Source organism: Streptomyces sp. NPDC007971, assembly GCF_042958635.1.
Taxonomy (GTDB): Bacteria; Actinomycetota; Actinomycetes; order Streptomycetales; family Streptomycetaceae; genus Streptomyces.
Window position 1 is genome coordinate 55,589 of the sequence record NZ_JBIBJK010000023.1, and the last position, 55,379, is coordinate 110,967.

Annotated in this window: 52 protein-coding genes and 3 pseudogenes (2 of these 55 running past the window's edge); 24 read left to right on the forward strand and 31 right to left on the reverse strand. The window is 70.4% G+C overall.

Annotated features, from left to right (window positions below; all coding sequences use genetic code 11):
- Window positions 1–710: the 3' portion of a cache domain-containing protein gene (locus ACFZCP_RS36880; RefSeq protein ID WP_391437459.1), read on the forward strand. 61 nt of this gene lie to the left of the window's left edge; only the last 710 of its 771 coding nucleotides appear in the window; its start codon lies beyond the left edge, outside the window; its stop codon occupies window positions 708–710.
- A gap of 168 nt (window positions 711–878) precedes the next feature.
- On the opposite strand, the pseudogene ACFZCP_RS36885 reads toward ACFZCP_RS36880, so the two are convergent.
- Both ACFZCP_RS36885 and ACFZCP_RS36890 read right to left on the reverse strand, forming a co-directional pair.
- Window positions 879–1,109 (reverse strand): annotated as a pseudogene (locus tag ACFZCP_RS36885) (flavin reductase family protein); the annotation flags it as partial.
- Between the two features lie 392 nt (window positions 1,110–1,501).
- Window positions 1,502–2,315 (reverse strand): IS5 family transposase gene (locus ACFZCP_RS36890; protein ID WP_391437462.1). Its coding sequence is split into 2 segments (ribosomal slippage): window positions 1,502–2,152 and window positions 2,154–2,315, totalling 813 coding nucleotides; the frame shifts between segments, so codons are not numbered across the junction.
- A gap of 62 nt (window positions 2,316–2,377) precedes the next feature.
- On the opposite strand from ACFZCP_RS36890, the gene ACFZCP_RS36895 reads away from it, so the two are divergent.
- Window positions 2,378–2,566, forward strand: coding sequence for a transposase (locus tag ACFZCP_RS36895; protein ID WP_391437466.1), 189 nt, complete (start codon window positions 2,378–2,380; stop codon window positions 2,564–2,566).
- 59 nt (window positions 2,567–2,625) lie between these two features.
- Here ACFZCP_RS36895 and ACFZCP_RS36900 read toward each other — a convergent pair whose 3' ends face one another.
- Window positions 2,626–3,969, reverse strand: coding sequence for an endonuclease domain-containing protein (locus ACFZCP_RS36900; protein WP_391437470.1), 1,344 nt, complete (start codon window positions 3,967–3,969; stop codon window positions 2,626–2,628).
- A 172-nt stretch (window positions 3,970–4,141) separates the two neighbouring features.
- Here ACFZCP_RS36900 and ACFZCP_RS36905 point away from each other — a divergent pair, with 172 nt between their 5' ends.
- From ACFZCP_RS36905 to ACFZCP_RS36915, 3 genes are all read left to right on the forward strand, one after another.
- Complete coding sequence (locus tag ACFZCP_RS36905) at window positions 4,142–4,588, forward strand: transposase (protein WP_391437476.1); 447 nt, start codon at window positions 4,142–4,144, stop codon at window positions 4,586–4,588.
- The gene (locus tag ACFZCP_RS36910) at window positions 4,585–5,178 is read left to right on the forward strand and encodes a hypothetical protein (RefSeq protein WP_391437480.1); all 594 of its coding nucleotides are present in this window, start codon (window positions 4,585–4,587) and stop codon (window positions 5,176–5,178) included. Before ACFZCP_RS36905 ends, ACFZCP_RS36910 begins: the two co-directional genes overlap by 4 nt.
- 234 nt (window positions 5,179–5,412) lie before the next feature.
- On the forward strand, window positions 5,413–5,781 hold the full coding sequence (locus ACFZCP_RS36915) for a hypothetical protein (protein ID WP_391437484.1): 369 nt from the start codon (window positions 5,413–5,415) through the stop codon (window positions 5,779–5,781).
- A 149-nt stretch (window positions 5,782–5,930) separates the two neighbouring features.
- Here ACFZCP_RS36915 and ACFZCP_RS36920 read toward each other — a convergent pair whose 3' ends face one another.
- The gene (locus ACFZCP_RS36920) at window positions 5,931–6,389 is read right to left on the reverse strand and encodes a tetratricopeptide repeat protein (protein ID WP_391437489.1); all 459 of its coding nucleotides are present in this window, start codon (window positions 6,387–6,389) and stop codon (window positions 5,931–5,933) included.
- A 175-nt stretch (window positions 6,390–6,564) separates the two neighbouring features.
- Here ACFZCP_RS36920 and ACFZCP_RS36925 point away from each other — a divergent pair, with 175 nt between their 5' ends.
- Window positions 6,565–6,792 carry a recombinase family protein gene (locus ACFZCP_RS36925; protein WP_391437496.1) on the forward strand — a complete coding sequence of 76 codons (228 nt, stop codon included), beginning with the start codon at window positions 6,565–6,567 and terminating at the stop codon, window positions 6,790–6,792.
- A pseudogene (locus tag ACFZCP_RS36930) lies at window positions 6,765–7,061 on the forward strand (recombinase family protein); the annotation flags it as partial. The gene ACFZCP_RS36925 and the pseudogene ACFZCP_RS36930, both read left to right, overlap by 28 nt.
- Before the next feature lie 350 nt (window positions 7,062–7,411).
- On the opposite strand, the gene ACFZCP_RS36935 reads toward ACFZCP_RS36930, so the two are convergent.
- The 4 genes from ACFZCP_RS36935 to ACFZCP_RS36950 form a co-directional block, all read right to left on the reverse strand.
- Window positions 7,412–8,584 (reverse strand): AI-2E family transporter, encoded by a 1,173-nt coding sequence (locus ACFZCP_RS36935; protein ID WP_391437502.1) that lies wholly within the window; start codon window positions 8,582–8,584, stop codon window positions 7,412–7,414.
- A 200-nt stretch (window positions 8,585–8,784) separates the two neighbouring features.
- Complete coding sequence (locus ACFZCP_RS36940) at window positions 8,785–9,801, reverse strand: iron-containing redox enzyme family protein (RefSeq protein ID WP_391437506.1); 1,017 nt, start codon at window positions 9,799–9,801, stop codon at window positions 8,785–8,787.
- A complete protein-coding gene (locus tag ACFZCP_RS36945) occupies window positions 9,798–10,007 on the reverse strand; it encodes a CDGSH iron-sulfur domain-containing protein (RefSeq protein ID WP_391437510.1) in 210 nt (69 codons plus the stop codon). The genes ACFZCP_RS36940 and ACFZCP_RS36945 overlap by 4 nt, the downstream gene beginning before the upstream one ends.
- The gene (locus ACFZCP_RS36950; RefSeq protein ID WP_391437517.1) at window positions 9,988–10,677 is read right to left on the reverse strand and encodes a HemK2/MTQ2 family protein methyltransferase; all 690 of its coding nucleotides are present in this window, start codon (window positions 10,675–10,677) and stop codon (window positions 9,988–9,990) included. Before ACFZCP_RS36950 ends, ACFZCP_RS36945 begins: the two co-directional genes overlap by 20 nt.
- Before the next feature lie 219 nt (window positions 10,678–10,896).
- On the opposite strand from ACFZCP_RS36950, the gene ACFZCP_RS36955 reads away from it, so the two are divergent.
- On the forward strand, window positions 10,897–11,418 hold the full coding sequence (locus tag ACFZCP_RS36955; protein WP_391437522.1) for a flavin reductase: 522 nt from the start codon (window positions 10,897–10,899) through the stop codon (window positions 11,416–11,418).
- Window positions 11,419–11,821: 403 nt separating this feature from the next.
- Here ACFZCP_RS36955 and ACFZCP_RS36960 read toward each other — a convergent pair whose 3' ends face one another.
- The 8 genes from ACFZCP_RS36960 to ACFZCP_RS36995 all read right to left on the reverse strand — a co-directional run bounded on the left by ACFZCP_RS36960 (window position 11,822) and on the right by ACFZCP_RS36995 (window position 18,151).
- A complete protein-coding gene (locus ACFZCP_RS36960; protein ID WP_391437525.1) occupies window positions 11,822–12,193 on the reverse strand; it encodes a PRC-barrel domain containing protein in 372 nt (123 codons plus the stop codon).
- A gap of 190 nt (window positions 12,194–12,383) precedes the next feature.
- On the reverse strand, window positions 12,384–12,545 hold the full coding sequence (locus ACFZCP_RS36965; RefSeq protein ID WP_362696446.1) for a hydrophobic protein: 162 nt from the start codon (window positions 12,543–12,545) through the stop codon (window positions 12,384–12,386).
- A gap of 275 nt (window positions 12,546–12,820) precedes the next feature.
- On the reverse strand, window positions 12,821–13,741 hold the full coding sequence (locus ACFZCP_RS36970; protein ID WP_391437534.1) for a Rieske 2Fe-2S domain-containing protein: 921 nt from the start codon (window positions 13,739–13,741) through the stop codon (window positions 12,821–12,823).
- A 302-nt stretch (window positions 13,742–14,043) separates the two neighbouring features.
- Window positions 14,044–15,312 carry a peptide ligase PGM1-related protein gene (locus tag ACFZCP_RS36975; protein ID WP_391437538.1) on the reverse strand — a complete coding sequence of 423 codons (1,269 nt, stop codon included), beginning with the start codon at window positions 15,310–15,312 and terminating at the stop codon, window positions 14,044–14,046.
- Between the two features lie 189 nt (window positions 15,313–15,501).
- The gene (locus ACFZCP_RS36980) at window positions 15,502–16,125 is read right to left on the reverse strand and encodes a hypothetical protein (RefSeq protein ID WP_391437545.1); all 624 of its coding nucleotides are present in this window, start codon (window positions 16,123–16,125) and stop codon (window positions 15,502–15,504) included.
- 37 nt (window positions 16,126–16,162) lie between these two features.
- On the reverse strand, window positions 16,163–16,720 hold the full coding sequence (locus ACFZCP_RS36985) for a hypothetical protein (protein ID WP_391437550.1): 558 nt from the start codon (window positions 16,718–16,720) through the stop codon (window positions 16,163–16,165).
- A gap of 532 nt (window positions 16,721–17,252) precedes the next feature.
- A complete protein-coding gene (locus ACFZCP_RS36990) occupies window positions 17,253–17,621 on the reverse strand; it encodes a low affinity iron permease family protein (protein ID WP_391437555.1) in 369 nt (122 codons plus the stop codon).
- A gap of 353 nt (window positions 17,622–17,974) precedes the next feature.
- Complete coding sequence (locus tag ACFZCP_RS36995) at window positions 17,975–18,151, reverse strand: CsbD family protein (protein WP_391437559.1); 177 nt, start codon at window positions 18,149–18,151, stop codon at window positions 17,975–17,977.
- 763 nt (window positions 18,152–18,914) lie between these two features.
- On the opposite strand from ACFZCP_RS36995, the gene ACFZCP_RS37000 reads away from it, so the two are divergent.
- The gene (locus tag ACFZCP_RS37000) at window positions 18,915–19,385 is read left to right on the forward strand and encodes an SRPBCC family protein (RefSeq protein WP_391437570.1); all 471 of its coding nucleotides are present in this window, start codon (window positions 18,915–18,917) and stop codon (window positions 19,383–19,385) included.
- Window positions 19,378–20,967, forward strand: a complete 1,590-nt coding sequence (locus tag ACFZCP_RS37005; protein ID WP_391437574.1) for an FAD-dependent oxidoreductase — start codon at window positions 19,378–19,380, stop codon at window positions 20,965–20,967. Before ACFZCP_RS37000 ends, ACFZCP_RS37005 begins: the two co-directional genes overlap by 8 nt.
- Window positions 20,968–21,151: 184 nt before the next feature.
- On the opposite strand, the gene ACFZCP_RS37010 is transcribed toward ACFZCP_RS37005, so the two are convergent.
- The 4 genes from ACFZCP_RS37010 to ACFZCP_RS37025 form a co-directional block, all read right to left on the reverse strand.
- Complete coding sequence (locus tag ACFZCP_RS37010; protein ID WP_391437578.1) at window positions 21,152–21,307, reverse strand: DUF6131 family protein; 156 nt, start codon at window positions 21,305–21,307, stop codon at window positions 21,152–21,154.
- 585 nt (window positions 21,308–21,892) lie between these two features.
- Window positions 21,893–22,885, reverse strand: a complete 993-nt coding sequence (locus ACFZCP_RS37015; protein ID WP_391437583.1) for an SRPBCC family protein — start codon at window positions 22,883–22,885, stop codon at window positions 21,893–21,895.
- Window positions 22,886–22,889: 4 nt separating this feature from the next.
- Complete coding sequence (locus tag ACFZCP_RS37020; protein ID WP_391437587.1) at window positions 22,890–23,747, reverse strand: histone protein; 858 nt, start codon at window positions 23,745–23,747, stop codon at window positions 22,890–22,892.
- A gap of 465 nt (window positions 23,748–24,212) precedes the next feature.
- On the reverse strand, window positions 24,213–24,896 hold the full coding sequence (locus ACFZCP_RS37025; RefSeq protein ID WP_391437592.1) for an ANTAR domain-containing protein: 684 nt from the start codon (window positions 24,894–24,896) through the stop codon (window positions 24,213–24,215).
- A gap of 246 nt (window positions 24,897–25,142) precedes the next feature.
- Here ACFZCP_RS37025 and ACFZCP_RS37030 point away from each other — a divergent pair, with 246 nt between their 5' ends.
- Window positions 25,143–25,475, forward strand: coding sequence for a helix-turn-helix domain-containing protein (locus tag ACFZCP_RS37030; RefSeq protein WP_362699594.1), 333 nt, complete (start codon window positions 25,143–25,145; stop codon window positions 25,473–25,475).
- Window positions 25,476–26,172: 697 nt separating this feature from the next.
- Here the strand turns inward: ACFZCP_RS37030 and ACFZCP_RS37035 are convergent.
- Window positions 26,173–26,565, reverse strand: a complete 393-nt coding sequence (locus tag ACFZCP_RS37035) for a cytochrome P450 (protein WP_391437605.1) — start codon at window positions 26,563–26,565, stop codon at window positions 26,173–26,175.
- Window positions 26,566–26,884: 319 nt separating this feature from the next.
- Between ACFZCP_RS37035 and ACFZCP_RS37040 the strand changes: the two genes are divergently transcribed.
- Window positions 26,885–27,442 (forward strand): WHG domain-containing protein, encoded by a 558-nt coding sequence (locus ACFZCP_RS37040; protein ID WP_391437612.1) that lies wholly within the window; start codon window positions 26,885–26,887, stop codon window positions 27,440–27,442.
- A 256-nt stretch (window positions 27,443–27,698) separates the two neighbouring features.
- Here ACFZCP_RS37040 and ACFZCP_RS37045 read toward each other — a convergent pair.
- From ACFZCP_RS37045 to ACFZCP_RS37060, 4 genes and pseudogenes are all read right to left on the reverse strand, one after another.
- Window positions 27,699–27,842 (reverse strand): annotated as a pseudogene (locus ACFZCP_RS37045) (flavin reductase family protein); the annotation flags it as partial.
- Window positions 27,843–27,851: 9 nt separating this feature from the next.
- Window positions 27,852–28,619: a DUF6215 domain-containing protein gene (locus ACFZCP_RS37050; protein WP_391437616.1), complete on the reverse strand. Its 768-nt coding sequence runs from the start codon at window positions 28,617–28,619 to the stop codon at window positions 27,852–27,854.
- An 82-nt stretch (window positions 28,620–28,701) separates the two neighbouring features.
- Complete coding sequence (locus ACFZCP_RS37055; protein ID WP_391437619.1) at window positions 28,702–30,180, reverse strand: glutamate--cysteine ligase; 1,479 nt, start codon at window positions 30,178–30,180, stop codon at window positions 28,702–28,704.
- Between the two features lie 93 nt (window positions 30,181–30,273).
- Window positions 30,274–32,340, reverse strand: coding sequence for a SpoIIE family protein phosphatase (locus ACFZCP_RS37060; protein ID WP_391437624.1), 2,067 nt, complete (start codon window positions 32,338–32,340; stop codon window positions 30,274–30,276).
- 193 nt (window positions 32,341–32,533) lie between these two features.
- Here ACFZCP_RS37060 and ACFZCP_RS37065 point away from each other — a divergent pair, with 193 nt between their 5' ends.
- Window positions 32,534–34,996, forward strand: a complete 2,463-nt coding sequence (locus ACFZCP_RS37065) for a SpoIIE family protein phosphatase (RefSeq protein WP_391437629.1) — start codon at window positions 32,534–32,536, stop codon at window positions 34,994–34,996.
- A gap of 253 nt (window positions 34,997–35,249) precedes the next feature.
- On the opposite strand, the gene ACFZCP_RS37070 is transcribed toward ACFZCP_RS37065, so the two are convergent.
- On the reverse strand, window positions 35,250–36,071 hold the full coding sequence (locus ACFZCP_RS37070; RefSeq protein WP_391437632.1) for an NAD(P)H-binding protein: 822 nt from the start codon (window positions 36,069–36,071) through the stop codon (window positions 35,250–35,252).
- An 82-nt stretch (window positions 36,072–36,153) separates the two neighbouring features.
- Here ACFZCP_RS37070 and ACFZCP_RS37075 point away from each other — a divergent pair, with 82 nt between their 5' ends.
- Window positions 36,154–36,762, forward strand: a complete 609-nt coding sequence (locus tag ACFZCP_RS37075; protein WP_391437635.1) for a TetR family transcriptional regulator — start codon at window positions 36,154–36,156, stop codon at window positions 36,760–36,762.
- Window positions 36,763–36,774: 12 nt separating this feature from the next.
- Here ACFZCP_RS37075 and ACFZCP_RS37080 read toward each other — a convergent pair whose 3' ends face one another.
- The gene (locus ACFZCP_RS37080) at window positions 36,775–37,260 is read right to left on the reverse strand and encodes a hypothetical protein (RefSeq protein ID WP_391437639.1); all 486 of its coding nucleotides are present in this window, start codon (window positions 37,258–37,260) and stop codon (window positions 36,775–36,777) included.
- A 179-nt stretch (window positions 37,261–37,439) separates the two neighbouring features.
- Window positions 37,440–39,278, reverse strand: coding sequence for an acyl-CoA dehydrogenase (locus tag ACFZCP_RS37085; RefSeq protein ID WP_391437643.1), 1,839 nt, complete (start codon window positions 39,276–39,278; stop codon window positions 37,440–37,442).
- 499 nt (window positions 39,279–39,777) lie between these two features.
- Between ACFZCP_RS37085 and ACFZCP_RS37090 the strand changes: the two genes are divergently transcribed.
- The 5 genes from ACFZCP_RS37090 (at window position 39,778) to ACFZCP_RS37110 (ending at window position 45,009) form a co-directional block, all read left to right on the forward strand.
- The gene (locus tag ACFZCP_RS37090; protein ID WP_362699551.1) at window positions 39,778–40,461 is read left to right on the forward strand and encodes a ScbR family autoregulator-binding transcription factor; all 684 of its coding nucleotides are present in this window, start codon (window positions 39,778–39,780) and stop codon (window positions 40,459–40,461) included.
- Between the two features lie 118 nt (window positions 40,462–40,579).
- Complete coding sequence (locus tag ACFZCP_RS37095; RefSeq protein ID WP_391437652.1) at window positions 40,580–41,818, forward strand: cytochrome P450; 1,239 nt, start codon at window positions 40,580–40,582, stop codon at window positions 41,816–41,818.
- A 276-nt stretch (window positions 41,819–42,094) separates the two neighbouring features.
- On the forward strand, window positions 42,095–42,751 hold the full coding sequence (locus ACFZCP_RS37100; protein ID WP_391437657.1) for a ScbR family autoregulator-binding transcription factor: 657 nt from the start codon (window positions 42,095–42,097) through the stop codon (window positions 42,749–42,751).
- Window positions 42,752–43,106: 355 nt separating this feature from the next.
- Window positions 43,107–43,505: an ACT domain-containing protein gene (locus tag ACFZCP_RS37105; protein ID WP_391437664.1), complete on the forward strand. Its 399-nt coding sequence runs from the start codon at window positions 43,107–43,109 to the stop codon at window positions 43,503–43,505.
- A 136-nt stretch (window positions 43,506–43,641) separates the two neighbouring features.
- The gene (locus tag ACFZCP_RS37110) at window positions 43,642–45,009 is read left to right on the forward strand and encodes a S41 family peptidase (protein ID WP_391437669.1); all 1,368 of its coding nucleotides are present in this window, start codon (window positions 43,642–43,644) and stop codon (window positions 45,007–45,009) included.
- Window positions 45,010–45,154: 145 nt separating this feature from the next.
- Here the strand turns inward: ACFZCP_RS37110 and ACFZCP_RS37115 are convergent, their stop codons facing one another.
- Window positions 45,155–46,747, reverse strand: a complete 1,593-nt coding sequence (locus ACFZCP_RS37115; RefSeq protein ID WP_391437674.1) for an FAD-dependent oxidoreductase — start codon at window positions 46,745–46,747, stop codon at window positions 45,155–45,157.
- Window positions 46,744–47,343: a TetR family transcriptional regulator gene (locus ACFZCP_RS37120; RefSeq protein ID WP_391437679.1), complete on the reverse strand. Its 600-nt coding sequence runs from the start codon at window positions 47,341–47,343 to the stop codon at window positions 46,744–46,746. The genes ACFZCP_RS37115 and ACFZCP_RS37120 overlap by 4 nt, the downstream gene beginning before the upstream one ends.
- An 83-nt stretch (window positions 47,344–47,426) precedes the next feature.
- Between ACFZCP_RS37120 and ACFZCP_RS37125 the strand changes: the two genes are divergently transcribed.
- From ACFZCP_RS37125 to ACFZCP_RS37140, 4 genes are all read left to right on the forward strand, one after another.
- Window positions 47,427–49,019, forward strand: a complete 1,593-nt coding sequence (locus tag ACFZCP_RS37125) for an FAD-linked oxidase C-terminal domain-containing protein (RefSeq protein WP_391437686.1) — start codon at window positions 47,427–47,429, stop codon at window positions 49,017–49,019.
- A 64-nt stretch (window positions 49,020–49,083) separates the two neighbouring features.
- Window positions 49,084–49,986, forward strand: coding sequence for a YegS/Rv2252/BmrU family lipid kinase (locus ACFZCP_RS37130; protein ID WP_391437691.1), 903 nt, complete (start codon window positions 49,084–49,086; stop codon window positions 49,984–49,986).
- Window positions 49,987–50,214: 228 nt separating this feature from the next.
- The gene (locus ACFZCP_RS37135) at window positions 50,215–51,444 is read left to right on the forward strand and encodes a serine hydrolase (protein WP_391437695.1); all 1,230 of its coding nucleotides are present in this window, start codon (window positions 50,215–50,217) and stop codon (window positions 51,442–51,444) included.
- Window positions 51,441–53,015 carry an alpha/beta fold hydrolase gene (locus tag ACFZCP_RS37140; protein ID WP_391437700.1) on the forward strand — a complete coding sequence of 525 codons (1,575 nt, stop codon included), beginning with the start codon at window positions 51,441–51,443 and terminating at the stop codon, window positions 53,013–53,015. Before ACFZCP_RS37135 ends, ACFZCP_RS37140 begins: the two co-directional genes overlap by 4 nt.
- A gap of 58 nt (window positions 53,016–53,073) precedes the next feature.
- Here the strand turns inward: ACFZCP_RS37140 and ACFZCP_RS37145 are convergent, their stop codons facing one another.
- On the reverse strand, window positions 53,074–54,315 hold the full coding sequence (locus ACFZCP_RS37145) for an LmeA family phospholipid-binding protein (protein WP_391437703.1): 1,242 nt from the start codon (window positions 54,313–54,315) through the stop codon (window positions 53,074–53,076).
- Window positions 54,316–54,539: 224 nt separating this feature from the next.
- Here ACFZCP_RS37145 and pepN point away from each other — a divergent pair, with 224 nt between their 5' ends.
- Window positions 54,540–55,379, forward strand: partial view of an aminopeptidase N gene (gene pepN, locus ACFZCP_RS37150; protein ID WP_391437709.1) — the 5' portion only. Its footprint extends 1,602 nt past the window's final position; only the first 840 of its 2,442 coding nucleotides appear in the window; the start codon lies at window positions 54,540–54,542; the stop codon falls past the right edge of the window.

The window sequence follows — 55,379 nt, forward strand, 5'->3', positions numbered from 1 at the left end:
CACAGGTGGGCCGTGCGCTGGAAGCGGTCTTCGAGGCCGTCGCCGCCACCCGTGCCGACACGACGGCTCTGCTCGCCAGGGCGGTCGCGCAGGGCCGGCGCCCCGCGAGCGCGGACCTCGCCGCACTCCGTCCCGGACTGCACCACCGGCTGGCCCGTCAGGAACTGGTCTCCGGGGTCGGCTTCGTCGCGGCCCCCGGCCTGCTGGCCGACGTACCCGCCTGGCTGGAGTGGTGGCAGTCGGGCGCAGACGGCGACGTACGACCCCTGCTGCTCGACCTCGACCCCAGCCGCTCGGCGTACTCGGACTACACGCACTGGGACTGGTTCGCCCTGCCCCGCGACACCGGGCGGCGCGCCGTGGCCGGACCGTACGTCGACTACCTCTGCTCCGACGAGTACAGCCTCACGCTGTCCGCGCCGGTCGCCGTCGAGGGCCGCTTCGCCGGGGTCGCCGCCGCCGACGTGTACCTGCGGCACTTCGAAGCGGCCGTACTCCCCTTGCTGCGGCGGCTGTCACGCCCCGCCCACCTGGTGAACGGCCGCGGCCGGGTCGCCGCCTCCGCCGACCCCGCCCATCTCGCCGGGTCCCTCACCAAGGGCCCCGACTTCGGCGACCTGCTCGCCGCGGCCAGGCCCGCCCGCCGCGGTGGCCTGCGGCTCGTACCGTGTCAGGGCATCCCGCTCGTCCTCGTCCTGGACGACGAGTGAGCGCCGCGCGGACCGGGGCGCCGCCGCAGGCAGGATCGCGGCCGCCCGGGCGGGCGGCTCAGCCGCGAGGCCGGTCCCGGTAGGGGACGCGCGCCGCCTCGCGCACCATCGGGCTGTTGCGCCCGCTGGCCCGGCTGGGCGGGGACGAGTGGAGCACGATCGGTGAGGGGCCGCGTGCACGACCTGGCCGAACACCACCGTCGAGTTGCCGAGCCGCAGCGTCGAGTGCAGCGTGCACTCCAGCGCGACCGGGGACGCGGCCACCCGCGGCGGCTTCACCCGCAGCGACGGCTCGCGGTCGATGCCCACCGCATCGAACTCCCCCTCGTCGCTGGGAAAGTCGGTCGCGGTCGCGTTGATCTGCGCGAAGAGCGGCTCGGGAGCGAAGTTGACGACGAAATGTACACCCTGGCCAGGGACTCCGCTGTCAAAGCCTGCGCCCAGGCCACCAACCAGCTCAAAGCGGTCCTGGTTACTGCCGATCCAGCGCTGCGGGAAGACCTGGCCGGCTTGAAGCGCCGAGCTCTCATCCGTGCCTGTGTACTGCTCCGCGAAGACGCAGGAGGGACGGAACCTGTACTGCGGGCTACGAGGTTCACATTGCGCACGCTGGCTGAGCGAATCGAGCAGCTTGACGTGCAGGCTCGAGAACTGCAACAGCGTCTGTCTGAGTTGGTCGAAAGGCATTACCCCCAACTGCTCGCCGCTGTGGGGGTCGGACCGCAGAGTGCCGCTGTTCTGTTGGTCGCTATGGGGGACAACTGCAGGCCGCCTACGAGCTCGTAACACGATCATGGGCGTGCCTTCTTGAGGCGTCGCCAGCAGATAAGGCTGCAGGCCAGGGAGACGAAGGCGTCGTGGAGTTCGGTGCGGTGTTCCCATCGGACGGCGAGTCGCTTGAAGTGGTGGAGCAGGGCGAAGGTCTGCTCGACGACGTAGCGGAGCTTTCCCATGCCCTGGATGTTCGGGGCGCCCTTGCGGGAGATGACGGGCAGGATACTGCGCTTGCGAAGTTTGTCGCGGTTGGGGTTGGAGTCGTAGCCCTTGTCGCCGAGCAGGGCGTCGGGACGCCTTCGAGGGCGGCCGGGGCGGCCCGCCACCGGTGGGATGCCGTCGACCAGGGCGAGGGTCTGGGTGACGTCGTTGACGTTGGCCGCGGTGGTGATGACCTTGAGCGGAGTGCCGCGCCCGTCACAGTTCAGGTGGTGCTTGCTGCCCGTCTTGCGCCGGTCGATCGGCGACGGACCGGTGTCGGTACCCCCTTTTTTTTTCGCACGGACATGGGAGCCGTCCACGCAGGCCCGTGACCAGTCGAGCTGGCCGGCCGCGTTCAGTTCGGCCAGCAGGATGCGGTGCAACTGGTCGAAGACGCCTGCCTGCTGCCACCGCTCCAGGCGGCGCCAGCAGGTCTGTCCGGAGCCGAACCCCAGCTCCTGCGGCAGGGAGTTGCCAGGCTATGTCGTTGTAGAGGGCGTACAGGATGCCCTGGAGACAGAGCCTGTCTGCCACCGGCCGTGGCCCCGGCGACCGCTCGGGCCAGGGCGGCAGCAGCGGCTCTATCAGCGCCCACAAGTCGTCATCCACGGTCCACGGCCGAGTGCTCACATCATCACGAACGGCCGAATCGCCAGACCAGTCACGCCCGGCCAGGGCATCTCAACAAGATCGTGTTTCGAGCTCTACGTGGTGAGGCGTCGTTCGCCGCTTTGTGCGGGGCAAGCCCGGTGGAGTGCTCCTCGGGCAGTAGATGCCATCGTCGGCTCGACCGCGGCGGAAATCGGCGGGCGAATGCCGCGCACGTGCAGGCCCCTTCTGATCGTTGGGGACATCGCATTTCGCTGGAGCGTGCGGGGTGAGCGTGTCGGGGGTCTGCAGCTGCGAGGTGACGTTGGGGTGTCAGGTCTGCCGGGCTCGCTCAGAACAGTGCTTGGCCCTCGCCACTGGTGTCTGCGATGACTGGCCGGAACTGGGCAGGGAGGCCGTCCAAGCGGTCAGGACCGGCCGCTGCGGCCACGGCAGGGGCGGTCTCGGCCAACCAGACACGAAACCGCTCGGCGACTTCGCGGTAGGGGACTCGCGCCAGGACACGGTGCTCTCCGGAGGGGCAGAAATCGACGATGACAGTGAGCAGGCAGGAACGGGGCGCGTTCTGACTGCCCGTCCAGGACACGCGCAGGACACCGCAGGGCTTGCGCCCGCGGGGGGCGCGGTGGGTCGGGCGCAGCGATCGGCAGGCTATGTGGGCGGTCCATGCCGCGAGGTGCGGCAAGGGCAGGGTGGTGCGTGCGCGGCAGCCGGGGCAGCGGTGCCAGTGGCGAAGCCAGTGTTCGGTGTCGGTGTGGAAGAGGCGTGTGTAACGGTTCGCCACGCGGATGTCGTTGCTGTACAGGTGGTCGGGGCGTTCCAGTGTGTTGCAGGACCGGCAGACGGGGGCGCGGACGTAGCCGTGTTCGTGGCAGTGGTCGAGCACGGTGGCGGGCGCGGTGCGGCAGACGGCGCACACCCACCCGGCCACCCTGCGGGAGGTACCGGCTTTCCTGCTGAGCACGGAGTACAGCTGGCCTTCCAGCTCTTTGTTGTACGGGCGCAGTGAGGCGGTGGGGCCCTCGGGGCTCGTCGTCTTCCGGCCGTCGGCATCTTTGGCCTGCCGGGGGTGGGAGGGCGGCTCGGTGACGGCTGCGCTTGCCCGGCGGGTCCGCGCGACTTGCACCCACTGCGTTTCGGTGTGCTCGGCCGCGTCGAGAAGCCTGACCACAGCGCGCGGCAGCCACCACGTCCGCTGCGTCCCATTGCGGGTCTGCTCCACGAGTATCTGTCGCCAGTCGATCCCCGCTAGATGGTGCGGCCGGCCGACTTCACGTCGTGCTGCCCGCTCGGGGCTGCCCAGTTCCTGCAGTTCTCGCGTGATGCGCTGGCGCCAACGCAGCGGCGTTCCCTCGCTGCGCTCCTGCCTCGGCGCCCCACGAAACGGACCGATGCGGACCAGGTCCTGCCGATCCATCCCTACCGCGTTCAGTTCCGCGGCCGCCCGGCGCACCTCAACCTCCGGAACACTCCACTGACCGCCGCTCGCCCTCACCGTCGTCACCACATGGCCGCCGAGCAGGACGTACCCCACCCGGGCATGGGCAGGAGAGCGGGTGAATGCTCCAGAAGCCGTCGGCACAGCACTGTCGGCCGTCAAATCGACCCACAGAGCGTCCGCGGCACCCAGGGTGATCAGGCCGTCCGTGCGACCTGCCATGACACGCTCTGACATACCGACAGGCTAACGGCCTGCAACGCGGCAACGGGTTCCAAGCGCCTCGGTCAGCCGGGCCGCCACCCACGCCGCATCCGCCGCCCTGCAACTCTTTATTCCTGAGCATCTGGTTCGTCAACACCTCCCGTGCCCGCAGCCTCACCACCAGAACGTCAAGAGTCGGGCCGAGTTGGCGCTGCGCAAGGGACACAACTACGGCACGATCCTGATCGACATCGAGACCCGTCAGCCCGTCGACCTGCTGCCGGACCGCACGACATCGACGGTGGCCCGGTGGCTCGTGGACCACCCTGGAGTCGAAGTGATCTGCCGAGACCGCTCCGCCTCCTATGCCGAGGCCGGGCGAATCGGCGCGCCGGAGGCAGTCCATGTCGCGGATCGGTGGCACATCTGGTCGAACCTCGCCGAGGCCGTCGAGAAGACCGTCGTCCAGCATCGCGCCCTGCTCCGCGAACCGCACGACTCCGCCGCGGTCCAGGTCGCTGCGGCCATGCAGAGGCTGGAGCTCGAACCGATCTCCGCAGCGAGACCGCGGACAGCCGGTTTCGGCTTTCCGACCGGATCCGAGAACAGCATGCCGCCGTCCATGCCCTTCTCGACAAGGGAGTTGGGGTGAGAGCGATCGGCCCTGAGCTGGGGCTGGCCCGCAACGCCGTCCGCCGTCTCGCCCACGCGGCGAGCGCGGATGAGCTCCTGGTTGGCAGGTGGACCGGCCGCGCCAGCATCCTCGACCCCCACAAGCCCTACCTCCACCAGCGGTGGACCGAAGGCTGCACTGTTGCCCGTCGGCTGTTCGAGAAAGTACGTGAGCGCGGATACTCCGGCGGCGAGAGCGTCGTGAAGAAGTACGTGCACCGGCTCCGCGAAGCCTTTCCCCTCGATCCGCCCCGCAAGACACCGTCCGTGCGCGACGTGACCGGCTGGCTCACCCGCCACCCCGACCGGCTCACCGACGACCAGGCCCAGCGGCTCAAGGAGATCCCGGCCCGCTGCCCCGAGCTCGACCGCGGGCGCGGCCACGCTGCTGTCAAGCTTTCCCGGCAGTACCCGAATGCGCGGGAACAGGGCGTGGCCGACCCGCCGTTGTGCGGGCGCGCGACCGGTGAGACCACCCCGCGTACGGTGCCGTCGGCGCCGAGTGCGTGCGGGCGGCGGCGCACGGTGGCGGGGCTGAACCCACTACGTGAGCCGCCCGCTCGGAGGTGAGGCGGCCGTTCCACTGCAGCGCATCCACGAGCCGCTGGGCCATGAGGCTCAGTACGGAATCCGCCGATGTGCGCGTCATGAGAGCGAGCTTCGCTCATTCCCTCGCCGTGTGGAGCCCATGTCGGGGACCTCGCCCCAAGGATAGATGTCATCCGCCAGGGCGCCGCGGGCAGCCGAGGATCGCGGGCCTGACATAGCGTCACGAATACATGGAGGAACGGAATGAAGCGCAAAATGACCGCTGTGCTCGCTGTCGCCGGCATTGCCGCGGCGACCCAGATCGTGCTGGGGACCGCGCCTGCGTCCGCCTCCGGTGCCGCGTACCAGCTCAAGAACGTGGCCACGGGCAAGTGCATGCGGGGTGTCCGCTCCAGCTACACGTACGCCGTCACGATGGCGAAGTGCAACCGGAACGACGCCAATGAGTGGTGGGGCGTCGTCCAGGGCCAGGTGCACGAGGTCTACGGGCGCATCCACGACACGGACATCTGTCTGGCCGTCCCCAAGAGTGAACGCGGTGACTTCCCCAAGGACGTCGACACGACGAGCTGCAACAACTACAAGACCTACTACCTGGGGATGAGCACGATCCCCAAGGCGTGAACGCCAACGTGGTCCACAACGGCACGAACAGGACCACAATGAGCAGGGCTGGCCTGTTACGTGCCTGCTCGATCAGCGTGGACGGTAAGGCCGTACGGAAGCAGGACCACGGCCCCGTCATACACTGTTCGCTCCATCGAGGAAGCAGGTCAGTCGACAAGGCGGTCGGCGCGAGCACGCGCGTCTGTGGCCTCGGCGGAGGCGTTGGCCCGCGTGTAGGCGTCCGCGGCCTGCACCCAGTAGGTGCGGGCTTCAGCGGGGCGGTGGGCGGACTCGGACATGAGGGCCAGGTTCGTGCGGGTCTGGCCTGCCCCGTACCAGTCCTCGAACTGCTGGAAGATCTTCAGGGCCTGGTGGCACGCCTGACTCGCCTCCGGCGTCCGGCCCAGCATCCGCAAGGAGCTGCCGAGGTTGTTCCACGCGGTGGCCTCGCGGTGGCGGTCTCCCAGGGCCTGGTACAGGTCGAGGGCCCGGTGGTGGGCTTCGAGGGCCTCGTCGAGTCGGCGGGTGTCCGACAGGGCCATGCCGAGGTTGTTCCACGCGGTGGCCTCGCGGTGGCGGTCTCCTCCGGCCTCGTACAGGTCGCGGGCCCGGACGTGGGCTTCCAACGCCTCTTGACGTCGCAGGTGCGAGGTTCGGTAGCAAGCGGTCCGGGCTGACCGTGGACACCCAAGCGATCGGCCGCGGCACCACCACCGCGGTGAGCAGCCGGTAGAAGTCGTGGATGGCCATGGTCCCAGGATCGAAGTCGACGCGCATGCCTGTAAGTATCCAGGTCAGCGCGTGGGCGGTGGATCCTCCGACCTGGCCGGCGGTGTCATCGACGGCGTCATCTTCTACGACCTCGACCGCCTGGTCCGCCAGCCGCGCGACCTCGAGGACCTGATCGACATCGTCGAGCACACCCAACGCCCGGTCGTCGGCGCCACCGGCGGCCGGATGAACCTCGTCAACGACAGCGACCGCCACATGGCCCCCATGATGTGCGTCATGGCCCTCAAGCCCTCCTAGGACACCGCCCGGCGCGTCGCCCGCATGCACCTGGCCACCGCCCAGGACGGCAAGATCCAGGGCTGCATCGCCTACGGCTGGATCCGCAAGGGCCCCAACGAGGCCTACTGGTCGAGGACGAGGCGAAGGCCGTCGCTGACTTCTTCAAAGACTGCCTCGCCGGCGAAACCGCCTACGCCATTGCCACGCAGCTCAACCGACGCGGCGTCACGCCCCCGGCGGCAAAGCAGTGGTCCTCCACCATGGTCAACAAGATGCTCCGCCCGCCTTCCTCGCGCGGCTCCTGCAAGCCTCCGTCGCCGGTCGCGGCTGCGCAGGACGTGATCCGCCACGCAGCGACGTCAGCGTGGTCTGTGACGTGGCCAGGCGTCGCGTATCTGGGCCTCGTTCGCCTTGGCCTGCCGGTCCCGCCGACGCAGGTGGGCCGGCGGAAGGGCTCCGTTACGACCCCATGCCACGGCCAACCGTGCACGAGGTCGTTAGGGCTCGAAGAGGAACAACATGCGGGTGTGCTACGTGCTGACCTGCGAACTCAAGTCTCCAAACCCACAAGTTATCTCTCTTTGAGCCCTTGGCCCAGGCGCCCGCCGGGTCCAGAGACGCCCTCGACCGGCGTGCGTCAGTTCCGCTCCTTCTTGGGGAAGACGTACTCGTCGAGGAGCAGGCCGATGGCGACGGCCGCCGGGATGGCGACGAGGGCGCCGATGATGCCGAGGAGCGCCCCGCCGACCAGTACCGCGAGGATGGTGACCAGCGGGTGGACGTCGACGGCGAACTTCATGGCCCTCGGGACGATGAAGTAGTCCTCGGCGACCCGGAAGACGACATAGAAGACCGCGGTCGCGATCGCAATGGGCAGGGACACGGACAGCGCGACGAGACTGACGACGATGCCGGCGAGAGTCGAGCCCACGATCGGGATCAGGTCCATCAGGGCCGTGAAGATGCCCAGCGCGGCGGCGTACGGGACACCGGTGGCCGCGCACCAGCCGAAGGTCGCTACGCCGGCGATCCCCGAGGTGACGAGGTTGCCGAGCATGAACTTGCCTGTCCGGTTCATGATCTCTTCGGCCACGCCCTTGACGCGCTCACGGCGGCTGGCCGCCACGAAGCGGTAGCAGAACTCTTTGATGGCCGGCAGCGCCGCCATGCAGTAGAGGGTCACGGCGATCACGATGGCCGTGGACGCGACGGTGCTCAGGACCATTTGGCCGGCGCCCAGGACGCCTCCTGCAAGGCCGGACGCTCCGCCTCCTGAACCGATCTGCTCCTTGGCCTTCTCGACCAGGTGGAAGCGGTCCTCCAGGCGGCCGATCGTGGACTGGTGGTCGTGGAGCTGCTCCAGCCAGCCGGGCACCGCGTCTACCAGCGCGGTGATCTCTTTGGTCACCGGCGGAATGACCAGGGCCAGGAATCCGCCGAGGACGACGATGAACCCGGTCAGGACGATCGCGACGGCCCAGCCGCGCCGCAGCCCCCGGCGCGTGAACCAGACGACGAGCGGTTCCAGACTGATCGCGATGAACACGGCCAGCAGCAGCAAGGTCAGCATCGAACTGACCCGCATGACGGTCTGCACGGCGAGCCACGCCAGGCTCGCCCCCAGCCCCAGAGCGAAGCCCACCGTCACCCAGGACGGCTTGCGCCCGCCGCGTGGCTCACGGCTCGGCGGCTCCTGGGGCGCTTCCCGGGACACCTGTATGCCGCCCGCCGGGCCGGGGCCGTTCAGGGCCGCCCCGTCCAGCGCACCGTGCTCCTGCCGAGCGGACTCGGGCTCGGACTGCGCAGACATCGCGATGCCCCTCTCCTCGACTGCCTCGTATGGGCGTGGATGTCGCCGCGGGGCGCCCCTGACCGCCACTCACCCTGTGCCGTCGCCGACGAGCAGTTGGTCCGAGACGAGGAGGGTGGCACCGTTCCCGGGTACCCAGGCACTCCGCTCGTACCGCATACGCGCAGGGCCCGCCTGTACGGCCGATGCGTTGAAAGCGGTCACAACGGTGTGCGCAGTGAGGTACGGCCGTTGCGCCACGCGGTGAGGAGGTGGTCGCCGAGCCGCCTCTCGATCCATTCGGTGGCGTCGACACCGAAAGCGACGTCCCCGTCGAGAGCGGGCTCCGCTTCAAGGAGGCCGCCGACGACGTCCCGGCGGACGATCTGCTCGTGGACCGCGTCGGCCTCCACGTGCTCGGCGTAGAAGTGGACGGCGGCGGGGCCCGCGCCGACCCGTCGCAGCCCGTGGGCGAGGCGCCGTGAGCCGGGTGACGAGGTGGTCTCCACGGCTGCGAAGTGGCCCACCAGTGCTCCGCGCAGCGCGCGGTGGAGTCCGAACATGGACATGAGGTTGACGCTGGTCAGCATCTCCGCACCGGTCGTGTCGACGTAACGTCCGTAGGCGGTGTCCAGTTCGAGGTCCGCCATCAGGTCGGCGAACAGCTGGGCGTGGATGCGCTCGGGTCGTCCGGCGCCGAACTCGTCGTACTCCACGGCGACCATCGCGGCCTTCGCACATCCCGTCAGTCTCGGGATGACCCAGGCGTGCGGATCGGCTTCCTTCAGGTGGTAGAGGGAGCGTTGGGCCGCGTACTCACGGAACTGCCAGAGCTCTCCCCGATTCTTGAGGAATTGGGAGGGTACGTCGGCGTCGAAGGGTTCCACGAGGAGGTCCGCGAGGGCTTCTTCGGCCTTGCGCGGCGATCCGACGTCGGCGCGGAGCGCGGACAGGAAGCGGTGCTCCATCTCCGCCCGCAGCCGCAGCAGGCCGGGCTCCCACTCCCACCCGGAGTCGACGCCGGCGAAGCCTCGGTAATGGAGTTCGTAGCAGAGGTAGAGCGCCAGTTGCAGATCGTCCCCGTACGGGTCCGCGTGCACCGCTGTCACACGCTGCGGCAGCGGCGTCCCGGCGGGACGGGTCAGGGCCCGGCGGACCGTACGGGAGAGTTCGCCCCTGCTGCGCGGCAGCGCGGGGCCGGTGGCGCGGTCGTGGGCGGCCGGTGCGGTGCTGGTCATGCGGTCCGCCTCTGCCGGGCGCGGTGGCTGGTGTCACACCAGGGATAGACCCGGCTGCGCCGGCAGACGCAGAGCGCGACGGTGAACCGGTCCGAACGCGCGATGCGCCCGTCGTCGAGTACGACCTCGACCGGTCCTTCCACGAGGATCGGACCGTCGCTCGTCAGCGTGACGCGGCGCCATTGTTCAGCGGGTTCGTTCGGCACGGATGATCACCAGCTCTTCCTTCTCCTCGCCGGCGTCGACGAGCCCCCGCTCTCGCAGCCACGCCCCGCGCGAGCGGAGCACCGGACCGAACGGCACGAGACGCCGGTCGGTCACCCGGGCTTGGAGTCCCGACCGCTCCAACGCGGCCAGGGTCGGTGCGATGCCACACAGCGCGGAGTGCACGAGCAGCAGCACACCGCCGGGAACCAGTGACGTGTGCGCGCGGCGGCAGATCCGGTCCAGCAGGAGGCGTCCGTCGGCACCCGCGTCCCACGCCACCGCGGTGTGATGGCAGCGCGGGACGGACCCGGGCGCGGGGACATAGGGCGGATTGCTCACGACCAGGTCGAACCTGCGGTCGGCAACCGGGCCGAACAGATCACCGTGGAGGACTTCGACGGGCAGTCGGGCGAGCCGGGCGTTGAACCGGGTGGCCAGGACCGCTCGGTAGGCCCTGTCGACGGCGGTGACGCGGGCGCCCCGCCGGGCGGCGGCCAGCGCGAGGGCACCGGCACCGGATCCCATGTCCAGGACAGCGGCTTCCGCGGACACGTTCTCCCGGTCCAGGGCCCGGGTCAACAACTCGGTGTCGTGCTGGGGGGCGTACACCCGCCACGGGGCCAGCACCGAGCCGCCTTCGCTGTCGTTCCGGGTCGTAGTGTCGATCACCTGTACACCTCGCAGCCCGCGCCCCGAGCGTGTCACCGGACTCATCCGTCGGGTGGCTCAATATGAGGGGGCGCCTCACGGGCGAGCCTCGCAGGGCACACCCGACCAATGCGTCGCTGTTCCGAGTGCCCGGCGAATGGGACCTCACACGGCATAATGGACACTTCTACGATCATTCGGGCGCCGCAGCTGCACACCTACAGGGCGCGGAGTGACCCGATGTCCGATCTCTTGAAGCGGGAGCCGGGTACCGTGACCGATCTTGATCCCTTCACCGACCTGCTCGACTATCCGGTGTACGTCGTGACCGCGGAGGCCGACGGGGAAAGAGCCGGCTGCCTGGTCGGATTCGCCTCGCAGTGCTCGATCCGGCCCGCCCGGTTCATGGTCTGGCTGTCCAAAGCCAACCGGACGTACCAGGTCGCCGAGGGTGCCGAACGTCTCGCGGTCCATCTCCTCCGACGCGACCAGAACCGGCTGGCCCGGCTCTTCGGCGGCGAGACCGGCGACCGCACCGACAAGTTCACCCACGTCCCGTGGCACCCAGGACCGGGCGGATGCCTGATCCTCGACGAGGCCCCCGCCTGGTTCGTCGGTCGCGTGGAGAACCAGATCGACGGCGGCGACCACGTCGGTTTCCTGCTCGCTCCAGAGGCGGCGGACAACCCCACCAGCACCAGAAGCCCGCTGCTGACGCTGAACGACACCCATGACATCACCCCAGGCCACCCGGCGGACTGAGCCAGCCGAGCGTAATGGGGCGGCACCGAACGAGATCGGCCGGCGGGTACCTGCCGACGAGCGGGTCACTGACGTGGCTGCGTCCCCGGGTCAGTCCGATCACTCCGCCGCGACCAGGACCAGCCGGTCCAGCCTTTCGATGGCGGGACCGGCGACCACGCCGGCGAGTTCAAGTGCACCGACGTCCCCTGACACTTGGGACCGGGCAGGTCTCTGGTCCTCGACGCGGCCCCGGCCTGGTAGGTCGGTCGCGTGGAGAACATGAGCGACGGCGGCTATAGGCGATGTGAGTGGTCTCCGTTCCAGATCCCCACGCATCGCCTGAACTTGCACCCCGGGCACGCGAGAGCCCCGGGACTCGTCAAGGAGTCCCGGGGCCGTGGTGCTCAGAGCGGGCGTCGGATCAGACCTGCGGGCCGCCGAGCGGGGCGCCACCCGTGCCGTAGTAGGTGCCCAGTTCGTCGCGGTAACCCGGGTCGCCGAGGTGCTTCTCCCGGTGGAACTCCGGTGCGTCCTTGATCTGTTGCTTGGCGAGGCCGACGAAGACCTTCTTCTCCTTCGGGTCGATGCTCACGACCGTGCTCGCCGGGAGCATGACCTCCTTGCCGAAGATCCACACACCGGTGTCGACCACCAGGTAGGCGTCACCGACCTCGTCGGAGTGCTTGTCGACCTTGCCGATGCTGCCGTCCGTGGCCTCGACCTTGTATCCAGTGAGGTCGGCGCCGGCCAGGCGACCCGCGGTCGACTTGTAACTCCACACATTTTCAGTCACGCGAAAACAACTCCTCCGGTAAACGGAGGACGACAGGGGTTCCCGCCGATCCTCCTTTTCCGTGCGTCGTACACAGCGGTTTCTTCGACCGCCTTGGTTGCGAGTGCCCCGCATCCAGGGTTACACCCCCCACATTCAAGCCAGAATTCATAATTCTCTCCGGCCCTGCGCGAGTGTTATCGCCGGTCAACTACCAGCGATACCAGCGGCCACTCCCACCCTTCGGACGTGCGACGAAGCCGACGAGCCACACGACAAGCACGACGATCGCGACCCACCACAGAATTTTCAGCGCGAAACCCGCACCGAAGAGAATCAGGGCCAGCAGAAGAACGAGAAGCAGGGGAACCATAATTTTCAACCTCCGAACCACCGTATGCCCGCCAATTCCCCGTCCACGCCTACCGGCTCGTTACAGGACTTTTTTGAGGCGTCCCGGTCGGGCGTGGCTGGTGTCACGATTCGGTGTTCCGTGGTGTGCGCGTATCCGGCCGAACGGAGCGTGGACGACGACGGTGCGGCACACCGGGCGCTGTACGCGGGCCTGCTCGGGCTTCATGGTCACGGCGCCGATGACTGCGCCGCCAATGCCGATGCAGACAGGGGTGTTGTCCGTTGGGGGCGGCGTCAGGTGCGCAGCCGTGCTTCCACCCGGCCGTCGGTGATGCGGGTGTCGAAGGCGGGCTGGGGTGCGGTGGCCGGACCACTGACGTTCCAGCCGTCGGTCAGCCGGAAGGTGCTGCCGTGCCAGGGGCAGCGCAGGCAGCCGTCTTCCAGCGAGCCTTCCGACAAGGGGCCCGCCAGGTGGCTGCAGTGTTCGGCCAGCACATGCACCCTGTCATCCGGCTGGCGGACGGCGACCACAGCGACGCCGTCGAGGTCACGGCGTGTCGGTCGGCCTTGCGGAAGGTCCGAGAGGTCAGCGACGTAGTGCCAGCCCGGCTCCACCATCTGCGGGACGGTTGCGGCGTGGTTGGCGCCGGCTGCCTGGCGGTAGGCGAGGTGGCCGCCGAGCGCGCCGCCGATGCCGACGACGCCGAGTCCTGCCCAGCCGTACATCCTGCCTGAGACTTCATGCCCGCGCAGGCGAGCGGTCAGGGACGTGGCGTACAGGGCGACCCCGGTGATGTTCGTTGCGGCATGGATGATGCCGACGCGCATCTGCCGGCGGTTCAGTTCCGCCCAGTCCACCCAGCCTGACGCGGCGGCTGGGGCTGCAGCCAGCAGGCCGGTGGCGATCAATGTGCGTGCCGCGGTTCGCTGGCCCGGCATTGCGTCGAGCACCGCGGCGGACAGCCAGCTGCCGAGGGGGATCTGTATCAGCAGCGGGTGTACAGGGTGACCCAGCCAGCGCCCGTGCAGGCCGTCTCTGGCCCGGCCGAGTGGAGCCGCCCGCACCATCCGTTGCACGACCCCGAGCAACGTGTCTGCGCTGGAGAAGCGTTCCAATTGGTCGACGGCTTTCAGGACACGGCCAGGGCCCGCTGCATCGGGCAGGAGCCGCCCGGCCGCCGTGGGATTTCGCTGTGGAATGGTGCTGAGTCTCATGCGCTCCGAGTAGCCGCTTCCTCATGCCGTAATCAGCCGACCTCCGCCGAGCCACATACGCCACGTGACCTGGCCTTCGACGCGATGTTCGAGTGGCTGGGGGAAGGCACTGTCGACCGGGGGAGCTGCCGCCTCACGGCTCTGTCGGTCATCCGGCGGGTGTTCCGGTGACCGTGATCCCGCCTCTCGCCCACCGTTTCCAAGTGACAGGCGGCGGTTTGTGGTCCTCGTCGAGGGGTGCGTCGGTGAGGCCGGCCCGTGGCGCGCCTGATGGACCCTGGGATGGAAGCTCGCCGGACATCTCATAACGGGACGTCGAACTGCATGGCGTCGGCGAGCAGCGCCTGCAGCTCTTTCACCCTTCTCCGGTCGGCCGCGATTACGGCGTAGGGCCAGGCCCGGCCGTCGGAGGCGGTGTCCCCGTACAACACAACGCCTTCGCCCCGGCTCGGTGCCCAGGCCAGCCCTGCCTCCCGTAGCAGCTCAGCGATGGCGATGAAGGTATGTGGTGCCTGCGACCGCCCGGTCGCCAGCAGCCATGCGGGCTCGCGAAGGGCCGCCGCACGGCTGAGGCGGTCCACCAGGGCATGTGGCGCAGTGGTTGCCGTTCGCCGGACATTGCTCTCCGTGGCGAACAGCCGGCCTTGCGGGTCCAGAACCGCATCGATCCCGCAGCTCCCGGCATAACCGTGCCGGGCCAGATGGAGGCCCAGCGCCCATGCCCACTGTGCCAGCTCCTTCGTCGTGGCATTCGTACTCTCCTCCACAGGCGAGAAGTACCCGTCGTATGCGCCGCCCGCCGTATGCATCTCGCCGCTGAACACCACGCGCGGGCCGGCCTTCCCCACATCCATCTGGACGCTCAGGGAACGGGCCACGTCGAGATGTTCCTCCACCACCCACTCGCCGGCCGGCGGGCCCGGTGCCGACCAGGGCGCGGTGCGGGTGACAAAGTGCAGTTGATACCCTCCGGCGGACCTGTTCGGCTTCACCACAACGCGCTCGTGGCGGGTCAGCATCGCAGTCACGGCACCTTCGAGTTCGCTACCGTCGCAACAGCGGCCGGCCGGTATACGTATGCCCAGGTCGGCGGCGAGCGCCCGGAATGCTGCTTTCGTATTCAGGCGATACGCGATGCTGAGGGCGCCCGGGGAGATGCCCCTAGGCCCATATGGAGCCATGGGCACGCCCAGTTGAGCAGCGAGGTCGGTTGTAGAGACGTCCAGCGCGACAGGAAGCAACTGGATGCCCGGCCGGGCCGCGGCGAGGGAACGAAGTGTGCCCATGAGCCCGGCACGATGCACGGCTTCCGCAAAGGGGGCTCCGGCCACCGGGGGCACGGTCAGGACGGTGACGGATTCATGTGGCATCCCCGTGAGTTCGCCCGCGTAGCGTCGGAATGCGTGACTCAACGGGACTGGGGTGACCAGCACGTCCCCGGGCCGCGTCAGCCAGATTTCGCGCGAGGCATGCTCCGCCCAGCGATCCAATACTTCATGGGCAGCCAGGTGTACAGCGAGGTCGGAGTGGAAGTTCGCGTAAACGATCAAAGGGGTGCGATGGTGCTCCACCCTGCCATGTCTACCCGTGAAGCGCGGCAAGCCACCTCACCATCGCCCGGGTCCAGGTCGTCAACCAGTCCGCGTCTGCGGCCACTGACGTGCCCCGGTCGACCGCTGAGGCAGAGGGCACCGTTCCAGGAGGCACCCTCTTCCGGCATCATGACGGCGACGGCGTGGCCCGGGCTCCGGGAAGGGGGCTTACGTGGTGAGCAGGCGGTTGAAGAAGGAGCGGTAGCGCCGTAGGGCCCTGCGCAGTTCCTCCGTGTCCACCTGCTCGCCCTGCCCCCATTGGTCCTCCAGGTCCTTCTTGTGCTGAGCGAAGGTGGTGGCCAGGGTCTGCATGACGTCCGCGACGAGGGTGTCGGCGTCGTGTACGGCCTCGCGGGGGTCGTCCACGAACTTGTTCTGGGTCTGCTGCCAGCGGTCGCGGAAGCCCTGGTCCTCGTCCTCCGTGAGCAGCTGTGGAGCCTCGTCGGCCGAGGTGTCCGAGGTGTCCGAGGTGTCCGAGGTGTCCGAGGTGTCCGAGGTGTCCGAGGTGTCCGAGGTGTCCGAGGTGTCCGAGGTGTCCGAGGTGTCCGGGGTGGGCGCGGCGTCCGGGGCGGCGGCTCGGGCGTCGGATCCGGCGGCGGACCGGTCCCCGTCCCTCTCATCGGCCGGACTTTGCGTCGTGGTCGTCGCGGTGCTCTCACCGGGGTACATCGGGGCCTTCGCGGAGGCTTCCTCCGTTTCGCCGGGCGTTCCGGTGGTGGCGTCGGAGGGCTGTGCAAGATCCTCGGTGGTCAGGCCGCCGGTGGTGCGGTCCGTGTCGTCGTTGCTGTGCATGGGGTTCCTCCATGCCGGGTCGGGCCGGGGGTCGGCGTCAGGACCGGGCGGGCTGGGCCCGGCCGCCGTCGGAGAGCAACTCGTCGAACAGCGCGCGGTAGTGCACCATGGCGCCCCGCAGTTGCTCGGTCGTCGCCCGGCTGTGGGTGCTGAGGTCCTCCACCTCGTGCGCTGCGCGGTAGTGCTCGAGGGTGCGCCCGTGGTCCACCGAGAGGTCCTTCATCTGCTGTTCGAACCCTTCGGTCGGGTAGCCGCGGTCGTGCATCAGGGAGGTCACGAGCCGGTCGGCGTCGTGCACCGCGTCCTGGGGCCGGTCAACGAACTCCGACTGGACGCTGCTCCACTCCCGTGTGTAGCGGTCACGCGAGCCCGGGGAGAGCGGTTTGATCTCCAGTGCGTCGTGCCGCTTCTCCCGCTCTTTGAGTTCTCGCTCGGCGGTGCGCCGGCTGTCGGAGTCTTCGACGGTCCGTTCGTACTCCGGGCCGAAGCGTTCACGGAGGTGACGGCGTCGCATGATGAGTGAGACCGCTACAGCGGCCAGGGCGAGCACCACCACGATCGCAATGATGATCGCCAGAAGCGTTCCTGTGGACATGGGCCGCACGCTCCTCGTAGGAGTAGTGATCTGCCCCTCCCGGGTTCCCACTGGCCTGCTGTTCATCCCTTGTGCGCCGATCGGCTCCCCGGCGATCGACGACAGGCGACCGGCGCCACGCGTGTCCGACACGGTCCGGCGCCGTCACGGGGGGGCCGGCGGCCCACCCCGGCTGCCGGGGGCCCGCGGCAGCCTCGCTACGGAGCGGGTCGGCACCGTTACGTCAAGGGTGAGGTATGAACGCCCGGGGTGAGGTCCGCCGTCTGCCGTGGCTCAGGGGTGACTGGAGCCGCGGACGGCTCGGCATAGATCTCTGTCCCCCATACGGCATGCTCGGACAGCTGGGCCAGACGTTCCGCGAACTGGACCTGCCCGGCTTCCAGGACATCGCGCGTCCTGGTGTCGTCGAGGTACGCCATTGCAGGTGCAGGATGAGTACGAAGACGACGAAGACTGATGTGTCCGCAGGGGAACGATGAACTCCTCCCCTCGATTTGCGACGCCCGGAGAGTCGGTCCGTGCTCCCGGACTCTCAGATGTCGTCCTCCATTCGGATCACGGACTTGAGGTCTTCGTGCGCCTTCCCCGGCTTGTTTTCCTGTGCTTCGAGCAGGGCGGCGGCGAGGGCGTCCAGCTTGCGCTGGATGGCTCGCTCGGCCCGTAGTTCAGAGTTCTTCAGCAGTGCAAGAAGCAGCAGTGTCACCGCCGTCATGGCATCGCCGGCGAACAATTGCCATGTCAACCCGAGGCCGGCGAGATGCACGATGACAGTGAGAACGACCAGCCCGAGGCAGAATGCGAAGAACGCTGGTGAGCTGGTCAATTTCGACACGTACTCCGCAAGACGCTCGAACTTGCCGCGCTTGTCTCCGCCGCGGTCGGCGGGATGCTGAAGAGTCATGTGCTCCCGCTTTCCCGATCACGTCCGACAGGCGTGACGTCCGTGCGGAGTGCGCCATGTAATGGTGGGCCGCACCCCTTCCGTCTCCGTCCCCAGGGGCTGCGACCGCCGCCTGATCCGGGCGGAGATGCCCGCGCGCGAGTCGCACGCTGCCCTCACGGCCGCCGGGCCGAGCGTGGCGGTGGCCGCGCCGCCCACCTCACTCCGATGGGCAGACGTAGGAAAAGCTGTCCGGCAGATGACCGTCGTCGCGGCCTTGAAACTGCTTCGCGATCAGCTGCGTCGGCCGCAGGGGCCACACGGATCACGGCGACGGTAGCCGGAGGCACGCGAGGTCAGCCGTGCACTCGCGGTCAATGCCCGATCCGCTTGCGGACCTGGTCGGTGGCCCTTGCAGTCATCTCCTGCGCCTTGCCGCGCACCTGCTCTCTGCGGCCGGACCTCCGCATGGAATTGTCCCCCAGGGCCTTGCCGAGTGTCTCCTTCATCTTGCCCCTGACCTGCTTCACCTTGGGGTGTTCTCTGTGCATCGCTATCTCCGTCCTCTCGGTGGCGCCGGGGAACGCTGCCCCATCCGGACCGACACGTCCTCCTTCACCCTGCTGCCGCCCGCAGGCCGCCGCAACCGTGATGGGCGAGTACCAGTGGGTAGTGGCGAGGTATGACCCGAGCACCGGCTCCGCCTTCCCGGGCCGATGGTGAAGGGCCTTTGCATGTCCTCCAACGCGATCACCCAGGTAGACGGCGTCGACAGCGCGCCCCCGGGTCAAGGCGGGGGCCGCGGACGCTGAGGGGAATACGTCGTTACCGGGCCGTGTGGGGATCCCACGCCGCCATCGACCGGGTCGAAGTCGGCACGGGGCGATGGACCCGGACCGGGAAACGCACAAGGGCATTTCCCATGGGGCAGGGCTTCTGGTGCCGGCCCTGCGAGGGGCTGCTCGAAAGGCTGCCCGACACGTGAGCCTGCCTTTCCAGGACCGGGGGTGTCCCCGGCTGCGTAGCTTCGGTGCTTCGCGGCTCACCGTCGCCGGTCCTCCGCAGCTGGTACGGATGACTCGCTGTCCTGCCCGGTTCCCGGTGGGCGCCGCGCAGCATTCTTCTCCGTGCGTGGGTGAGATGCGAGGGCATTCGAGTACGCGCACCATGGCCGTGACACCACATGGTGGGTGAAGGCTTCCGCCGTGCCCGAGAGTTCCAGTCCTGTGCGAGCGCCGGTACGTACACAGGCAGGTGTTCCGAGTGCTGCACAGTGCGGCTGTGCCACACCCCATCCGTCGAGAGGTTCCCTCCATGGCCGTCCGTCATCAGCTGATCCGGCGTCCTCCGCACGCGGTATGGGCGGTGCTTGCCGATCCGACCCGGTACGGGGAGTGGGTGGTGGGGCCCTCCACGTCCGTGCCGCTCGATCAGACCTGGCCCGCTGTCGGATCCCGGCTCCGCTACACCGTGCGGCTGGGTCCCTGGTCGGCCGACGGGGTGACGACCGTCCGTCACCGGGAATCCGGAAGCGAGCTGGAACTGGAAGCCTCGTTCAAGTCGCTCGGCACCGCGAGGATCTTCCTCCAGCTCAGGCCCTGGGGCGAGGACGAAACGCTCGTCATCTGCGACGAGCACCCCCTGCGCGGTCCGGGAGGCACCCTCCACAACGCCGCGAGCGAAGCGATGCTCCAGCTACGGCACCGGGGCATGCTGACCCGCCTTGCCAGGCTCGTGGAACAGGATCCCGTCGGACAGGATCACGCCAGGCCGCACCATGCCTGACGCAGTGGTGATCGGTGCCGGACCCAACGGGCTGGTGGCAGCCAATGTGCTGGCGGACGCGGGGTGGAGCGTGGAAGTCCTGGAGGCTCAGCAGGAGCCCGGCGGCGCCGTGCGCAGCGACCGCGGTGTCCATCCGGACTACATCTCCGATCTTTTCAGCGCCTTCTACCCGCTGGCTGCCGTGTCGCCGGTCCTCGCCCGCCTCGATCTTGCGGCGGAGGGACTGCGATGGAGCCACGCCCCGCGCGTGCTGGCCCACCCGCTCAGGGACGGGAGGTGCGCCGTGCTGGAGCGTCGCGTCCAGGAGACCGCATCCGGGCTGGAGGGGTTCGCGCCGGGCGATGGTGATGCCTGGCGGGACATGTACGAGGTGTGGAGCCGTGTCGGGCGGGACCTGGTGCAGAGCATGTTCACGCCCTTCCCGCCGGTTCGCTCCGGACTCCGTCTGGCGGTGAAGCTCCGGGCCGCAGGCGGACTGCGGCTGGCCCGGAAGCTGGTCCTGCCGGTGCGCCGGCTGGGCGATGAGGAGTTCCGGGGCGAGGGCGGACGGCTCCTGCTGGCCGGGAACGCCCTGCATGCCGATCTGGCTCCCGAGGCGGTGGGCAGCGGCGGGTTCGGCTGGCTGATGTCGATGCTCGGACAGAGCCACGGCTTCCCGGTTCCCCTCGGCGGGGCCGGCGCCCTGACCGCGGCGCTTGTGAGCCGGCTACAGGACCGCGACGGCGTCGTGCGCTGTGGGGAGCGCGTCGTGTCCGTCGTCGTACGGGGCGGCAGGGCGGTGGGCGTCAGGACGTCCGGCGGCGAGACCGTGAACGCGCGGCGTGCCGTGCTCGCGGACACGTCGGCGCCGGCGCTGTACCGGGAGCTTGTGGGCGAGGAACACCTGCCGTCCCGCCTCGTGCGGGATCTGGAGCGCTTCCAGTGGGATTTCGCGACGTTCAAGGTCGACTGGGCGCTGACCGGACCGGTGCCGTGGACGGCTCCGCAGGCCGCCGGTGCGGGGACGGTCCACGTGGCCGACGGCATGGACAGCCTGACCCGGTTCGCCTCGCAGATCGCCATGGGACAGGTCCCCGACGAGCCGTTCGCCCTGCTCGGACAGATGACCACGGCGGATCCCAGCCGCTCACCCGTCGGCACGGAATCGGCGTGGGCCTACACCCACGTCCCGCAGCGCATCACCTCCGACGCCGGCCCCGACCGCATCACCGGCCGCTGGGACGCCCGCGAACAGGAAGCCATGGCGGACCGCATCGAGGCCCAGGTGGAACGGTTCGCGCCCGGCTTCCGCACCCGGATCCTCGCCCGCCGGATCCTGGCCCCCACCACCCTCCAGGCCATGAACGAGAACCTCCACAACGGTGCCATCAACAACGGCACCACCGCCCTGCACCAGCAGGCGGTCTTCCGCCCCGTCCCCGGCACAGGCCGACCCGAGACCCCCATCAAGGGTCTCTACCTCGCCTCCGCGGCCGCCCACCCCGGCGGAGGAGTCCACGGAGCCCCGGGAGCGAACGCCGCCCGAGCCGCCCTGCGATCTCACGGACTGCACACCCTCCTCCACCGTGCCCAACGGATCTGAACCGGCTGGCGCAAGGTGTTCCACGCGCTCGTCGTCCGGATGCGTGTGGTCCCCGCTCCGGTGTGCGTACTCCACAGTGCCGCCCGGTGACTGCCGCGTTTCCCGCAGCGCCTCGCTGCGGCGCAGGCGTCCGCGGCCTGCCGGCGGTCCCGGGGGATCGGTGGCGGCGGGCCGCGCGGGTTGGTCACCAGTAGTGGCGTCGGCCGGCGACGGCGTGTCCCATCGAGCCGAGGATCCACAGGATGGCGCCGACGACCAGCAGGATGATCCCGATGGTCCACAGGATGGATATCCCGGTGAGGAAGCCGACGACGAGCAGAATGACGCCGAGGACGATCATGATCTCTCCCTTGGGGGGTGGTGCCCGCGTCCCTGTGAACTGCGAGAGAGCGCAAGGGCGGTGGACACGGGGACGGTCGGTCTCCTCCTTACTCCGCGCGGTGCGGTTTGTGGCCGGCAACCTGCAGGCGGACCTCGGTGGGCATGCCAGAGGTGCCGGTGGACCGACGGGCGGGACCAGATCGTGTCGCCGGTAGAGGTCGAGCCCGGCGATGAGGATCAGCAGACCGCCGCCGAGCAGTACCAGTCCGGCGAGGGCCAGCAGACTGCGGTTGACCTCGACCTTCACCCTCCGAGTGACGGCCCCGCCTCCGCCTGTGCCGGGGACGCGTTCCCGCATGGCGCCGAAGGCGGAAGGCGTGAGCCATCCCCGCGCCACAGGTTGTAGATGCCCGATACCTCACGGGTGGCCATGCCCGAGATCGCGGTTCTTCCTCCGTGTCTCGGCCGGAGCCCGGGCCCCGGTACAGCTTCAGCGCGCTCACGCCCGCATCGGGCCGGCTGCCTGGATCGATCGCCGATCAGGTCGGCACGGCCTCCACGGGCCGGATGCGAGCGTCAGGCGTACGCACTGCGGCATTGACGATCACCGGCGCGCCTTTTCACCCTCGTCTTCCTCGGCCTCCTCGTCTTCCTCGTCTTCCTCTTCGTCGTATTCGCCTTCCTCGTCTTCCTCTTCCTCCTCTTCGGGGTAGTCCTCTGTCTCTTCCTCATCGGTGTATTCGTCGTCGGCAGAGGTGTCCTCGGCCTCTTCTTCTTCCTCCTCCTCGATGGCCTCCTCGTGGGTGCGGACCACTTCGCCGTCACGGATTTCGCCGCGCCAGCCTTCCGGTTCCTCGTCGGTCAGGGTGACGTAGCGCTGGAAGTGCTTGAAGTCCAGTCGCAGCCGACGCCCTTGGGCGCGCCAGATGTTGCCGGTCTTTTCGAAGAGCCCCGAGGGGTAGTACTCGACCACGAGCACGATGCGCGTCAGGGTCGGGGTCAACTCGTGGAAGCTGACGCAGCCGCGTGTGGTGCCCTTGGCACCCTCAGAGGTCCACGCGATGCGCTCGTCCGGCACCTGTTCCTGGACCGTGGCTTTCCAACCGCGGGTCGACGGGCCTACCTTGACCTTCCAGTCGCTCTCGGTGTCCTTGCCCTTCGACACGCTGCGGACGCCCTTGGTGAAGCTGCTGAACTTCTCGTACTGAGTCCAGTGGTCGTAGGCGAAACGAAGAGGCACACCAACGTCGGCCACCTCGATGATGTTCATGACCTTGGTACTGCCGGACCCGCGGCCCTTGCCCCCGCCGAAAGCTTCCTTGACCTTGCCGACCACGTTGTCCTTGATGCTTTTCGCCTTCTCGCCGGTCAAAGCCTTGAACGGTGAGTCACCTTGAAGCATCCTCAGACCTGCTTTGGGGAGTACGCCGCCGTTCTCCACGACGCCGGTGAGTCCTTCGGTGATCTCCCCCAGCTTGTCGCCCGCCTTTTCGGCCAGGTTCTCCACCTGGCTTCCCAGGAAGCTGGTGAAGGCGCCGCGCAGCTGGTCCAGCCCCGATCCCTGCCCGTTTCCGGTGTCACGTGCTGTGCCGACCATGGTTCTACCTCCGCCGTCCGGTAGCCGTCCTCGGCGCCGTCTTCCTGGCAGTGGTCTTCCTTGCGGTGGTCTTCCTCGCCGGAGCCGAGGACTTCCTTGCGGGCGCCGTCTTCCTGGCAGCGGGTTTCTTGGCGCTGGTCTTCTCCGACGGGGCTGCGGACCTCTTTGCGGGCGCCGTCTTCTTGGCTGTGGCCTTCCGTGCGGCAGTCTTCTTCGCCGGGGCCTTCCGGGGAGCGGCTTCAGCGGGACGATGCCTTCTCGGCTTTCGAGCGGCACGGCGATGCCTCGGCACGGGCTCTTCCCGCTCTTCCTCCTCCGGCTCCTCTTCCTCGGACTCTTCCTCCTCACCCTCTTCGTACTCTTCCTCGGGCTCGCCCTCTTCCTCCTCCTCGGGTTCTTCCTCTTCGTACTCTTCCTCGGGCTGGTCCTCTTCCTCGTCCTCGGGTTCTTCCTCTTCGTACTCTTCCTCGGGCTGGTCCTCTTCCTCGTCCTTGGCGCCTATGCGGGCGGTGCGCTCGTGGAGCGAGTCGGCCAACTCGGCGAGTTTGCGGTCGGCCACCGCGCTCATGGCCTTGCGTCCGGCATCGAGGACTTCGCCACGCAGTTGCTCGTTGAGGTCGGCGAACTGAGGAAGTTCACGAAGCCTTTTGATCCCTTCCGCCAGCAGCTGCTGTGGTTCCAGACCGAACCGGCGGCCGGCCAGGTAGGTCGCTGCGGCGAAGGCGACCCGTGCCTTCTTCGTCCGGCCGAGGACATACCCGCCGAGAACTCCGGCGGCAAGAGCGATCTTGGGTACATCATTCATCAGCTTTCCCCTCACAGGGCGGCCGAGCGGATGCTTCGCCTGGCGGGTGTCAGCCAACAAGGGCTCCCACACCGCTCGGGCGGAGGATCCGAATGAAGCAGCGGACAGCAGCCGTTCTGATCACTCCGCCCTTTCTTAGTCTCGTGTCATTGCCCTCACCTCCGCCACGAGAGGGGAGGCACGGTCCGAGTTCCCGGCCCCTTCTCCAGAGAAACAGCCTTTACTGTCAGCTCTTACGGGTGTGTGTCCACGCTTTTCGTCCCCGCCCCGCCTGGACGGAGGCCGGCGTTGTTCGCTCCGTGGCGATCCGAGCACGGGCCATGCACGCCCCGCTCTGTCTTAGATGGCGGTCCCGGCGCTAGATGGCGGTCGGATACTGCCGTTCGTGTCCAGGGGCTGCCTGAGCTTCTCGCAGCGCTCGCCCAGCTCTCCCGCAGGAGCGAAAGTCGGCCCGCGCCGTGCCCGCTGGTCGAGCCTTGCACCCGGCGGTCACAGCGGTGCAGACCTCCTGCCCTTCATGTCTCAGGTCACCTCCTCGCAACCGTCGCCCTCTTCGGCGGGCTGCCGGGCAGGTGAAGTGGGAGTGCGGAGAGCCAGGAGGGCTGCGCCCAGGTGCTGCTGCACGGCTTCGTCCAGGGCACTTCCCTGGACGGCGGTGACCAGTTGCCGGGCGAGCTGATGGAGTTTGGTGTTCGTGTTCTGGGAGACGGCGACCAGCACGTTCCAGGCGTCCTCGGGGCTGAGGCGGAACGAGGCCATCAGGACCCCGATGGCCTGGTCGATGACAGGGCGTGTCTGCATGGCGCGGCGGAGCTGCGCGACCTCCGTGTGCAGGTCCTCGTCGCGGCTCAGGGCGTCCTCCTGGGTGTCTGCGGCCGACAGGATGGACCTCTCTGACGGCAGGTGCGGGGAGCGGCCCCGGGACGTGAACAGGGCCTGTGTGCCCGTTGCGCTCAGGAGGCGCTGGACCGGGCGGCTGGCCGCCCGGATGGTCAAAGTCTTGCCGGAGCGCTGTGCATGATGCCGGGCGGCCAGCAGAGCTCTCAGACCGGAGCAGTCGCAGAACGTCGTCCCGGTCAGATCGAGATCGACCCCCCGGGCTCCACGCCCGACGGCTTCCCGCAGGGCGGATACCAGCGCCTGCTCTGTACAGAGATCGATCTCGCCGCCGATCGTCACCAGCGCGCGTCCCCGGCGCAGGGACATATTGATCCTCAGGTCCGATGGCGGTTGGGCCCCGGGGGCGGGGTGATCGGCCGCTCCTGCGTACACGGTGAGGTCCTCCTCCCTGGCGCGTCGCCGCGGAAGCCTCGGCTCGACCATGGCCCACCTCTCCCGTTCGTGTCCCAGGGCCTCGCTATCAGATTCCCCCTACCGGCCTTACCCGTCAAGAAATACCTGAAATCCAATTCGCATTTTTAGACACGTGAACGAAACGCCTATCATGGGCGCATGGGAGAAGTGCCTGAGCCACACACCGGATGGACGTTCCTCACCAACCACGCCCGGGTGCTCGCCACCATCGCGGACGACCGCACGACCCGCATGCGCGACATCGCTGCACGGTGCCGGCTCACCGAGCGCGCCGTCCAGAAGATCATTTCCGACCTGGAAGCCGATGGATACCTCACCCACACCCGTGAAGGACGAGCCAACGCCTACCGCATCCAGCCCGGAACCATCCTGCGACACCCGGCCGAGGCAGGCCTGACCGTCGCGGAACTGCTCGCCCTCCTGGTCCGGCACGAAGGCGGTCACACGAACGAGACCAAACGCGCCGACTAGCGGCCACACGGAGGCGGCACAGGCCGGTCGTCCAGGGGCGGCGCTTCGGCCCAAGCCTGTGCACATTCAGGGCCTGGCGGGGGTGGCGAGCGCGAGTACTGCTCCAGGCCGATCACCCGGCGCCTGCGCATCTCTTCCGCATCCGCCAGAGTCCCCCCTCACCCGCTGCGTTGCTCACCTCATTGGTCGTCGTCACGGCCGAGCAGGTACTCACGTTCGCTTTACCGCGAGCGGTCCACGCCGCAGCGGCCTGATGGCGGAAGTGGCTCGCTCGGTAGGCCGGGCGGGGCAGTCGGTGTTTCCACGGCAAAGGTGGGGCGGGGAAGTCTGGTCTGGCGATCGAGTACGGCTATGCCCGTCTCCGAGTACCTGGGGCTCTTCGAACGCCCGAGGTTCGGTCTGATGCACTTCGCGGAGCAGACCGCTTGTCGCGCGCTGTCATCGGCAGCGGCTTCGCCCCGAGCTGGGCGACGACGGTCGCGTGAACCCGCTGCAGGAAGCCGAAGACTGATCCGCCCCGTACGCCAAGCAGACGCGCACCCGGACGCGCAGCAGTACTGCACGGAGAACGAGGCATTTGATCTGCAGCTCCGAGTGTGCTGCCACAAAGCACGCGTTCGGTGTTGCGCAGGGCGCTCGCTTCTCGGGCCCGCTGGAAGGGTGACCTGCCGTGCAAACCGCATTGCTCCGTACAGCCTCATCGCCGCCCGCCTTGCCCCTGGGCCGCAGCGGAAGCGACGCTGGAACCCGGCTGCTCCGTCCCTGGGACTGGCCGCCGCCGTCGGACACACCGTCCGGGACATCGACGTCCCCGGCGGCGGACGGCCCGTACATGGTTCAGCGGCGTCTTCTCGATCTGCTTGAAGAACCGCGTCTCGTCGCAGACTTCGGCCACCAGGTCCGGGTCGTACACGAAGACCTGCTCGATGCCGGCGATGTCCATGCCGTAGATGCCCTCGGGGAACTGCTTGGACAGCTCGTTGAAGTACTCGACGGGGTTGGTGTCGGGGATCTGCGGCGTGTGGCCGAGCAGGGGAATGCCGCGCGGGGACCGGATGGGGCGGAGGTCGTTCGCGGAGTGCGTGGTCATGGCTTGCTCCTGTGTGTAGAGGGGGATGGGCAAGGGCGCGGTGCGCTGGCCGATGCCGTGGCGCCTCACGGAAACACACGCCGTATGGAATCAGTGCCGTACGCCGTATGGAACCTCGAAGCAATCCCCTGTGGTGCGACCGACCGCTGTGATCAAGGTCATTTCCATACGGTGTACGAAACCGATACCGTACGAGGTATGGAAAAGAAGGTGAGGCGTCCCCCGCGGGGAACGAGGAAGAGAGACGTGCCTCTGACCGAGGCCGGGATCCATACCGCCGCCGCGGCTCATCGACGCGGACGGAGTCGAGGCGCTCACCATGCGCAAACTCGCCACCGTGCTCGATGCGAACCCGATGTCGCTGTACCACCACGTGCCGAACAAGGAAGCCGTGCTGCGCGGCGTGGCGAGAATGGTCGGCGCCCAGTTCCGCACCGTGACGCTTCAGGACGCTCCCTGGCAGGAGCGCATCCGCCTGCTCGCCACGGACTTCCGTACGCTGGCGCATCGTCACCCCGAGCTGATGGCCTACTCGTTCAGCCACCAGCCGGACTTCATCCAGCCCGACGACCCGTTCTGGACCGCGCTCACCGCGATCGTGGCCGCCGCGGGAGTGCCGGAGTCGGAGGTCTCGGAGGCCGCCGCTCTGGTGGTCGCCGTCGTCGTCGGTGTCCTCGCCGCCGAACTCAACGGCTCGCTTCACCAGTGGGCGAGCCTCAAGCCCCCCGGTCTCGCCGCCGGTGCAGACGAGTCCACGGCCGCAGACCCGTCAGGGCCCGTCCAGGACCGCAGGTTCCGCATGGTGATGGACACGCTCATCACGGGCCTGGAAAGCCGGCTTGCGGCCGAACGTGACAGCCAGGGCCCGGGCCGTTGAGTCCCTGCTTCTGAGGCGTTGCGGCCTGGGGCGCCCTTGATCGGGCTGCGACGCACTGGAAGTCACGCTTGAACTGGTACAGGCACTCGAACAGGTACTTTCACCGAAGCTGAAGTCGATGTATGCACGTTAGGGCTCGCAGAGGAACACCATGCGGGTGTGCGACGTGCTGACCTGCGAACTCAAGTCTCCAAACCCACAAGCTATTTCTCTTTGAGCCCTTAGCGGGTCAGCCGGATCGTCATCGCTTTCCTCGGAACATCGCAGGCGCAAGATTGGCCGTCTCGCCGTCCGTGGCCAGGGTCGACACCCAGGCGATCGGCCGGGGCACCACCACATGGGTGAGCAGCTGGTAGAAGGACCTCGGGTCCGCGGAAGCCGGTGAGTAGTCGACGCGCATGGCAGCCCGCTATGCGGTACCGGCTGAGGACGCACGAGCGGTGGGTCGCCCGACTGCGGACGAGGGTGCGCCGCCGGGCGGGTGGCCGGCCCGGCCCCCGGCGCCGGTCCAGCCGGGGACCGTCGGCAGGACCCGCTCGGCCACCCGGAACAGTGCCGCGTCGTCGGGCGTCACGTCGTCCTGGCGCCAGAGGGCGACCTCGAACGCGCCGCCCCCGTCCTTGGCGTCCCGGGCGACCAGCAGATGGCGGGCGATGCCGCCGGTGCCCGTGTCGACCTTGCCGCCGCCGAGATGAAAACCGAGGGAGATGGTGTGGTCCGAGTAGAGCACGGCGGGGTGACCGAGAACCGTCCTCGACTCCGCGGACGTTCCGAGGAAGCCGGCCATCTCGCCGACCCGCAGATCGTCGTCCGACGCCCACAGCTTCACGGAGTACGTCGTCATCGAGACCTCCGCCTCGGGCGAGGGCGTCTCGGTGCCGTCGGCGTCCTTGAACGAACTCTCGGACCCGTAGGCGTTCTCAGCCTGTTCCCGGGGTGTCCCGAGGAGCGTGGGCAGATCCGAACGGTTCAGCGCCGTGCACAACCGGGCGGCGGACACGCGCGTTCCGCCGGGCTTGTGATGGTCCTCGGAGCAGGTGGCCGGCCCCCGGTTGGTGGAGCCGTGCAGTTCCTGCTGGGCCCACAGGACTCCCGCCAGCCCGGCGAAGACCAGCACCGCCGCCAGTGCCTGGACCCCCGGTCTGTGGTTCTCCTCGGACGCGGATTCGTCGGCCATGCCCCCACCTCTGCTGTTCCCCCGGCAAATGCTGGGGGAGCCTACCCGGTGATCGTTCCGGCCTGCATCCCGAAATTGGCGGTCAGTCGGCCGGCCATGTGTGCACCGGCGCGTTCAGGTGCATGTAGTCGATGTACAACTGCGTCATCCGCCGCAGGCACTCGTGCCGGCCGGCCCGGGTCGAGGCCTCCAGGCGGTGGACCATCTCCTTCTGCCACACCGCCCCGTTGCGCGCGGTGACACAGCGCTGCTCGATGATGCCGAGCAGCGGCTCCCGCCAGGCCGCGTCCATGCCGGAGAGCTCCAGGCCGCGGTGTGCCAGCGGGAGCAGACGCCGCAGGAGGAGTTCCGGCACCGGCAGCTCGCCCATGCCCGGCCAGTACAACGCCGCCTCGATCCCGTGCCGGGCCGCCGTGTGGAGGTTCTCCTCGGCGGCGGCGAAGGACATCCGCGACCACACCGGCCGGTCCTCCTCGACCAGGGCGCGGGTGAGCCCGTAGTAGAAGGCGCCGTTGGCGAGGGTGTCGGCGACGGTCGGCCCGGCCGGCAGCACCCGGTTCTCCACCCGGACGTGCGGTCTGCCCTGGGCGACTGCGTACACCGGCCGGTTCCAGCGGTAGATCGTGCCGTTGTGCAGGGTGAGTTCGGAGAGCTCGGGGATGTCCCCGCGGTCCAGCGTCTCCGCCGGGTCCTGGTCCTCGCACAGCGGCAGCAGGGCCGGGAAGTAGCGCAGGTTCTCCTCGAAGAGGTCGAAGACGCTGTTGATCCACCGCTCGCCGAACCACACCCGGGGCCGCACCCCTTGGACCTTGATCTCCTCCGGGCGGGTGTCGGTCGCCTGCTCGAACAGCGGGATGCGGGTCTCGTGCCACAGCTCCTTGCCGAACAGGAACGGCGAGTTGGCCGCCAGCGCCACCTGGATGCCGGCGATGGCCTGCGCCGCGTTCCAGTAGGGAGCGAAGTTCTCCGGGGAGACCTGGAGGTGGAACTGGGTGCTGGTGCAGGCCGCCTCCGGAGTGATGGTGTCCGCGTAGGTCCGCAGCCGGTCGACACCGTCCACCTCGATGCGCAGGTCCTCGCCCCGGGCCGCGAAGATCTGGTCGTTGATCAGCCGGTAACGCGGGTTCTCCGACAGCGACTCCTCGCCGATGTCCTCCTGCCGCAGGGTGGGCAGAATGCCGATCATGACCAGGCGCGCGCCCACCGACCTGGTCCGCTCGTCCGCGTGATTGAGCGCCGCACGGATCTCGGACTCCCAGGCGTCGGGACCGCCGGCCGTCAGCCGGCGGGGCGGGACGTTGATCTCGAGGTTGAAGCGGCCCAGTTCCGTGGACCACGCGGGATCCGCGATCGCCTCCAGCACATCGCTGTTGCGCATGGCGGGCTCGGCCGAGCCGTCGACCAGATTCAGCTCGATCTCCAGCCCGACCTGCGGCCGTTCGGCCTCGAACTGCGACTCGCGCAGCATCTGCGCGAACGCGTCGAGGCACTCCTGCATCTTGCTCCGGTACCGGCGGCGGTCCTCGCGGGTGAAGACGAGCGCCGGGACGTCCCGTCCCATCGGCCCTCCAGGGTTGCGCTCCTCGGAGACCTTTCCCACCCAGCGTCGCACCGACCGGCGAACCCCACCAAGCGGATGGTGGGCGCACGCGGCCTACAGGGCACGGGCGACGAGCAGGGCCACGTCGTCGTGGTCGTCGGGATGGCGCAGGCCGTGCAGCAGCCGGTCGCAGGTCTCCTCGAGCGGACGACCGGGGTCGTCGAGAAACCCGAGGAGGACGTTCAGACGGTCGTCGATGGGGTGCTGCCGGGTTTCCACGAGTCCGTCGGTGTAGAAGACCAGCAGGTCGCCCGAGCACAGCTCGGCCGTGGTGGTCTCGAACGAGATGCCGCCGACACCGAGCGGCGCCCCGGACGGAAGGTCCAGGAACCGCGGAGGCCGGCCGGGCCGTGCGAGTGCGGGCGGCATGTGTCCCGCGTTGGCGATGGTGCACCGTCTCGTGCGGGGGTCGTAGACCGCGTAGAGGCAGGTGACGATGTAGTGCTCCAGATCGCAGGTGATCTTGTCGAGATGCTGGAGCACCGCGTCGGGGGCGAGGTCCAGGTCCGCATAGGCACAGGTCGCCGTGCGCAGCCGCCCCATGGTGGCGGCCGCGTCGATGCCGTTGCCCATGACGTCTCCCACCACCAGGGCGATCTTGTCGTCCGCGAGCGTGATGACGTCGTACCAGTCGCCGCCCACTTCGCTGGTGGCCAGGGCGGGCTGGTAGCGGGAGGCGAGTTCCAGGCCCGTGTGGTGCGGCGGGTGGTCGGGCAGCAGGCTGCGCTGGAGGGTGAGGGCGGTGTTGCGCACGCTCTGGAACCACCGGGCGTTGTCGATGGCCACGGCGGCGCGGCTGGCCAGCTCACCGGCCAGCACCACGTCGTCGTCGTCGAACGGCTGCGGGTTGCGCGTGCGTTTGAGGTCGAGGGCGCCGAGCACCTCGCCATGGGCGATCAGCGGCACCGCGAGATAGGAGTGCACGCCGGCGCGGGCGAGGAGCTCGCCCGCCTCGGCGTTGCGCGCGATGCGCGGCAGGTCCCGGTCGCCGACATGGCGGACGAGGACCGGGCGGCCGGTGTGGACACACAGGGTGACCAGGCGGTCACCCTCGTAGGCGGCGAGGTCCCCGGGCGGGTCGGCGGCGCGCAGCGCCACCGTCGGCTGGGCCGCCTTGAGGGCGAGGGCACGGAACAGCTCCGGGCCGTTGTCCGGCTGCCGGGCCCGGCGGCACGCCAGCGCCGCGTCGAGCACGTCCACCGCGACCACGTCCGCGAGCACGGGGGTGCAGATGTCGGCCAGTTCGTGCGCGGTCTGCTCCACCTCCAGCGTGGTGCCGACGCGGGTGGAGGCCTCGGCGATGAGGGCCAGGCGGCGCCGGGCCCGGTCGGCCTCGGCGGCCGCGTGGTGGCGCTCGGTGACGTCGACGACGGAGACGGCCGCGCCCAGGACCCGCCCGCCCGGGTCCTCCAGGCGGTAGATGGACAGTGACCAGGCATGCTCGTGGTCGGGGTCCGGCGGGGGACGGCCGACGTGGTACTGGTCGAGCAGGGGGATGCCGGTGGCCAGCACCTGACGCAGCGCCGACTCCACGGTGTTCACGTCGGGGAAGGGCAGCGTCTCGCGCAGGTGACGGCCGATGTGGTCCTCGGCCGGAATGCCGTCGATCCGTTCCAGCGCCGGATTGACCAGGAGATAGCACAGCTCGGGATCCAGGAGGGCCAGGCCGATGGGGGACTGGTTGATCAGCCGCTCGCACAGTGCCAGATCGGTCTCGACCCGCTGGAGCAGGGTGTGGTCGGCCGCGATGCCCAGTGCGTAGACGTCGCCCAGATCGTCCAGCAGGCGCATGGTGCGGAACTCCGTCAGGCGGCTGCTGCCGTCCTTGTGCCGGACCGGGAAGGCGCCGGCCCATCCCCGGCCGGACTCCAGCACCTCGGTGAACAGACTCACCACGGCCGTCAGGTGCTCGGGACGGATGAGCAGCTCCGCTGCGTCCTTGCCGAGGACGTCGTCCGCGCTGTAGCCGAACAGCTCCTCGGCCTGCGGGGTCCAGAACACGATGCGCCCGCGGGTGTCCAGCGCCACCGCGGCCACGCTGAGCACGTCCAGCAGGCCGGTCGGCCGAGGCCGCGGGGCGTCGTGCTCGTCGCCGTCGGCGCGGAAGGAATCCACTGCCATCCGAGATCCACCTCCACCGGCCGGTCGGCCTCGCGTGTGCGCCGTGCCCGAGCACAGATGACCGGTACCTCTCCATGCTGCCCCCAGCGTTCCGTCTGGCCCAACCCCAGGCTGTGGCACGGACGGCGCGCCGTCCGGCTCGTGCGCATCGGTCGGACAAGCGGGACCATGGTGGAAATAAAGGATGGATCGGATGGAATCAGGGCGAGACGGTGTCGACGCTTGCACGCCCGTGGGGACGGGCGATGCCTTCGACGCGTCCAGCGACGCGACGGCGGTGCTCTCGGCGGACGGCGTCGTGGTCGGCTGGAGCCGGGCCGCCGAGGCACTGCTCGGCTACCGCCCACGGGAGGTCGTCGGCCGTTCCGCCGCACGTCTGCTGGCCATGCCCGGGGACCCGGCACGCGCCGTCGCCATCGCGCAGCGGTGCCGGGTCGGCATGGGATGGAGCGGTCTCGTCCCCGTGCGGCACCGGGACAGCCGCCGGATCGACATCGATCTTCGGGTGTCGGCCTCCTTCCGGATCGACGAGAAGGAGTGCTTTCTGGTCTCCGTGCGGGAGCAGCGGCAGCAGTGGACGGTGGGCCAGTCCGTTCTGGACGGGTTCCTGACCCGTTCACCGGTCGGCATGGCCGTGATGGACCGGGAACTGCGCTATGTATGGCTGAACGACACGCTGGAACGATTCGGCGGTGTGCCCCGGGACCAGCGGCTGGGGCGCCGGCTGAGCGAGCTGTTGCCCGGCCTGCAGGGAGAGACCATCGAGGGGCTGATGCGCAAGGTACTGGCCACGGGGGAGCCGGTGACCGACTACGAGTACCTGGGCTGGAGCTGGGCAGATCCCCACCGCCGGCATGCCTACTCCAGCTCGTTCTTCCCTCTGATGGACGGGGCCGACACGCAGGCCGGGGTCTGCTACATGGTCCAGGACGTCACCGAGCGCTGGACCGCCCGCCAGCTCCTGTCGCTGGTCAACGAGGCCGGCACCAGCGTCGGCAGGACCCTCGACGTCGTGCAGACCGCACAGGAACTGGCCGACTTCGCGGTCCCCCGCTTCGCGGACTTCGTGGCCGTCGACCTCCTGGAGCCTGTGCTCAGTACCGACGGGCACGCAGGCTGGCCGAGTGACGCCGGGCCGGCCCCCGCGCGTCCTGCGATGCGCCGCGTGGGCCTCCAGTCGGTGCGCGAGGGCTGCCCCGAGGCGGTGGCACAGGTGGGGGAGGAGGTGGACTTCCTGCCTCCGCCCGGCGACGCGAACCTGCTCGTCAGCGGTGATCCGGTCCTGATCCCGGTCGTCGACCCGTCCGACGACCTCTGGGTGTCCGAACAGCCTGTACGGGCGGCCCGGATGCGCGAGTTCGGCATGCACTCCCTCATCTCCGTGCCGATGCGGGCGCGTAACACGGCGCTCGGTCTCACCACGTTCGTGCGCTCGCTCAACCCGGTCCCGTTCGGGCCCGACGACGTCCTGCTGGCCCACGAACTGGTGGCACGGGCGGCGATGTGCGTGGACAATGCCCGCCGGTACACCCGGGAGCATGATGCGGCCGTCACTCTGCAGCGCAGCCTGCTGCCGCACGCCCTGACCGGCGGAACGGCGCTGGAGGTGGCCTCCTCCTATCTGCCGGCGGACGCGAGCGGCGGGGTTGGCGGCAACTGGTTCGACGTGATCCCCCTGGCCGGCGCCCGGGTGGGACTCGTCGTCGGGGACGTGGTGGGCCACGGCATCTCCGCCGCGGCGACCATGGGCCAGCTGCGCACTGCGGTGCAGACCCTCGCTGCCATGGAGATGCCGCCCGACGACCTGCTCGCCCACCTCGACGACCTCGTCATGCGGCTGAGCGGCGAGGAGACCGGCCGGGGCGCGGCCACGGGGAATGCGGCGACCTTCATCGGCGCGACCTGTCTCTACGCCGTCTACGACCCGGTCACCCGGCGGTTCACCATGGCCCGGGCCGGACACCCGCCCCCGGTGGTCGTCGCACCGGACGGGCACGCCTACTTCCCCGAGATTCCGGCAGGGCCCCCACTCGGCCTGGGCAGCATGGCCTTCGAGTCCAGCGAGATCGAACTGGCCGAGAACAGCCTCATCGGTTTCTACACCAACGGCCTGATCGAGGGGATCGACCAGGACGTCGAGTCGGGAATGGCCCGGCTCGGCACGGCGCTGGACCAGACCGCAACGGATCTCGGCGCCCTGTGCACCCACACCGTGCAGCAGCTGGTGCCGGCGCCGCGGCCCGACGACGCCGCTCTGCTGCTGGCGCGCACCCACGCCCTGCGGGCGGAGCAGGTCGCCTCGTGGGACGTGCCCGCCGATCCGGTGGCTGTCGCGCATGCCCGGGCCGAGGCCATCCGCCGGCTGACGGACTGGGGCCTTGAGGAACTGGCCATCACCACGGAGCTCATCGTCAGCGAACTGGTCACCAACGCAGTCCGGTACGCAGGAGCGCCCATCCGTCTACGGTTGCTCCGCGACGCCAGGCTGACCTGCGAGGTCGCCGACACCAGCAGCACCGCCCCCCGGCTGCGGCACGCCCGGAGCATGGACGAGGGTGGCCGCGGCCTGTTTCTGGTGGCCCAGCTCGCGCATCGCTGGGGTGCCCGCTACACGGCCGAAGGAAAGATCATCTGGGCCGAGCAGGAGATCCCGTGACGCCCGGGTCGTAAACGCGCCGCACGTCGGGCCACGGACCCGCGACGCCGGGGTCCCGAGCGCGCCGCCGGGTCGGGGACCCGTGACGCCCGGGTCTTGCCTGCACTGCCCGGCCCGGGACCCGTGACGCCCCGGTCTCACATGCGCCGCCGGGCAGGAAGCCCGTGACGTCCCCGCCCAGAAGGCGCAGGCCGTGGTCGGCCTGCCCGGCGAGGGGTTTTCGGCGGAGGCGGCACCCGTTCCCCGGAGCGCCTCAGCGGAAGGCCGGGGCGTTGCGGGCCGCCCACGCGGCGAACGGGGTTGCGGGGCGGCCCAGGATCCGCTCCACGTCCGCGCTGACGGCCTGTTCCCCGGGGGTCGGCTCGCCGAGGATGGAGAGGGTTCCCTCCACCACCGGTCCCGGCATGAACCGCGCCATCTGGTCCCGTGCCTCCTCACGGCTCTGCTCCACGAAGGTCACCGGCTCACCCAGGGCCTGTGCAAGTCCGGCGGCCCGCTGCCGGGGGGTGGCGGCCTCGGGTCCGGTCAAGGTGTAGGTGGCCCCGTCGTGCCCGTCCTGGCGCAGCACGGCGGCGGCGACCGCGGCGACGTCGTCGGGGTCCACGAACGGCAGGGCCACATCGGCGAAGGGCGCCGCCGCGGTGCGGTGACGCCGCACGGATTCCGCCCAGGCGAGCACGTTGGAGGCCATGCCGCCCGAGCGCAGCACGGTGAAGGCCAGTCCCGACGCGGCCACGGCCGCCTCGAAGCCGGCGGCGTGCGCGTAGCCCTGCGGCCGGGTGCCCACGCCCTGGGAGGACAGCAGGACCACCTTCGTCACCCCGGCCGCGGCGGCCTGCTTCAGGATCCCTTCGGGATCGTCGCCGGCCACCAGCAGGAACAGTGCCGTGGCCCCTTCCAGCGCGGGCGCCATACCGGCAGGCTGCCCGAGGTCGGTGGCGACGGCCCGCACCCCCCGCGGGACGTCCTCGGCGGTGATGCGCCGGGCCACTGCTGTCACGGTCTCGCCCTCCTGCGCCAGCTTCGCCACCAGCGCCCGCCCGACATTGCCCGAACCACCCGTCACCACGATCACGGCACTCACTCCTGATTGAGTTAGTTGGCTAACTAAGAAAGTGCATTAGTCGTGGCGCTCGGCCTTGTCTATCCTTAGTCAGGTGACTGACTCAAAAACCGGTGCGGATGCCGGAGCCGCCGCCCGTTCCGGCCGGGGCGGCAAGCGTGAACGCCTGGTCGAAGCCGCCGTCCAGGTCTTCCACCAGCAGGGCGTGGAGAAGACCACCCTCGCGGACATCGCCCGGGCCGGCGATGTCCCCCTCGGCAACGTCTACTACTACTTCAAGACCAAGGACCAGCTGGTCGAGGCGGCGCTGGGCGCCCACTGCGACCGGCTCACCGTGCTCACCGCCCGTCTGGACGCACTGCCCGACCCGGCCGGCCGGCTGAAGGCGCTGATCGACGGCTGGGTGGAACAGCGCGAGACCGCGGCCCGCTTCGGCTGCCCCTTCGGCACCCTGGCCACCGAACTCGACAAGCGTGACGACGGCCTGGACGAAGCCGCCGCCACGGTCATGCGGGCCCTGCTGGACTGGGTCGAGCGGCAGTTCGCCGAGCTGGGCCGTTCCGACGCCCGTGCCCTCGCCGTCGAACTGGTCGGGGCCTACCAGGGCATGTCGGTCCTCACCAACACCCTGCGCGACCCCGGCCTGATGGCCGATCAGGGCAGACGGCTCCAGTCCTGGATCGACGGCCTCGCCAGGCCCTGACCGGGCCCCGGGTCAGATGCCCATGGAAGCCATCTCGACGGCCGAGCGGTAGTTGGCCGCCGCGGTCACGACACACGCGCGGTAGGTCCGGTTGTCCTTCACGACCAGGAAGTAGTCGCGCAGGTTCTTCCAGTAGCCGACCAGGTAGCCGATTCCCGGGAGGAACCCCGGCGGGCGCGGGACGAGCGCGAACGCCTCGCTGCACTTGAGGATCTCCCCGGTGGCCGTCGACAGGACGTCGGCCACGTCGGCGTTCATGTTCCAGCCGGCCGCAAGTTCCGGGGTCCAGATCGCACCGGCCACCTCTCTGAGGTGTTCCTGCTCCTCGGGGGTGGGATCGGTGAGCACGCCCGCCGTCACCCGCGCGGCGCTGGCCGTGGGCGGCCCGGCCGCCGCGGCAGCGCAGGGTCCCGCCACGGCGACGGCGATCAGCGTCGTCGCCACGGTGAGCGCCGTGGCCAGTACCGTGCGGCCGGTGTGTCCGCTGTCTCGCGCCATCCGTCGACCCCTCCCGTCGGTCCCCGGTCCGCTCGGCCGGGGCCGTCCGAACGTGTCATGGGCGGACGAACACGGCAACGGCGACAACGCGCCACGGTCCGGGCGGGCAGTGGCGGCGGCGGGCGTCCCCGTACGCGACGGGCCGGCGTCCAGCGCCACGGGGCGGCGCCCACCGCCTTCTACTCGGCAGCGGTGGCGTAGTCCGCGAGCGAGACGTGGCCGGAGTTGACCAGCGGGATCCCGTCGAGGTACGCGGCCGGCAGGTCGAACGCCTCGACCAGGTCCGTCATGTGCGGGGCGAGGCCGCCCAGCACGTCGTCCAGGAGTTGGGGCAGGGCACGGACCTGCTCGCGGGACAGATGGCCCTCGGCCAGCAGGTCGCCGGTGTGCTCACCGAGCTGTTCCAGCAGGAACAGCAGGCAGAGCCTGTCCAGCAGATCACGGGTCCCCGGGTCCGCCGCCCGGGAGGCTGCCTCCAGAAAGGCGTCGGCGGCTTGCAGCCGGGCGTGCACCGAGACCATCTCCAGGGCGGCGGAGGAGGCGCCGTTCCACCGTTCCACCGGATCCCCCGAAGGGCCCCGGCGCAGCGCCGTGCGCGCCCGGTCCTGCCAGATGACCTCGGCTCCGGCCAGCAGATCGCGCACCTGCCGGGGATCCGCCAGGCGGGCCACGCCGCCCGGGGCTTCGGGGTCCGTCCGGGGCGGCTGGTGCTCGAAGAGCATCTCGGCGGCGGCCTTCACCCAGATCACCAGGTTGTCGCCCTCGGCCGTGATGGTGCCCTCGACGTACTGCGGGAACTCGGACAGGCCGTTGACGGCGAACAGGCCCTGGGCGCCGCAGCGTTCCCGGCACTCGATGGTGATGTCCCGCGCCTGCCAGGTGATCCAGCTCTTGGCCACGGCGATCAGGCGCTCGGTCTCCGCCCGCCGCCCGGTGTCACGGCCGGCGTGCTGCTGCGCCCACTGCGCGAGCACCGAGCGGTGCAGGAAGGTCATGGCGTAGGCCGTGGCGAGGCCCTTCAGGAGCCGGCCGTGGTGCGAGCGGTGGGCGTTGACCGGGATGCGCTGACCCACCCGCGGGCCGCTGACCTGCCGCTGGTCGCCGTAGCGGACGGCTATGGCGAGGGCGGCCCGGGTCGCGCCGACGGCGGCACCGCTCATGCACAGCTTGCCCATCGTGACCCGGCCGATGGACTGCAGGAACCTCTTGCGCCGGTTGCCGAGGCTGCTGTGGAGGCGGCCGTCGGCGTCCAGGCGGCCGTGCGCGGACTCCAGCAGGGCGTCGCGGGGCAGCAGCACGTGGTCGAACGCGGTGAGGCAGTGGTCCACCGGGGCGCCGGTGCGCAGGGGCAGCCGGCGCACCCGCACTCCCGGCAGCAGGCCCCTCTCGTCGCTCAGCGGCGTCAGGAACAGGAAGACGCCCTCGTCCCGGCCGTCGACGAGGAGCCGGGCGGCCACCACGGCGCTCTTGGGTCCGCCGGTCATGCTGGTGTTGGGCATGAACTTCTGGGCGCCCGGGTGCGGGGTGTTGAGAATGAACCCGCCGGTGACCGGGTCCCGTTCGGCGGTGGTCTGCAGCGCCCAGGCGTCGTTTCCGTGCTCCAGCTCGGTGCACAGGAACGTGCCGGTGCGCCGCAGGGTCGTGTAGTCGGACAGGTCCCGGCTCTCGGCGCCCTCGTGGTCGAGCAGGCTGCCGAGGAAGAGGTTGTAGTGGATGCTCGCCACCGTGCACAGGCCCCCGCCGCCGTCCACGATCGCCGCCCACTCGTGCAGCCCTGCCAGCAGCCCCGGGTCGTCGGCGAGTTCCTCGGCTCCCCGGACGGTGTCGTTCACCACGCGCAGCCACTCGTAGGAGAGGGCCGCGCGCCCGGCGGAGTCCAGTCCGGGGCGGTGGCGGAATGTCTCCTGCGCGATCAGGTCGCGCCACCTCGCGTGGATGTGCTGCCGTTCCTCGCCACCGAAGAGAAGACGGGCCAACTCGCCGGCGAGCGTGCCGGGATGCGGTCCGTCGGACCTCAAGTCCGGACCGTCCGCCCGGCTCCTTTCCGGATGAGCCACCTGATGCGTGTCATAGTGCTCGATCTCCGGCAAAGAGGGGATATGTACCTGAGGTGTCAGAAGGGTCATGACCCTCTCCAGTAGTCGCAGATCCGGAAGGGTGGGATGCGTAGAGTCAGAAGATACGGACCTCCCGGTTTGCTAATCAAGCCAAGTTTCTGCCAACGGCGGCTGAACTGCGACGACATGGGGTCGGCGCCCTGCCGCAGAAACGGAAGGGGATTTCCGGGGCCGCTTCGGGCCGGAGGGCCTTCTGGCGTGCGCAACTGCTGCTCGGACGTTGAGATACCGGCTGACAGGTTTTATTCTGGTGCACAGCGACGGCCGGGATTTCCTGTGTGCAAGGTGAGGAGGGGGCGGGGGCATGCTTGAAAGGCCATCTTTCCGGGTGGCAGGATACGTACCTGTCGGTTTCTTTTTGTCGCCGACCGGCCCGTGAAGCCAGTGCGGAGGATGTGCCGTGGCCTTGCAGGAACGAGCGATCAGGACAAGGCGCAACATCCTGGTGGCAGCCGCCGACGTCTTTGCCGAAGTCGGCTACGAGGCGGCGACCATCTCGGAGATCCTCCAGCGGGCGAACGTCACCAAGGGCGCCCTCTACTTCCACTTCGCCTCCAAGGAACAGCTCGCCCAGGCGGTGCTGACCGACCAGCTGAAGGCCGTGCCGGCCTCGCCACCGAGGGAACTGGTGCTCCAGGAGGGGCTCGACGCCGGGTTCCTCCTGGCGCACCTGCTCGGCACGGGTGACCCGATGGTGCGCGGCAGCATCCGCCTGACCGTGGACCAGGGGTCACCGCACGACGGGCTGGACCGGCGGGTGCCGATGGCCTCGTGGGTCGACCACAACGCCCATCTGCTCGAACGGGCGAAGGCGAACGGGGAGTTGCTGCCCCAGGTCGACGTGGAGGCCGCGGCGAAGGCTTTCGTGGCCGCGTTCACCGGGGCGCAGGTGCTGTCCAAGATCATGAACGACCATGCGGACCTGATGGAACGGGTGGTCGACCTCTACCGGCACCTGATGACCAGCATCGCGGTCCCGGCGGTACTGGTGCGCCTGGACATGTCGCTGGACCGCGGAAGGCGGGTCTACGAAGAGGCCGTGGAGATGAACCGGGAGCCGGAGGAGGCTCCCGCCGTCTCCTGAGACGGCAGCCTCCGACGGCCACGGAGGCAGGTATCCCGGGTGCGGGGAGCGGACATCGCTGCCATGGGCACGTCGCGACGCAACAACGTGATGAAGGACCGACCCAGGGAGCACTGTGATGGAAAACACCGCCTGCCCTTACGCCTTGGACCTGATGGGCCGGGACCACAGGGGAGAGGCCGCGATGCTGCGCGCCCAGGGCCCCGCGGTCCGGGTGGAACTGCCCGGAGGGGTGTTCGCCTGGGCCGTCGTGCAGCAGGCGTACGTGGAGCGGCTGCTGACCGACCCGCGCGTCTCGCGCAGCGCCCGTCTGCACTGGCCGCCGTTCATCGAGGGAAAGATCACCGAGGAGTGGCCCCTCTATCCGTGGGTGGCCAACGAGAACATGCTGTTCGCCTACGGAGAGCATCACACCCGGCTGCGCCGGCTGCTGGCCGGAGCGTTCACCGCGCGGCGCTCCGAAGCGCTGCGCCCCCGGGTGGAGGAGCTGTCGGCCGAACTGCTGGGCAGACTCGCCGCCCTCGCGCCCGGGACCCGCATCGACCTGCGCACCGCCTACGCGGAGGTGCTGCCGCTGCGGGTCATCTGCGAGCTGTTCGGTGTGCCCGAGGGCCCCGAGACGGACGCCCTGTCCACGGCGTTGAGCACCGTGTTCAGCTCCACCGTCTCCGCCCAGGACATGGAGGCCGCGCGGCTGGAGGCCTTCGGGCGGCTCGCAGCCCTGGTGAAGACCAAGCGGGAGCAGCCCGGCGACGACCTCACCAGCGCGCTGATCACGGCCCGGGACCACGGCGACCGCCTCACCGAGGAGGAACTGCTCGGCTCCCTCTTCATGTTCATCGCCGCCGGCCAGGACACCACCGCCACCCTCATCACCAACGCGGTCGGCGCACTGCTGACCCACCCCGAGCAGCTGGCGCACCTGCGCGCGGGACGGGCCGCCTGGCCGGACGTGATAGCCGAGACCATGCGGGTGCACACCCCCGGCGCGTACGCGCCGATGCGGTTCGCCGTGGAGGACATCGACCTCGACGGGGTGCGGATCAGCAAGGGCGACTGCATCCTCGTCAACTTCGCGGCGGGCGGCCACGAGACCGACCGGCACGGGGCGGACGCGGCCCGCTTCGACCTGCTGCGCACCGCCGACCGTGACGTCCTCGGTTTCGGTCACGGCCCGCACCGCTGCCTCGGCGCACCGCTCGGTGAGATCGAGGCCGCCTCCGCCCTGTCCCGGCTCTTCGAGCTGTTCCCGGACGTTCGGCTGGCCTGCGCGCCCGAGGAGTTGGCGCCGCTGCCGACCTTCATGCTGAACGGCTACCGGTCGCTGCCCGTGGTGCTGCGCCCCTCGGCGTCCTGAGCCCGGGGCGACGTGCCCGCCGGAAGTCCGCTGCCCGCCCGGGGCCGCGGGCTTCCGCGTTCCCCGGAGTTCACGTCGCCTTACGGATCTCCTTGGGGACAGGACACTCAAACCAGCCACGCGGTTTGATTGTTCCCAAGTGCCGTTCCTCGACGTTTTTGCCCTGGTGCCCCGTCAGGTCTTGCCGCGCCGAACCCTCATAAACATACTGAACATGCGGTTATCTGGAGCTGTGGCTCCGGGGCCGTGTCCACGCAGGTTCAGGAGGAGGGCGTCATGGTCAAGCAGGTCCGTGCGGCTCGCACACGGCAGGCCCTCGTTCTCGCGGCGGCCGAGGCCTTCGCCCACGACGGATACGCCCGTGCGTCACTGCCGGCGATCAGCAAACGGGCCGGGGTGAGCGCCGGCGCCCTGCACTTCCACTTCCCGAGCAAGGACGACCTCGCGGGCGAGATCGAGAGCGTGGCGGCGTGCCGGGTCGAGGAGTTGGCCGAGCGCTGCCGGTCTGCGGGCGGCAGCGCGCTCGGGGTGCTCGTGGCTGCCATTCGCCAGCTCGTGGTCACCTTCGCGAACGACCCGGTCGTGCGCGCCGGTTTCGCCCTCAGCGGCGACCTGTCCCGGGACGGCGGTGCCACGGTGCTGGACCGGTGGCACGGCTGGGTGCGTGACGTCGTCGCCCAGGCACAGCGGACGGGGGAGCTGACGGACGGAGTCTCGCCCGAGGGAGTGGCCGTGGCCGTGGTGGCCGCGACGGTGGGCTTCGAGGCGCTCGGCAGCCGGGACCGCGACTGGCTGTCGAACGAACGCATGGTGGAGTTCTGGGCCTGCCTGCTGCCACGTCTGTCGGCCGTACCCGGACCCGACCTCGCCGGGGTGCCCGAGCGAGGAACGGCCGTCGAACGGGACGCCGAGCAGAGTCTCGCCGGCCTCTGACGGTGCCCCCGGCAGCGCATCGACACCCGGCTCCGCCCCGCGTGACGCTTGCCCCGCCCCCCTCGCGGAAACCGGCCCGACCACGGCCCGGCATCCCCGGCCCCACGGCCCCCGATCGGGACGCCGTACGACATGAACTGGAGAAACACCTGATGCACGAGTCCCGTCGGTCGACCTCTGGCGCGGGAGCGCCCCTGCGCCTGGAAGAGTCCGCGCCCGCCCTCCGCGGGTCCGACAGCACCTGGACCCTCCTGCCGCCCGCCCGGGCCGCCCGACTGGGCCGTCCGGTTCACCGCGACACCAGGCCCAGCCACTTCGAGGAGTGATGCGGCCCGTCTCCCGTAACGTGGTGATCATGAGCGGTGAGAGTGATCTGCAGAAGCTGCTGAGCGGGATGCGTCCGGAGCTGAATCCGGGCCGCTATGTGTTCACCACCGTCGAGGGTGGCGTGCCCTCCGGGGTGAGCCCGGTGGTGACGGTCGCCGAGCAGGAGGGCCTGACCGTCGTGGCGCCGCTGGAGGAGGCGGACGCCGCGGGGATGGGCTACGACTACGTGGCCGGCTGGATCACCCTGCGGGTCCACTCCGCGCTGCAGGCCGTGGGGCTGACCGCCGCGGTCGCACGGGAACTCGCCGACGCAGGCCTGAGCTGCAACGTCGTCGCCGGGTTCCACCACGACCACGTCTTCGTGCCGTACGAGCACGTCGACCGGGCGGTGGCGGTCCTGGAAGACCTGGCGGAACGCTTCGCCTGAGCCGGCGGGTGAGGCGCGGCAGGTCGCGGACACGGGGGTTGCCCCGACCCCCGATGCACCGGCTCACCGGATGGTGGCTGCCGGGCGCCGTCGGTCACGGTGGTGTCCCGCAGGCATGCACCGGAAGGACAGGACCGTGCGCATCGTCACGACCGTCGTCGTCGCCCTCACCCTCACCGCCGCCGCCGTCCCCGCCGCCGGCGCCGCCGAGCCGGACCCGCCGGGCACCGACGGCGTATGGCGGACGGACGGCTACGGCACCGTCCTCACCGTGGGCGGGGGCGTCCTGCAGGAGTACCAGACGACGTCGGTCGGCTGTCTCAAGGGCGACACCTCACCGCAGACGGGTCCCGGAACCTTTCTGACGACGGACGGCACCCTGCTGACCGTACGGACCGGGCACGACCGCGACCACGCCACGCTCGCCGCCGACAGCTCGGTCGGCCACCGCAAGCTGCGCCGGATCGCGGCACTCCCGTCCGCCTGCACCCGTGGGCTGCCGGACGACCCCCGCACCTCCTTCGACGTCTTCTGGCAGACCTTCGAGGAGAACTACCCGTTCTTCGCCGCGAAGGGCATCGACTGGCACGCCGTACGGGACCGGTACCGGCCGCAGGTGCACAAGAACACCACCGGGAAGGAACTCTTCACGATCTTCAGCCGGATGGTGCGGCCGCTGTACGACGCCCATGTCGTGGTCCAGAACGGTGACAGCAGGTTCTACGAGGTCCGGCCCGGCACGGAGGTCCCGACCGAGGAACTGGACGCCAGGGTCAAGAAGTTCATCGTGGCGCGCGACCTGAAGAACGCCTCCCACCGGCAGGACTTCGCGGCCGGCCGGATCACCTACGCCGACCTGCCCGGCAACCGGGGCTATCTGAGGATCTCCGGCTTCGGCGGCTACGCCGGCAAGGACGCCCCCTACAGCGCCGAACAGGCGGAACTGGACCGGGCGCTCGACACGGTCCTGACGACCGAGCGGGTCGAGCGCCTCAAGGGGCTGATCATCGACCTGCGCATCAACGGCGGCGGAGCCGACACCCTGGGCATCCGCATCGCGCGGCGTCTGACCGACACCCCCTACCCCGCCTACGCCAAGCGGGTCCGCGACGATCCGGCCGACCCCGCCCGGCACACCCGCCCGGAGCCCGTTGCGGTCACTCCGGCCGATGCGCCCCGCTACACCGGTCCCGTCGCCGTCCTGACGGGTGGTTCGACGGTGAGCGCGGGGGAGACCTTCACGCAGGCGCTCATGGACCGGCCCGGCCGCACCGTCCGCATCGGCCGGAGCACACAGGGGGTCTTCTCGGACGTGATGGTGCGTCACCTTCCCGACGGCATGGTGTTCGCCCTGCCCAACGAGGAGTTCCTGACCCGTACCGGCCGCACCTTCGACGGCACGGGCATCCCGCCGCACATCGCCGAACCGGTCTTCACGAAGGAGGAGTTCGCCAAGGGCCGCGACTCGGCCTTCGACCGCGCGGTGAACATCCTCGGGAGCTGAGCGCGCCGACCGGCCCGGCACACGGATGCGGCCGAAACGCCCACGAGCCCCCGGTGCCGCTTGCGCGCCACCGGGTGGCCGGCGGGGCCCTCGGCGCCGCTCAAGCGGGAGCCGGTTGTCGTCGGGCGTCCTGCCCGGCGCGGGGTCACGCTTGGCTGTGCGCGGCGGACCGGGCCTGTGCCAGGATCTCCCCGGCGACGGCCAGCGCCTCGGAGCGGTCCTCGGGGACGAGGCCGATGCGGGTGCGGCGGTCCAGCAGGTCCGCCGCGTCGAGGGCGCCCTCGTGCCGGGCGGCCCAGAAGAGTTCGGCCCGGGTGACCGGGTGCCCCGCCAGGACCGGCTCGGCCAGGGCCGGGTCCCGCTCGGCCAGGGCGTGGACGGCCGGCGCCTCGGTGCCGTAGCGGCGGATCAGACGGCGGGGCGCGGACAGCGCGCGCAGCCGTTCGGGCGAGGCGGCACCGACCAGGGGCAGGGAGGCGGTGGGGGAGGGGCGCGCGGGCAGGCCGCGGACCTCGGCGGCGGCGTCGACGGCGTCCTGCGCCATCCGCCGGTAGGTGGTGAGCTTGCCGCCGACGATCGTGGTCACGCCGTCGGGCGAGGTCAGCACCGCGTGCCGGCGCGAGATGTCCGAGGTGCGGGCGGATGCGTCTCCCGGGCCGTCGTGCCCGGTGGTGTCCAGCAGGGGGCGCAGCCCGGCGAAGGCGCCGACGACCTCGTCGCGGCGCACCGGTGTGTCCAGCACCGAGCCGAGCACGTCCAGCAGGAAACCGATGTCGGTCTCGGGCACCTCCGGCACGTCCGGGACCGGGCCGTCGACCGGCTCGTCGGTGAGGCCGACGTAGACCCGGCCGTCGCCCTGGGGCAGGACCAGGACGAAGCGGTTGGTCTCGCCGGGGATCGGGATGTGCAGACCGGCCGGCAGTGCACCCAGCCGCTCCGAGCGCAGCACCAGATGCGTGCCGCGGGAGGGGCGGATGCGGATGCCGCCGACGAGGTCGCCGGCCCACACCCCGGTGGCGTTGATCACGGCGCGGGCGCGGATCTCGCCCTCCTCGCCGGTGAGTTCGTCGCGGATCCGGGCGCCGGACCCGGTCAGCTCCAGCACCCTGGTCCGGGTGAGCACCTGTGCGCCGTGGGCGGCCGCGGTCCGGGCGAGGGCGGTGACCAGCCGGGCGTCGTCGGTCACCTTGCCGTCCCAGGACAGCAGCCCGCCGCGCAGGCCGTCCGCGCGGATCGAGGGCGCCAGGTGCCGGGCCTCCGTCGCCGACAGCCGTCGCGGAGCCGGCAGCACCTGCCGTGGCGTCCGGGCGGCGAGCCGCAGCACGTCTCCTGCCCGGAACCCGGCCCAGGCCAGGGAGGACTGGGCGCGTGAGACCAGCGGGGTCAGCGGGAGTACGAACGGCTGCGCGGCGACCAGATGCGGGGCGGTACGCGTCATCAGCACCCCGCGCTCGACCGCGCTCTCGTGCGCCACGTCGAACTGGGCGGACGCCAGATAGCGCAGACCGCCGTGGATGAGCTTGGAGCTCCAGCGGGAGGTGCCGAAGGCCAGGTCATGGGCGTCGACCGCGACCACGCTCAGCCCGCGGGCGGCCGCGTCCAGGGCGGCTCCGGCCCCCGTGGCACCGAGTCCGACGACCAGCACGTCGGCCACGGTGCCGTCCGTCGCCCGGGCCAGCTCCCGGGTGCGCCGGTCCGCGCTGAGGGACGAGTCTCGTACGGCCTCGGTTCGGCTCATGGCGTCAGGGTCCTCTCCAGAAGGGTGCGCAGTTCGCCCAGCAGGGCGGGGGAGTCGAGGTCGGGATCGTCCTCGTCGGTCATCGTGCGCAGGGACAGGGCGAAGGACTGCACGATCAACAGCAGGCCGCGGGCCTGCCGTTCGGTGTGGGTGGTGCGAACCGATCCGTCGGCGTGGCCCTCGCGCAGCGCGTCGGCCAGCAGTGCCAGCAGGGCCTCCTGGCTCGCCCCGCGCCGGTCCAGGACATAGGGGAGCAGCAGCTCGGGATCGACGTCGACGATCTTGCGGAAGAGAGGGTGCGCGCGGAACGCCTCCACCCCCGCCACCAGCCCCGCCACGATCCGGGCCCGGGTGTCCGTGCCCGTCGTGGACTCCGGGATCGCGCGGGTGGCCACGGCGATCCATTCACGGGTCATCAGGTCGCCGACCAGGGTGCGCAGGTCGGGCCACCGCCGGTACAGGGTCATCCGGGACACGCCGGCGCGGCGTGCCACGTCGGCGAGGGTGGTGCGGCGGACTCCGACCGCCAGAACGCAGTCGCGCACCGCGTCGAGGACGTGATCATTGTCCGAACCGTTGTGACGAATAGGCGTCATGTGTCACAGTGTAACGCCCCGGGGGCCGGGCGGAGACGCCGCCGCGCGAACCGAGCACACCGACCTGTGAGGACGACCCTTCGATGGACATGCTGTGGAACGGCTGGGGCGACCCGGCCAAGGCGGCACCGCTGCCCGACTCGGTGACCGGACTGCTGCGCGACCTGCTCGGCGTCAAGCCGCACACCACGCCGGCCCTGGCCCTTGAGGACATCCGCCTTCCCGAGCCCACGGCCGGCCCCGCCGCCCTGAAGGCGCTCGCCGAGGCCGTCGGCGGCGCGGACCACATCCGCACCGACGCCGAGAGCCGCGTCCGTCACACCCGCGGCAAGTCCACGCCCGACCTGCTGCGCCTGCGCGCCGGAGACGTCTCGGACATCCCCGAGGCCGTGGTCCTGCCCGCCTCGCACGACGAGGTCCTCGCCGTCCTGAAGGTCTGCGCGGCGCACGGCCTGGCCGTCGTGCCCTTCGGCGGCGGCACCTCCGTCGTGGGCGGCCTCGCCCCCGAGCGGCGCGCCTTCGTCGCCCTGGACCTGCGCCGCATGGACGGCCTGCTCGACCTGGACCCGGTCTCCCGCACCGCCGTCTTCCAGCCCGGCCTGCGCGCCCCCGAGGCCGAGGCCCTGCTCGCCGCGGAGGGCTTCACGCTCGGCCACTTCCCGCAGTCCTTCGAATGGGCCACCATCGGAGGCTTCGCCGCCGCCCGCTCCAGCGGACAGGCCTCCGCCGGCTACGGCCGCTTCGACGAGATGGTGCTCGGTCTCACCCTCGCCACCCCCGAGGGGACCATCGAGGCCGGCCGGGCCCCCCGCTCGGCCGCCGGACCCGACCTGCGCCAGCTGATCCTCGGTTCCGAGGGCGCCTTCGGCGTCATCACCTCCGTCACCGTACGGATCCGCCCGCTGCCCGAGGTCCGGGTCTACGAGGGCTGGCGGTTCGCCTCCTTCGAGGAGGGGGCCGCGGCCCTGCGCCGGCTCGCCCAGGACGGACCCCGGCCGACGGTGCTGCGCCTGTCCGACGAGACCGAGACGCTCATCGGCCTCGCCCAGCCGGACGCCATCGGCGACGGGCTCGCCCAGAGCCAGGCCGGATGCATGGCGATCACCGGCTACGAGGGCACGGCCGAGGACACGGCTCAGCGCCGTGAGCAGGCGGCGGCCGTCCTGCGCGAGGCCGGCGGAACCCTGCTCGGCGCCGAACCGGGCGAGCGCTGGGCCCACGGCCGCTACTCCGCTCCCTACCTGCGCGACTCCCTGCTCGATGCGGGAGCCTTTGCCGAGACGCTGGAGACCGCCGCCTTCTGGTCCCGCATCCCCGACCTGTACACGGCCGTGCGAACCGCCCTGACCGACACCCTCACCCAGGCCGGCACCCCGCCCCTGGTGATGTGCCACATCTCGCACGTGTACGAGAACGGCGCCTCGCTGTACTTCACCGTGGTCAGCGCCCAGGGCGAGGAGCCCGTCGCGCACTGGACGCGCGCCAAGCACGCGGCCAACGACGCGGTCATCGCCGCCGGGGGAACCATCAGCCACCACCACGGAGTGGGCACCGACCACCGAGACTGGTATGTCAGGGAGGCCGGGGAACTGGGCGTGGAGGCGCTGCGTGCCGTCAAGCGCCGCCTGGACCCCGAGGGCATCCTCAACCCCGGCGTCCTGCTGCCCACCGACTGATCCACCCACCTCCCCACCCGCCCGGCCGTTCCACTCCTACCGTCACCGCCCCGGAGGCACACCGATGCGACAGTTCACCGCCGTCGTCAACCCGACCGCGGGCGACTCGACCGGGGCGGCGTCGCTGCTCCGGCTGGCCCGTCTGCTCCGCGAAGCCGGAGCCGAGCTGCAGACGGAGTACAGCAACAGCCTCGCCCACGCCCAGGACATCGCCCGGCAGGCGGGGGAGCGCGGCCGGGTGGTCCTGGCGGTCGGCGGGGACGGGATGGCCGGCGGCATCGGCGGCGCGCTCAGCGGCACCGGCACCGTCCTCGGTCTGGTGCCGGCCGGACGCGGCAACGACTTCGCCCGCGCCCTCGACCTGCCCGCCGACCCGGCCGCCCTCGCCGACATCCTGCTGCACGCCGAGCCCCGGCGCGTCGACACCATCGAGGTCGAGTCGGCCGTCCACCCGCGCACCGTCGTCCTCGGCAGTGTCTACGCAGGGGTGGACGCGCTGGCCAACCGGCACGCGAACCACGCCCGTCTGCTGCGCGGCGCCGCCTCCTACTACGCGGGCGGCCTGCGCGCGGTCACCACGTGGCGCGCGGCGGACTACCGCGTCACCGTCGACGGCGAGGAACACGCCCACCGCGGCTACACAGTCGTGGCCGCCAACTCCCCCTACTACGGCTCCGGCCGGCTCATCGCCCCCGGTGCCCGGGTCGACGACGGGCTGCTCGACGTCGTCATGATCCGTGACGCACCGCGCAGACTGTTCTTCGCCCTGATGAACGAGCTGAAGACCGGCGCGCACATCAACCGCCCCGAGGTACAGGTCCTGCGCGGCAAGGAACTGCGCATCGAGGCCTCCCGCCCCGTCCCCTACGGCGCCGACGGCGAGGTGGACGCGACCCTGCCGGTGACGGTCCGGGTACGGCCCGCCGATCTGCCCGTGCTGTACCGCCCGGCCGCCGAAGGGAACTGAGACGCCGGACCGGGCCGCCCGACTCGTCGCGTTCGGCCGGGGCCGGCCCGGCCCGGGCCCGGCCTTTTGCCGGGCCGCGGTACGACACCACGCCGGGGAGCGCGACGCTCGGCCGGGGCCCGGTGCACACGGGGGATCTCCCCTCCTGCGCGCTGGGGCTGCCCCCACCCGCGAATCGGCGGCCAGCAGGAGTGATCCGGTTCCGGCGGGTGCCTAGCGTTGGTGCGCATGGCGACGTTATCGATCACCACCTCCACCCTGCGCAGACGCTTGTGCGTGGCGGCCCTGCTGGCGGCGTTCGTCGCGCCGGTCACACCGGCGGCCGCCACCGGGCCGCCGCCCGACACCCGGCAGCACGCCGGCTGCGCCCCCCACGGCGAGCTGCGCCGGGCGCTGCGCACCCTCACCGAGCGGGACGGCCTCGCCGGAGCGGCGGTCCTGGTTACCGACGCGGCGGGCGGACCCTGCGCCCGCTGGACCGAGGCGGCCGGGACGGCCGACCTGCGCAGCGGTCGCCCGATGAACACCACCGACCGGCTGCGCGCCGGCAGCGTCACGAAGATGTTCACCGCGACCGTGGTGCTCCAGCTCGCCGCCGAGCACCGCCTCTCGCTCGACGCCCCGGTGGACCGCTACCTTCCCGGAGTGGTCCGCAGGAACGGCTACGACGGTCGCCGGATCACCGTACGGCAACTGCTCCAGCACACCAGCGGATTGCCGGACTACCTCGATGCCCCCGAGTGGGAGCACCCCGAGCGCCTGCGGTACCGGCACTTCACACCGCGCGAGCTCGTCGCCCGCGCCCTGGACCTGCCGCGCCCGCGCGGCGCCTGGCACTACGCCACCACCAACTACCTCCTCGCCGGTCTGATCGTCCGCGACGTCACCGGGCGTTCTCCCGAGGAGGAGATCACCCGCCGGCTGATCCGGCCCCTCGGGCTGCGGGACACGTACTGGCCCGGGGACGACACCCGCATCCGCGGACCGCACTCCCGCAGTTACTTCACCGCGGCCGACGGGCACCGCGTCGACGGCACCGACTGGAACACGACCTTCGGCGGGGTCGGCGGCGCCCTGGTCTCCACCCCCGGCGACCTGACCCGGTTCACCACCGCACTGCTCGGCGGCCGACTGCTGCCCGCGGCCCGGCTCGCCGAGATGCGGCGGACCGTGGCGGCCGACCCCGACCGCCTCTGGCCCGGGGCCCGTTACGGACTGGGCCTGATCGCCTCCCCGCTGCGCTGCGGCGGCATGTGGTGGGGCCACGCAGGGACCGTCCCGGGAGGTCACCGGGCGCTGACCGCCACGGGCCCCGGCGGGCGGAGCGTCGCCGTCGCCCTCGACCAGGTACCGGCCACGCTCCAGGCCGAACAGGACTTCCTGAAGGCCGTGGAGACCGCGTTCTGCGAAGGCCGCCCGTCCGGAGAAACCGGAACCCCAGAAAGGACGCACTCTTGAAACGCTCGGCAACCTCTTTACGGCCGGACAGGGCAACCACGGTCCGGTGGGCCGCTCTGGGCCTGGCCGCCACCGCCCTCGCCCTGACGGTGCTGCCCGCCACCGCCGTCCCGGCCCGGGCCGCGGCCGCCGATCCGCTCGCCCGCTACCACCACCAGCACCTCACCTGGAAGAGCTGCCGCCTCGGGTCCGGCGACACGACCGGAAAGGAGCTGGAACAGGCAGGCGCCCGGTGCGCCGACGTGACCGTACCGCTCGACTACGATGATCCGGGCGGACGTACCATCACGGTTGCGGTGTCCCGGATCCGCGCGACGGACACCGCCCACCGCGTGGGCCCGCTGCTGCTGAACGGCGGCGGCCCCGGTGGCCAGACGATCGGCGACCCGCCGTGGGTGCGCAAGGCCATGAAGGACGTCGGCCGACGGTACGACGTGGTGGGCGTGGATCCCCGTTTCGTCGGCCGCAGCACACCGCTGGACTGCCACTGGCCGACCGGCTCGGCGTTCCGCGGCGCCGGCCGCGACCGGGCCGGCTTCGACCGCATCGCGGCCTTCTCCGCGGACCTGGCCCGGCGCTGCCGGATACACGCGGGCGATGTGCTGCCCTTCGCCACCACGCGCAACACCGCGCGCGACATGGACGTCGTCCGCGCCGCGCTCGGCGAGCGGAAGATCTCGTACCTGGGCTACTCGTACGGCAGTTACCTCGGCCAGGTGTACGCGACGATGTTCCCCGCACGCACCGACCGGGTCGTGCTGGACGGTGTGATCGACCCGGCGCAGTACGGCCCCCGGCTGCTGCGCCGTGTCGGCCCGGCCAACCGGCACGCCCTGGAGGGCTGGGCCTCCTGGACCGCCGCCCGCGACACGACGTACGGTCTGGGCCGCACCCGCGGGGCGGTGCTGGCGAGCGTGGACCGCATCCGGGCCGTGGCCGCCCGCACACCCCTGCGGCTCGGCGCCTACCGGGTGGACGAACACATGGCGCCCATCGTCCTGTTCAACGGTCTCTCGCAGGACAACGACAGCGCCTACGGGGACTTCGCGCAGGGGATGCACGACATGCTGCGCGCGGCGGACGGGCAGCGGGTCACCCCGTCCCCGTGGCTCGCCGGCGTGCTGAAGTTCGAGCTCACCGGGGCCGAATCGCCGTACGGCAGTGTGCAGACGGCGATCCTGTGCGCAGACGGCGCCGCTCCCCACGACCCGGAGGTCTACTGGCGTGACGTCCGGCGCGCCCGCGCACAGGACCCGCTGTTCGGCCCCGTCACGGCCAACCTCAACGCCTGTGCCTTCTGGGACCGGCCGCGCGAGCGCCCCACCACTGTCCGCGGTGACCTTCCCGCGCTGCTCGTCAACGCCACGGGAGACCCGCGCACCCTCTACGAGGGTGCCTCCGCGGTACACCGCACGTGGCACTCCTCCCGCCTGGTGACCCTGCGCGGAGCCGACCAGCACGCGGTGTTCGGCGTCTACGGCAGCCGCTGCGTCGATGCCGCGGTCAACGCCTACCTCGGCACCGGCCGTCTGCCGGCCACGGACATCACCTGCAGGGCGCCGGCCCGGTAGCCGTCGCGGCACGGAACGGAGGGGACGGTCCGGGTGCCGCCCGGTCAGGGCGGCACCCTCAGTGTCCCAGAAGCAGCCCCGTCCCCCTGACGTCGGCGTGAATGCCGTCCTTGGCCACCCGTACACCCTGCAGCCGCAGGGCCCCCGCGGGCGGCTTCGGGATCTGGAAGGAGAAGGAGAAGCGGTCGGCGATCTGGGGGCGGGTCAGCTTGGTCAGGGCGGTGAGCAGGGACAGGTCGAGGCCCAGCCGTTCGAGGAGCTTCGGGTGGGCGAGGGCCGCGTCGACGAGATTCAGGCGCGTCAGGTCGTGCAGGAAGCGCGGGGCGCCGGTGAGACGGTGGAGCTTGTCCTCGTCCCGCAGCGCGGCACTCACCACGCCGTCGGGCACGCCCAGGCGGTGCACGATCTCCGGCACGGCCAGGAAGGCCTTGATCTTCTCCTCCTCCCGGGCGAGCCGACGCGCCGAGCCGCGGGTCAGGTGGAGACCCTCCGAGGGCCCGGTGCCCGGGCGGAACGTGGCGAGGTCCCCGATGTCGAGCCGCATGCCGCCCACGGACGTGGCGATGCCCCGCTCCCCGTTGCGGTGGATCCGGGCGTCGGCCCGCAGCCGCAGATCGCGACCCGCGAGGCGGAGGGCGCCACGGGCCTCGACGGTGCCCGGCCCGTGGGCTTTGAAGGACACCTGCGAGGCGCCGAGTTCGCGGTTCATGTCGGCGAAGGACAGCAGCACCTGCCCGTGCATCCGGCGCACGAGCGCGCCGCGTACGGCGGTGAGCCCGTCGCCGTCGATGCGGATCCCGTCCGCCGTGGCGGTGACCTGGGTGAGAGTGACCCGGTGGGCCGGGATGTCCGGGACCGTGACGCGGACCGAGTCCAGGCGCCGTGCGGCCACCTGGGTCAGAAACGGAAAGCCGCCGATCCGTACCTCGGGGGCGGCTGCGAGGTGCAGTTGGTCCTTGAGTCTTTCGGAGGCCTTGTGCTCGGCGAAGAGCAGGGCCCAGCGGTCGGCGAGGGTGATCAGGCAGGCGAGGGTGAGCACCCAGGCGAGAGCCCTGACCACGATGGGCAGGCCGGTGGCGCGGTTGCGACGGCGGCTGCCACGCCGGTGGTTGGGCGGCGACCAGGGCTCCTCGGCGTCGTCCTGCGGACCGGCCGAGCGGTCCTCGGTGAGGAAGTCGTCGAGGGGATTGTCTGCCAGCGACGCCAGTTCGTCGTACGGATTGCGGCTGAGCGGAACCCTTTCGCCGGCAGGCCCGTCGGACGGGGCAGGGTGATGCGTCTTTATGTGGGGGGTACGCATCGGGAGATTTGATCACATAACCATACCTGCTCTGCAAGTCCAGACCGAAGTTCTGTGCGAAACAGGCTACTTGGCGGTCCCAAGCCGGTCCCGGCATCGGGGCGGCACGCAGTCCCGCGGCCACGACAGGGTCAGACCCCCGGCCCGTTCGACACGCAAAAACCCTGCGCGAACCGGCGTCTTCCGCCGTACTCTTGCGCCCGCTGTCCGACGAGGGAGAATGCATGACCATCCGGAGCCTGACCCGTACCGAAGCCGAGCACCGCGCCGCGCTGTTGACCGTGGAGCGGTACGAGGTGGACATCGACCTCACCGGCCTGCCCGCAGGGCCCGAGGTCCGGTGCGTGTCCACCGTGACCTTCACCTGCCACGAACCGGGCTCCGAGACCTTCGTGGACTGCGCGGCACAGGTGCGCAGCGCCACGCTGAACGGCAGACCCCTCGAACCCACCGGGGACGGCCGGATACCCCTTCCCGGCCTCGCCGGGCACAACGTGCTGCGCGTGGAGAGCGTCCAGGCCGACACGACCACGGGCCAGGGCGTGCACAAGGCGACCGACCCCGCGGACGGCGAGGTCTACGTGTGGACCAGCTTCGAACCGGACGAGGCCCGGTACGTCTGGGCGTGCTTCGACCAGCCCGACCTCAAGGCCCCGCACGCCTTCACCGTCACGGCCCCGTCGGCGTGGACGGTGACCAGCAACTCCGGTGACGCGCGCGTCGAGGAGCTGGACTCGGCCCGCCGCTGGACCTTCCCGGACACCCCGCCCCTGTCCGTGTACAACACCGTCGTCAACGCCGGCCCCTTCCACGAGATCCGCCGTGAGGCGGACGGCCACGACCTCGGTCTGTACGCCCGTCGCTCCCTCGCCCCGGTCCTGGAACGCGAGGCCGAGGAGATCTTCACCCTCACCCGCCAGGGCCTCGCCTTCTACGGCGAGGCCTTCGCGATGCCGTTCCCGCAGCGCCGGTACGACCAGGTCTTCATGCCCGAGTTCGGTGGGGCGATGGAGAACTACGGCTGCGTGACCTGGTCGGATTCCTTCCTGCGGCGGTCCACGCCC

Excerpts from the sequence above, each read along its gene's own strand:
- ACFZCP_RS36900 (WP_391437470.1), bottom strand. The coding sequence starts at position 3,969 with ATGTCAGAGCGTGTCATGGCAGGTCGCACGGACGGCCTGATCACCCTG.
- ACFZCP_RS36915 (WP_391437484.1), top strand. The coding sequence starts at position 5,413 with ATGACCGCTGTGCTCGCTGTCGCCGGCATTGCCGCGGCGACCCAGATC.
- ACFZCP_RS36935 (WP_391437502.1), bottom strand. The coding sequence starts at position 8,584 with ATGTCTGCGCAGTCCGAGCCCGAGTCCGCTCGGCAGGAGCACGGTGCG.
- ACFZCP_RS36940 (WP_391437506.1), bottom strand. The coding sequence starts at position 9,801 with ATGACCAGCACCGCACCGGCCGCCCACGACCGCGCCACCGGCCCCGCG.
- ACFZCP_RS36955 (WP_391437522.1), top strand. The coding sequence starts at position 10,897 with ATGTCCGATCTCTTGAAGCGGGAGCCGGGTACCGTGACCGATCTTGAT.
- ACFZCP_RS36965 (WP_362696446.1), bottom strand. The coding sequence starts at position 12,545 with ATGGTTCCCCTGCTTCTCGTTCTTCTGCTGGCCCTGATTCTCTTCGGT.
- ACFZCP_RS36970 (WP_391437534.1), bottom strand. The coding sequence starts at position 13,741 with ATGAGACTCAGCACCATTCCACAGCGAAATCCCACGGCGGCCGGGCGG.
- ACFZCP_RS36980 (WP_391437545.1), bottom strand. The coding sequence starts at position 16,125 with ATGCACAGCAACGACGACACGGACCGCACCACCGGCGGCCTGACCACC.
- ACFZCP_RS36985 (WP_391437550.1), bottom strand. The coding sequence starts at position 16,720 with ATGTCCACAGGAACGCTTCTGGCGATCATCATTGCGATCGTGGTGGTG.
- ACFZCP_RS36990 (WP_391437555.1), bottom strand. The coding sequence starts at position 17,621 with ATGACTCTTCAGCATCCCGCCGACCGCGGCGGAGACAAGCGCGGCAAG.
- ACFZCP_RS36995 (WP_391437559.1), bottom strand. The coding sequence starts at position 18,151 with ATGCACAGAGAACACCCCAAGGTGAAGCAGGTCAGGGGCAAGATGAAG.
- ACFZCP_RS37000 (WP_391437570.1), top strand. The coding sequence starts at position 18,915 with ATGGCCGTCCGTCATCAGCTGATCCGGCGTCCTCCGCACGCGGTATGG.
- ACFZCP_RS37005 (WP_391437574.1), top strand. The coding sequence starts at position 19,378 with ATGCCTGACGCAGTGGTGATCGGTGCCGGACCCAACGGGCTGGTGGCA.
- ACFZCP_RS37010 (WP_391437578.1), bottom strand. The coding sequence starts at position 21,307 with ATGATCGTCCTCGGCGTCATTCTGCTCGTCGTCGGCTTCCTCACCGGG.
- ACFZCP_RS37015 (WP_391437583.1), bottom strand. The coding sequence starts at position 22,885 with ATGGTCGGCACAGCACGTGACACCGGAAACGGGCAGGGATCGGGGCTG.
- ACFZCP_RS37025 (WP_391437592.1), bottom strand. The coding sequence starts at position 24,896 with ATGTCCCTGCGCCGGGGACGCGCGCTGGTGACGATCGGCGGCGAGATC.
- ACFZCP_RS37030 (WP_362699594.1), top strand. The coding sequence starts at position 25,143 with ATGGGAGAAGTGCCTGAGCCACACACCGGATGGACGTTCCTCACCAAC.
- ACFZCP_RS37035 (WP_391437605.1), bottom strand. The coding sequence starts at position 26,565 with ATGACCACGCACTCCGCGAACGACCTCCGCCCCATCCGGTCCCCGCGC.
- ACFZCP_RS37040 (WP_391437612.1), top strand. The coding sequence starts at position 26,885 with ATGCGCAAACTCGCCACCGTGCTCGATGCGAACCCGATGTCGCTGTAC.
- ACFZCP_RS37050 (WP_391437616.1), bottom strand. The coding sequence starts at position 28,619 with ATGGCCGACGAATCCGCGTCCGAGGAGAACCACAGACCGGGGGTCCAG.
- ACFZCP_RS37055 (WP_391437619.1), bottom strand. The coding sequence starts at position 30,180 with ATGGGACGGGACGTCCCGGCGCTCGTCTTCACCCGCGAGGACCGCCGC.
- ACFZCP_RS37060 (WP_391437624.1), bottom strand. The coding sequence starts at position 32,340 with ATGGCAGTGGATTCCTTCCGCGCCGACGGCGACGAGCACGACGCCCCG.
- ACFZCP_RS37065 (WP_391437629.1), top strand. The coding sequence starts at position 32,534 with ATGGAATCAGGGCGAGACGGTGTCGACGCTTGCACGCCCGTGGGGACG.
- ACFZCP_RS37080 (WP_391437639.1), bottom strand. The coding sequence starts at position 37,260 with ATGGCGCGAGACAGCGGACACACCGGCCGCACGGTACTGGCCACGGCG.
- ACFZCP_RS37095 (WP_391437652.1), top strand. The coding sequence starts at position 40,580 with ATGGAAAACACCGCCTGCCCTTACGCCTTGGACCTGATGGGCCGGGAC.
- ACFZCP_RS37100 (WP_391437657.1), top strand. The coding sequence starts at position 42,095 with ATGGTCAAGCAGGTCCGTGCGGCTCGCACACGGCAGGCCCTCGTTCTC.
- ACFZCP_RS37105 (WP_391437664.1), top strand. The coding sequence starts at position 43,107 with ATGAGCGGTGAGAGTGATCTGCAGAAGCTGCTGAGCGGGATGCGTCCG.
- ACFZCP_RS37115 (WP_391437674.1), bottom strand. The coding sequence starts at position 46,747 with ATGAGCCGAACCGAGGCCGTACGAGACTCGTCCCTCAGCGCGGACCGG.
- ACFZCP_RS37120 (WP_391437679.1), bottom strand. The coding sequence starts at position 47,343 with ATGACGCCTATTCGTCACAACGGTTCGGACAATGATCACGTCCTCGAC.
- ACFZCP_RS37125 (WP_391437686.1), top strand. The coding sequence starts at position 47,427 with ATGGACATGCTGTGGAACGGCTGGGGCGACCCGGCCAAGGCGGCACCG.
- ACFZCP_RS37130 (WP_391437691.1), top strand. The coding sequence starts at position 49,084 with ATGCGACAGTTCACCGCCGTCGTCAACCCGACCGCGGGCGACTCGACC.
- ACFZCP_RS37135 (WP_391437695.1), top strand. The coding sequence starts at position 50,215 with ATGGCGACGTTATCGATCACCACCTCCACCCTGCGCAGACGCTTGTGC.
- ACFZCP_RS37145 (WP_391437703.1), bottom strand. The coding sequence starts at position 54,315 with ATGCGTACCCCCCACATAAAGACGCATCACCCTGCCCCGTCCGACGGG.